The following is a 57,671-nucleotide window of genomic DNA, read 5'->3' as shown; positions in this document are numbered from 1 at the left end:
CCATTGGAATTGTTGCCACCCACCTCCTCCGGTGCAAAGAAGCGCTCGGGGGAGAGCACGTGCAAGGTGTTGGCATCCTCGATCACGCCACCCGGAAGATCCTTCGGCCCCCACCAGTTGTAAGCGATGCCCGCGGTGAATTTCTGTTGCTGCCAGCTCGTCAATACATCTGCGTAGAGGCGCACGTCGTCATTGAGCTTGTAGCGCAACTTCAACGTTCCACTGTAACTGCGATCCTTGTTGATAAAGGTGCCGTAGCTGAAGGTTTTCGGCGAGCCGCAGAAAGAGCCGTTGCTGCGGTTTACCAGCGCCGTCGTGCCACCGAACAGATTGCTTATTGCAGCGCATCCGTTGGGCGGCGCCTGAAAGCTCGTCGGGGACGAGTAGTTGACGCCGTAGTCCCACATGGCCGCGACAATGATCGGGCGCGGCGCCGCCGAGGTCAGGTCGCGCTGGTAATACCACGCGGGAGACTGATTATCGAACTCCAGTGTGCCGAGCATGTCCAGGTCGCCGAACTTGTGCCCGAACGCCAACGACATGCGCTGGCTCGCACCGCCGCCATGACTGTAATTGCCGGTGCGCACGCTGACTTCGGCACCATCCATGTGTTCCTTGGTGACGATGTTCACCACACCCGAGATGGCTTGTGAGCCATAGATCGATGACCCGCCACCCGGCAGGATGTCGATATGGTCGATGATGCTCAACGGGATATTACCGATGTTGGTGAAGTCGCTGACGCCGCCGTAAAGCTGGCCAAACTGCGTGATCGGCTTGCCGTCAAGCAGGGTCAACGTGTACCCCGGATTCAGTCCGTAGAAACTGAACGTCTGGGACCCCTGATTGAACCCTGGCGTTTGCGAGCCAGGTACGGTCCCCGTGGAGAAAACCGAATTTTGCAGAACCTCCGCGACGCTGTTGAAGCCGCGCGCTTCAATGTCTTTCGCCGTAATCGTAAATGTAGGCGTGGCCGTCTGAATCTGTGCGTTGTTGATGAGCGAACCACTGACTATGACCGTATCGAGCCGTTTGGCTTTCTTCTTCGGGTCGTTTTTCGATGTATCGCCGGATGAATCGGTAGTCGTATCTTGTGACGACTTTGCCGTGTCCTGCGTAGATGCCTGGCCTGATGTGACATCGGCAGCGAAAACCTGCGCACAGCCGAACGCCATGGCCGCCACGATAGCGGCCGCGAGTTTTGAATACTTCATGTTTCTCCCCAATCTCTCTTGATGGATGTGTTGCTTTTTGTCGAAAGCCGACTTACAGAAAAGACCGCATGCCCCATCCCCACGAGGTCATGCTTCGCCTTGCCAACTGCACGCCACGCGGGTGAGCCATGGCGATCGAGATTGCCTGGTGACGCGCCGACGCGTGGCCCTGGCTATATGAAAGACGACATAACGACTGTTCATCGATATGGACGTCTATTCATTTCTTCACGCGGAAAGTAAAAAGCCGCCATCCCCGCTAGTCCCGGGGTGAAGGAGCGAGAGTTGGAGGAACTCTCGCGGGGATGACGGCGAACACATGGATTCGTAGCGCCCTGAAGGCGGCACCGGCGTTCAACCCGGTGCCACCGCACCTCGCTTCATTGAGAGGGTCCGGCAACACCTCAGCGCTGGAATTGCATCCCCGTCGCCAACGCGCCGGCGTTCCAGGATCCCCAGCCTGAGGCCTGGTTGTACTTTCCGGGAACGACCGAGTAAGCCCCGTTGGAGCCACCCGTCAGCAGGTTGTAGCAGTTGATACAGTCGCCGCGGATCCCTTTCACTTGACCCTCGCCGATGTCGTAGAAAGTCTTCTGCCAGAAGTACGGCGGGATGCCGCTCTGCAACAGCCTTGCGTACGTCCCCGCCAACAGCGGAGCGGCAAGACTGGTGCCACCGTACACGGCCCATTGCGTCTGGTAGGTGCCGGTGCTGTCGTAACCACCGATGATGATCCAGAGCCCGGTATTCGGGTCGCCATCCATGACGAAATCCGGCGTGCCGCGCATGGCACCGACGACGGAGGCGACGGCGTCCTGATAATGCGGCCGCGGCTCCGTGGCGGCCGGCCCGCTCTCGCTGCCTTGCCACAGCGTCTCGTGGTCATAGGCGGAATAAGAGTTCGCCGAGTTGTACAGCGTCGATGCGCCTACCGAGACCACGTACGGTGAACTGCCGGGAAAACCCGTCGAGCTTTCACCACCCGAGCAACCCGGCTTGCCGCCGTAATCCTGAGTGATGGCGAACACGGTAAACCCCTTGGCTACCGCGACCGAAAGCTCCTGATCCCAACTGCGGCGGAGATCCTGGCCGATGTCTGCGTCGCAGGTCGCTGCGTACGAAAGCGAGATGGTCGAGCGATTGTCGTTGATGGCAGCCGTCACTGCCGCCAGTTCGTCACCGAGATCGGTCGACGGCGCCGAATAGAAGTCGATCTCCTTCAGGCCGCCGGACATGGTGGCAACGGCATCCACATCGAGCACGGCCTCCGTTTGCGCCTCGTAATCACCGGCGGTGTAACCGGTGGGATAGCTCACCTTGAGCGGGATAGCGTTGAAGCCATAGGCGCTGGCCCAGGTCTGATACAAGTAAGTCGTGTTGCGTTGGTCGCCCACGCCGATCACCGCTACCGCCTGTCCATTGGCAGGTGCCAGATTGCTGGCGCCATACAGCGACGGGAAGTCCGTGGGTGCATGAACGCATTCCTGGCAAGCCACGGTGCCGGCACTCGACTGCGCGCCGGGCACGCCCTTGTCCTTTCCGTAAGAATGGCCCTTGATGATCGTGGCGACCTTGGCGCCCGACACGCCGCGCTCCTGGAACGAGCGCAGGCCATGTACCGCACTTATCACGCCCGCCAGAGACGAAGGAATCTGCACCACATCGACATTGGCCACGCCCGCTTTGTCGCCACGATGCAGACTGTAGAGACGAGTTTGGAAGGCCGACTGCACATTCGCCGCCGTACCCGACGCCGATACGATCATGTTGTCTTTCGACACATAGATCTGACTGAAGCCGTGGGCGCGCAGAAAGTTGGAAACGCGCATGGCATCGCCATGGTCCGGCAGATAACGTGCTGCCAGCTCGCGGTCGGTCAACGGCTGCCTCACGCGTGAACGCACCAGGCCAGCCACCTGTTCCAGCTCGGCCTGTTGGCGCATTTTCAGCACGACGTTGATGTGGATCGGCATGCCGTCGCTCATCACATGAGCCTGGTCGCCAGCTTGCAGCGCGACACCATGGGCAAGCGCAAGGCTCGAATGGCTCACCGCCGCGTTACTGATGGGCGCAGCCTCGTTGGCCAGGGCGGCATTCGCCCCGCCGACGCTGGTCAACACCAATAAACCTGTTATGACTCCCTTCGAAAGCATTGTTGATCGCAACATATTCAAGCTCCCCAATATCGATATGAGATAAGCCATCGGCTGATGGCTTGTTCGTTTCGTGAAGCAACGTGCCGCCAACCCGAGCCCCTGTGCGCTGACCCGATCCAGTATTGGCGCTGCAACGAATGGCGTCTTGAGGAAAATTTCGATGGAGAGATGACGAAGTCGGCACAAAGCGGCGCGAACCACACTCGGGAGGCGTCATCAGCGCTAGTGAAACCCGTATGCCCGCACCCGCAGCATGCGAAAGGATTCAACGACCGCTCACCACTGCAAGGCCGGCGACAGGCTTCGGCCTCGTCTTGCCCTTCGCCGCAAAATGGACCAAAGTCCTATTAATCCTACAAATAGCCAGACCACGATCTGAGACGTGGTCGAAGTGAGACGAGGCGCACGGTATGACCAGAGCAAAGTCCATTTCCAGCGATGCGTGTCCCCCTAAGCAGATCTACGAACAGGTGGCCGAACGAATCCGGGCGGGTATCCGCAATGGCCAGTTCGCTGCGGAGGAGCGCCTGCCATCGGAGCACGAACTATCGACCCGTTTTCGCGTTGGACGTCTAGCTGTACGCGAGGCCGTCGGCGCGCTGCAAAATCAAGGCCTAGTCGTCACCCGCCGAAATGCCGGCACCTATGTAAGTGCCGACGCCAAGCAATCGTTGGCGACAGTCAGCGCTGCCGATGTCGTCGATGAGGATCCCGATTTCAGCCCCGCATCCACACTAGAGCTGCGGCGCATCCTTGAACCGGCCATCGCCATGCGCGCGGCGCAACGGGCACAGCCCGACGCACTGGCTGAGCATTATCTTGCGCAAATGGACTCCATCACGGATATCGCCTCTCCCGAGCAATGCGCACGATGGAACGAAAGCGATCGCTTGTTCCATCACCGGCTTGCCGCCATGACTGGCGATCCGCTGTTGCTGAAAGTCGCCGACGTGGTCGCCAAGAGCATGGACCAACCGCTATGGAGACGCCTCAAAGACGAGGGGATCTATGAAGCGAAGCGAATACAACTCTATGCGTCCGAGCATCGCATGATCTACGAGGCCATTGTCTGCGGCGACGCCGACGCGGCGGTCATGTATGTAGAACAGCACATTAAGCGAGTGGGCCGAGATCTTGTGCCGCGGTGATTCATCGCGATGAGCGCAGCCTGCAGCGCCGACACAGAAAGCAAGCGATGGCGAATCTGGGTCGTTACGAACAGATTGAGATGAAACAGTGGAGCTTCTGAATCAGTTCCCACCGGCAAGCAGTACCGCTCCCTGCTGGCGGCCAAATCATGTAGCGCACCTTGAGCGGTCAACCTCATCAGTTCGGCCATGGCAATGCCTCTACGTGGCCGTCGCGTCACTCAATCAAAGCGCCAGCATCGATGCGTTTTTCCGCAAGCTTCCTTAGACTCCGGTGGAAACCATCGGGGAGTGGCGTGATGCAGCGTTCGGGGCTTCTGATTTCTCTTTACCTGCTTATGGCGCTCCTGGCCGGAAGCCGTCTGGCGTTGGCCGAGCCTGCTCAGATCGCACGCATCACCCTGGGTCATTCGACCGTCCCTTTGAATGGACCGTGGCGATTCCATGTAGGCGATGATGCTCGCTGGTCCTCACCGGACTTCGATGACAGCTCGTGGGAAACTGTCGATCTCACCCCTGCGCCAGGTGCACATGACGGCGACGTCGGACTACCGGGCTACGTATCGGGATGGAGCCGACGCGGCCATGCGCAGTACACGGGTTATGCGTGGTATCGGATAAAAGTTATCGTCGATAGCGACACGGATGCCCCGCTTGCATTGGCGGGGCCGACCTTGGTCGATTCGACTTACCAACTTTATGTCGACGGAAAAATGCTCGGCGGTCCGGCTGTGTTCTCGGGTACGGCGCCAACGGTGTTTGGCGTGCGGCCGAGTGTCTTTCCTTTGCCATCGCCGTCATCGGCAGGCGCGCAGACCTACCTTATTGCGCTACGCGTGTGGATGGATCCCACGGATGCAGGTGAGGACAACGGTGGCATTCATGTCGCGCCGACGGTCGGCGACGCTGATGGCATCGATCTGCTGCATCAAGTGCAATGGCTACAAACATTCAAGGGTTACGTGGTGGATGCGATCGAGCCGATCGCATTCGTTCTGCTTGCGCTCATGGTCTTCGCGCTGATCGCGTGCCGAACCCACGATGCCTATCGCTGGCTAGCCGCCGCGCTGCTTCTCCTTGCACTTCTGCGTGTCAATCAGGTGCTGTTTTACTGGACGGACTTTCTAAGTCTGCGCAGCTATGACATCGCGACTACCGTCATACTTAAGCCCCTCAACTTGGCAGCATGGACGTTGGCTTGGCGAGACTGGTTTCGCTTGAGTAAATATCCATGGCTGCGCCAGGTGATCGGTGTGCTTACCGTGGTTTACGTGGTTTTCGCAATGATTGGGCGTCCGTGGTTTGCACCGGAAGCGACCCACGGCCTCAAGCTGGTCGCCGATATCGTTGTCCAAGGCGTTCGCCTGAGCTATGCCGCGCTCTATCTTTGGATCATGGGGCTGGGCGTGATCCGACTGGCGAAACCGTCCGCTTATCTGGCAGTGCTCTCCGCGCTTCTGGTCGGCATTGGCTTGTTCGCGACGGAGCTCAACGCCTTGGGAATTCCGGGAATCTGGTTTCCTTATGGAACGGGAGTGGCACGTGGCCAGTATGCGTATGCCGTCTTCATCCCGCTTTTGTTTTTGCTCATTTTGATGCGGTCGGTTAGCTATGCACGAAGAAAGTAGCCAAGCAGGCTCCCAGGACAATCTAACTGCCCGCCCTGTTTTCTCAGGTATTAGAAACAGCCCGATTGAGACCGCTTAATTTAATATCCCCGCTCTACGTCGACGATGCCACCAATCGACTCGCCACGCGCTAGCTCGCGAATCTTCTGCACAATCTGCGACATGCTCTCGTCACGCAATGTTTCGGCGGAACAATGCGGCGTCATCGTAATGTGCGGATGGCTCCAGAACGCGTGACTGACAGGCAATGGCTCTTGGTGGAATACATCAAGCGTTGCTGCGGCTATTTGCCCATTCGAAAGCGCCTCAAGGAGATCATTCTCTACCAGGTGCGCACCTCTCGCGACGTTGATGAGATACGCGCCACGCGTGAGTCTTGAAAATGTGCGCGCATTCAGTATGCCGTCCGTATCCGGTGTACTTGGCAAGAGATTCACCAGAACTTTCACTTCGTCCATAAACGCGTCGAACTCATTCGCGCCCGCATAGCAATCGATACCTTTGATTTTCTTTTCCCCACGACTGAAGCCGCGCACCGGCAAACCAAACGACGAGAGTGTTTGGGCTACGTGGGTTCCAAGCACGCCAAGCCCGAGCACGCCGATCACAAACGTTTCGCGTGGATGTCGCTCAAGCACTTTCCATCGTTGCTGCGCTTGCAAATGTGCGTACTCATCAAAGCGGCGCAGGTACCGCAAAACCGCGTAGGTGACGTATTCGGACATCTGTGACGCCATACCTGTATCTTCGAGCCGTACAAGCAATGCGTGTTTAGGCAATGTGCCTGGATGCGCGCGCTCTAGGCCAAGAATCGCATCGACACCTGCGCCAAGATTGAACACCGCGCGCAAATCATCGCGGCCAGCAAAGAGCTCACGAGGCGGTCGCCACACAATGGCGAAATCAGCCGGTCCGGTATCGCCCGGCTCCCAGTGACGCACTTCGGCTTCAGGCAGTGCACGCAAAAAGTCTTGCGGTTCCGGGGCGATACTCAAGCCCTGCGTATAAAACAAAATCTTCATGCTTACCTGAACTCTCGAACGCGGGTGCTTTTCCACCCGTAAAAAATGATCGCACAGACATCGATTCAACACCCCATTGCTGCAAGAAAACACACTTGCCCCAGTCGTCGATCGAAACGCTCCGTAGCGTGTGAGTAATGCATGACAGCGCCAAGGCAATAGCTAGAAGAGCTAAGTACTCGGCGCACACCTGCAATGCTCATCCATTCATTGCCAATCAGCTTCGATACCTTTGCCTGGCAGCTTTCCAGGGCCAGGCCCTCGGTGCAACGAGGTGCAATATGGCAGATACCGAGACCGGTAAAACCAGTCATACCCCGATGGCCGATAGACTGCATGGCGTCATTTAGAGGGACCTGCGTCTACTGCCGACTCTATCCACGTGCGGTCTCGATTGTTGTCCCACCCCAAGGGCCCTCATCGATTCCTCATAGCCACGAGTCTCGCCTGGCAGGCATGCATAGGTGTCGGCACAGTCTTTCAAAGTGCATGTCACCGATGACTTTCGGGGTATTGTCTCGCCAATAATTTAGTGTATACACTGTATACATGACTCGACTGACCACCGCCGAAAAGATACTCCGGGCCGCACACCGACTATTCGACCGCGAAGGCGCCGACGCGGTGACCATGCGTCGCGTGGCCGATGCGGTGGGCATCACCCCGATGGCGATCTATCGTCATTTTCCCAACCGCGATGCGCTGCTGAAAAGGCTCTCCGACGACAGCTTCAATGCTGTCGCGCACGAATGGGAAGCACGTTCAAGCAGCCCCGACCTGCCCGATCGACTGATGTCACTCGCAGATCCCTATCTGGACTATGCGCTGACGCATCCGCATCTGTTCGACCACGCTTTTTCGGTGCGTCGTGACGATGCGCGACTCTATCCCGAAGACTTTCGTGCCGGCCGTTCGCCCACCTTCAACGTCGTCATTGATGCCATCGTCGATGGCATGGCCAAGGGCGTATTCAAGCAAGACGACCCGCACGACGTGGCGATGGCGATATGGGCGCAGCAACACGGCTTGATCGCACTCTACCGCGCGGGCCGCTTCAGCTATGACCAGGCGCAGTTTCGCGCCTTCTATAAGCAATCACTAGAGAGGCTGCTCAATGGAATCAAAGCTTAAGAGTGCCCGGCTACCGGCTGGGTTGGCGGCTATAGCGCTTGCCGCGCTGGGCTGGTGGTTCGGCAGCGGCGTGCAGCCAGTGTGGTGGCTGACCTGGCTCGCACCGTTGCCAGTGCTGTGGCTCGCCCCCCGAGTCCGCGCACATTGGGCGGCGTTGGCGGCTTTTGCGGCCTATGCGATCGGCGGACTCAATGTGTGGACTTATCTGCACACGTACATCGGGCTCCCTATACCAACGATTGTGTACGCCATCGGGTTAGCCGGCGTCGAATTGGCGCTATGCGCGCTGCTGTTCCGAAGGTTGCTACTGCGTGGCCACGCACTGGCGGCGGCATTGGCGACGCCGACGGCGTGGGTTGCCGCTGAGTACGTCAACAACCTGCTCTCCCCACATGGCACGTTCTTCAACATCAGCTACACGCAAATGGATGCGCTGCCGATCATTCAGATCGCTGCCGTCGCAGGCCTCTGGGGCGTCGGTTTTCTGGTATTGCTACTACCCGCCACTATCGCCGTGCAGATGCTGCCGCAAGCCGCGCGGCGTGGCCGTGTGTCAGCCGCCGCTATCACCACGATTCTGATCGTCGCTGCGATCGCCTACGGTAGCTGGCGATTGCAGGCGCCAGCCACGTCGACGATACGCATCGGCCTGGTATCGCTGGAAGAGCCTGCCCAGTCCGCGCCGCGCGATACGAAAGTCCAGATCATGAAAGCGCGCTACGTAGATGTGATGGAACGTCTCGCGAATGCCGGCGCCAGGGTCGTGCTGATCCCGGAAACCTCCTTCGTCACGACCGATGCCACCATCCCGGCGTTTGCAGAGCTTTCGAAACAGCGCGATCTGATCGTGGGCACCGGCATCTATTTCAAAGGCGATTCTGGCGCCGGACGCAACATGTTGTCAGTGTTGCAACCCAACGCCATGTCACCGGCCACCTACACTAAGCATCATTTACTTCCCGGCATGGACCAGTCCACGCCAGGCGACAGCTACACCATGCTTCAAGGCTCGCCACGGACCGGACTGGCGATCTGCAAGGATATGGATTTTCACGATATCGGCCGCGCCTATGCGACGCGCAACGCGCAACTGCTACTGGTGCCTGCATCGGACTTCACCGCCGACGGCTGGTTGCATAGCCGCATGGCGATCATGCGCGGCGTGGAAAGCGGTTTTGCCATTGCCCGCGCCGCCCGATCCGGCCGCCTTACGCTAAGCGATGATCGTGGCCGCGTGGTGGCAGAGGCTTCCAGCGAGAAGCGTGACGCTGAGCTGGTAGGCGATCTGCCGCTACGCGAAACGCACACGCTGTATACGCGTTGGGGCGACTGGTTCGTGTGGCTCGATCTGATCGCCCTGGCGGGATGGCTGGGGTTGGCCTTTCTGCCGCGCCGCATATCTTCGTAAAAGATCGCACCACCAGCTCTCGAACGGGTCCGAATGAAAATCATAGCCGATACATATATCTCGGCTCATCAAACCCGTTCCGGCAACCCAAAGCGCCACCTCATTAAAAAGCCCCGCCTGATTAAAAGGCGGGGCTTTTTCACTCACATTCCTTGCATCGAAAGCGGTTAATTACCACTCGATGAAAAGATCAGTTTGTTACGTAGAACGACACCTGATTGAGAATGGGTTGCGGGACTGATCCCACCACGGTGCCGGCAACGCATCCATCATACGGGACTACATAGAGCGTCGAACGCTCACCGCTTACGACCTTGGCCGTGGTAGTTCCCGAAGGCGACGCAGGCTGACCGAGACACAGGGTCTGCCCATTGTATGGAGGAGCGCTATTGGTGCCGTACCAGGACACGCGCTGGTACTGCGGCTGCACATTGTTCCAGCTAATATTGACCGTGGTCGACGTTGCTCCGGCTGGAATGGTGGCTGGATTTGGAGAGACCGAAATGCCAACCGGACGCTGGACTCTTATATTGGAAGAGACACCCGGCGAATAGACAACCGCAGACTGAGATGTGCCGCGGTCCTCTTGGAAAGGAGTGTCTTGTGCCTGGATATAAGCCGTGTAGACATGGCCCATTTGAATCCAGGGCAGCGTCGTGTGATAGGCGTTACCCGGATTTTCGCAATCGACAACCTTTCCTTGAGCAAAAGAGACTGGATTGTCCACAACAACATACAAGCAACCGAACCTGAAGTAGGGATTCGTTTCGTCCCATGTCCAGTCCACCGAAGCCGACCCCGTGCTTTCGCTATAGGGAATATAGACCACGCTCGGATTCATGGTGAAATTGCCGTCGACAGGTTGTGTCACGGCGCCTACAGATGCAGTGCGTGCGGTGCCCAAAGGCGAGGCCGTCACAACTTGTGATTTGACCTCATAGATGCCGGCATATGGATCCTGGCTCACGGTAGAAGCCGGGAATTGCACAAAGGACGGCAAAACAGACTGCGCATGAGATGAGATGGGTGTGGCAGCGATCCAACTGCCGACCATTGCGACGGCCAACAACATTGACTTCATGGAGAACGCTCCTTAGCAGTGTATTTCCTGGAAGGCTCGACTAGGAATGGACCGCCATTGCCGATGGGCAAGCGAGCCCCCTCGTCAAGTAACACTTTGTGCGGCGACCTTGTTGGAGCTTCCCGTCGTCCGCAGAGCGGACGCTACAGACGGTGCCCTCAAGCCTATGTGAAGAAATGTGCAATGCTCCAGCGCCTTCATCCGTCGGCACTCGTGACGCACCCGGCTGCATAACGACGGTACCGTGCAGCCGATCTTGATCGCTATCTGCCGCGATGACATGTCACGACTGCATTAAACGGATAGTTAGCCGCCGAGCCAATGAAAGTTGTGCTGGCAGCTAGACAACGAAAGCATGGCGCTTCCGATCAAGACAACAATCATCCAGCCGGCTCGCCCAACGGCGGCGAAGAATAATATCGAGACTAAACCCACCAGACATAATGCTGACCATAACCCACTGTTGTTCGAGAGCGCGAAAAGGAGCCCAGGGAGAAGCACTACGGCACTGACTAGGGCGAGAACAACGCGTGAAACCATGCTCATGGTTCGCCCAAAAGTAGCAGACGGTGGCTGAAGCGCTAAGACTTTCCACTTACTCCCGTCAGAGAAGTCTGTGCCGCATTTTTTACAGCTTGGTGCGTCGAGCTTCGTGGGCTCATCGCATACCGGACACCAGCCGCTTCGATTGTCTGTGCTCATTGTTGTGAGGTCTTCATTGGAATGAGTTTAGGAGGCTAACCAAAATCGGGGTAGGTTGGAGCTTTCATCTCGGCTGTAAAACTTAGCCGTGTTGCACTGACTCCCGTGACGTATACGCCCGTCTCGTACTGATCTCCAAGTGGTATCAGTGGTCATCGTGCGAGTTGGCGTCCCTACAAACGAATTGCCATACATACTGCCCAGGCTCCGTCCACATTAGGCATAAATGACAGCCAAAGTCGGCCGCGCGGGCCAGCTAACTACGTAGCCGCTCCATAGCAATGGAGGACACCTGAAACCCGAGCTTTGCGAAGAATGTTGCCGCACCTTCCCGGCCCGCACGAAGAACCCATGTGATATTGGGGTTATCACCGGTGATGTGCTGAACCAGCCCGCGACCCACACCTTGATGCCGATGCTCGGACGATACGATCAGCATGGAGAGATACCCGTTGGATATGCCATCGGTAATCGCCCGCGCAAAGCCAATGATCTGTCGATCTAAGATAGCGACTGCGGTCCGTTGCGAGTTGGCCAGAAGTAGCGCGAACTGCTCTGCGTCCCCCACCCGCTGAGCCCACCCATTGGCACAGAGAAACTGTCGCACTGACTCGACTTCTTGCAGTTGGATATCGCGAATAAGCATGGAATCCACATAGGCAAACGCTGAAGCTGCCGACATCTTCGCAGCTTCAGCTTTTAACGACCAGCGCGAGCTTTGCCGTCTATCGTGATGGTTACATCGGGATACCGGCCAGCCATCGTCGCAGCTCAATGCTCCTTGATCTGAAGGCCCTTCAGCAGCAGATCGAGCTTGGTCTTCATGGTGTCCTGCTGCTGCGTACCGGCCATGACGTAGTACACCGAGTACAACACGCTGGGCGCAGCGGCTTGCTCCCCGGCTGGCGCGGCGATATTGGTTTCACCGTCGGTCGTGTAAGCCACGCTCTCGTAGGGGTGGCGGCGCTTGACCAGCTTGTCCCAATAGCTCTTGAAGCTGTCGTCCATATCGTTGGGCGGAACAGCGTTGCGTTCGATATGCAGACGGTCTCCGTCTTGCTTGCTGGCCCTCATGGACAGCGTGTTCACGTCCCACACCACCTTGCCATGATCGGGGAGAAACCCCGCTCCCAGGGTCAGCAAACTGTCCGGCTCGATCTTCTGCAGATCCGGCGTATAGGCGAATGCCAGCCGCTTCGAGGCATAGCTGAAGCGATGCTGGTAATCGATGTCGATATGGATGTCCTTGAACGCGGCCGGCAACAGCGCGGTGTTCTGCAGATAGTCTTTCCACTGGGCCAGGGTGCCCGAGTAACTCACCGAGACGAAGTCGGTCAGCGTGCGCATGTCGGCGGTGGTGTCGTAACTTTGCCCCGGCATGGCAAAGCGCATGATTATGGCGTAGCCACTCGGCACCGGCAGCGAGTAGGTCACTATCTTGGTGTCGGCGTACGGCATGGCCCATACACGCAACTGCCAGCGGCGCTGCCATTGATCCGTATGCACCGTGTCGGTCAACGGCTTGCCCAGCGACGTAATGCGGATCTGCTCCGAACCCACCTGCCGCATAAATAGGCCTAGCTTGCATAGTTGCTCGGCAAGCGCGGACGGATCGTTGTAGAGCTTGCTGGCCGGCAAGGTATCCGGACGGCGCAAATGGAGGAAAAAGGTGCGATTCAACACCCCGGTTTCCACGTAGCCGTTCGCGGCCAACGTCATGACCTTGCCTTCTTTGACGCTCAAGCCCCATTCGCCGGTGCTGTCGCGCGTAATCAGCCCAGGCAAGGTATTCATCCAGGATCCGCCGTATAGCAACCGGTTGGAGCCGTCGCCGTGCGGGAACAGCTTGTCGGCATCCTTGGCCAGGATGTCCTTGAGCTGCGTGTCCACATAGTCACCGAACCGTTTCTGGAACTCGTTGAAGAAATCAGCGAGGCCGAGCGGTAGCGTGAACTGGCTCTTGATGTGGTTGTTCAGTGTCGTGCTGAAGATGTCGAGCTGATAGGTGACGCGCTTTTCCATCACCGCCTGGCCGGATGGTGCATTCAACACATCGCCGATCTGCAGCGCATAGTTAAGATTTTCGTTGGCCGATTTCATCAGCACCACGCCGATGACCTTGCCCTCCTTGGTAAGCAGCGGGCCACCGCTGTTACCGGGCGAGGCGGCCGCGGAGAAGCGCATCCACTTCCAGGCGCCATCCTGCTGCTCCGGCGTGTCGGAGGTGTACAGGCCGTCGCGGATCACCACGCCGGTGCCCAGCGCGTTGCCGACGGCGTAGACCTCTTGATTGAGTACGGGCTTGGTATCGACTTCCAGTGGAGAGGGTGCGGGGTCGTCGGCCAGCGAGAACACCACGAAATCGCGGCGCAGGTCGAACTTCTCTACTTTATCGATAGCGTAGATATGGCCACTGGCATCACGCAGCGAAGGCTGCCCCCACAGGCTGTCCACGCCAGCCAGCAGTACATGGCCCGCAGTGATGTAGCGGTTGTGGCCAATCGCGAAGGCAGTGCCGATGGAGTAGTACTTGTCGTTGCGCTCCTGAAAGGGGAGCAGGTCCAGCGGCAAAGGTTTTTCGTAGGTCAATGGATCGTTGACCGGCTTGGCGGCCACCACTTCAAAAGTAGCGCCCTGGATCTTCGGCAGCAGGGCCGCATCCAGACTCGCGGCATGCACGGCGGATATTGCCGTCAAACCGACCATTAACACCACTGCCTCGCGCAGCGCTACCCAGGCCCTTCCATTAGCCCGCTCCAACCATCTCATCGTCTTGGACATATGCATCCCATGCATGAAAGCCGCCGCCGGCACCCCCTCCGGGCATCCTGCTCACGACGGACTACGCATAATGACATGGGCTTGGCGACCGCCACCACTGGCGGTGAAGCCGTAGGTCAACTAGAGCGCGGCTCAGAAATCGGGCCAGGTTGGACCACCCCTGATGCGCACTTGCCCTTTGGGTGAAATATCGGGGTCGTGGAAAGTCCCTGCCAACCAAACCAGGCACAGGCCACGGCCAACGCTGAAGCCACGAGAAGCAGGTAGGCCCTCGAACGCACGACAGGCCCACGCTGGATTTTGGTCCGACGAAATACCCAGGTGCCGGGCAGCGGCCACTGACCGTGCTGAAAAATCTGCAAGGCGCATCGGGTGGAGAGAGCCGCCACGAACAGCAATGTAATCAGCACGCTAATCAGCAGGCCGCGCCACCAGGGAAGCTGGTCGCATAGGGGAAGCGAATTGATGTAATCAAAAAGCGCTGGCTGCAGCCAAAGTCGATGGGCGGTGGCGTATAGGGCGCCTATGACAAAGAGGATAATTAGATTGCGTCGCCCACGAGGCGTTGGCTCGATGAACTCGTCGGTCATACGCATCCGATAACCGGATAAGCGGACCCTTCGATCCGGCTATACATGCCGTGCCTCGCTCATAAATCGCTGCGTCCCCTGATTAGCTGGAAGCTTATCGGTGACAGTTCAAGCTAACAACCTGACGTATAACCGAACGAAAGGACGGCTCAGGCATCCGATACCCCTGCAAAGAGCGCCATGGTTAAGATGCCGATGAGTCGGAAATTCATAAGTACTTTCCCCGTGCTCGTCCATTAGTGGCCCGAGGACTACTCTCTCCGGGTCATAAACTGGTAATAAGCCTTACCGATTTGCGCGAAGTATGCTCGCGCCACGCTTTTACAAGCTGCACCACCACATTTTTGAGTGGCACACTCTCGAAATGGCGCGTCTTTAAAATGGATCGGTCGATGGAGGCAAAAAAGATAGACAGCCGCATGTACCGGAGTCGGACCACGGCCGAGCGCCGGACCGAGCGCCGTGGAAAACTCGTGGAAGCAGCCATCGAGGCATTTTCCAGCTCGGGCTATCGAAACAGCTCGATTGAGCAGCTCTGTGCGATGGCAGGTACTTCAACGCGTAATTTCTATGAGGAATTCGGCAGCAAGGAAGAACTGCTCCACGCTCTCTACGACGACATCAACAAGCGTGCGCTCGGCGCGGTGGCAGCGGCGATCGCAGCGGCTGACCCTGAGAATCCAAAAGCCCGCGTCGGCGCGGGAGTCACCGCTTATCTGGCGAGCGTGACCGCGGATGTACGGCTGGCGCGCATCGCCCATGTCGAATCGGTGGGAATCAGCGCCGACATGGAGGCACATCGGCAAGCCGCGCTGGACGCGTTCGCAGCCATCATCAAACAGGAAGCCGAGCGAATGGCCATGGCCAGGCAGGCGCCAACCCGTGATTTCTCGCTGACGGCCATCGCGCTGGTCGGCGCCATCAAAGGGCTTGCGGTGACAGCAGCCACCCAAGGCGATGGCACGGCAAGCCTTAAGAACGTCGCGGCGGAAGCTACGGAGCTAATGGTTGCCGCAATTCTTGGCCCACGTCATTAACGTTCGTCTGCCAGTGCTAATCCGCCAGTGCTAATCCGCGCGTTTGACGCCTGTTGAAGCGATCGAGAAACAGATAGATCACCGGTGTCGTATAAAGAGTAAGTATCTGGGAAATCAGCAGGCCACCGACGATGGCTATCCCAAGCGGGCGCCGTAGCTCCGCGCCCGCCCCGGAACCGAACGCCAGCGGCAAAGCGCCAAGCAAGGCGGCCATGGTCGTCATCATGATGGGACGGAAGCGCAGCAGGCAGGCTTCATAAATAGCTTGCTCTGGAGCAAGGCCGCGTTCGTTCTCCGCCGCAAGCGCGAAGTCGACCATCATGATGCCGTTTTTCTTGACGATGCCGATCAGCAGGATCACACCGATCAGCGCGATCAGGGAAAAATCGTACTGCAGCATCATCAACGCGCCCAAGGCGCCGATACCGGCCGATGGCAGCGTCGACAAAATGGTCAGCGGGTGGATATAGCTCTCGTAGAGGATTCCCAGAACGATGTAGATGGCAAGTAGCGCGGCGGCGATCAACAAAGGCTGATTCGACAATGACGCCCGAAACGCCTGCGCCGAGCCCTGGAATACCGCCGTCAAACCCACTGGCTTGCCAAGTTCCGCGCCCTTGATATCGACGGCCGCGATCGCCTCACTCAATGCGTGCCCCGGTGCGAGATTGAACGACAACGTCACCGCCGGAAACTGGCCATCGTGGTTGATGGTCAGCGGCGCGGTCGAGTTCTCCAGTCGAACGAACGAGGACAGCGGCACCTGTTTGCCGTTCGATGCTGTCAGGTAGAGCTGGCGCAATGCGTTCGCGTCAAGTTGATAGTGCGAACCGACCTCCAGCACCACGCGATACACATTGAGCTGCGTATAGAAAGTGGCGACCTGGCGTTGACCGAACGCGTCATACAACGTGTCGTCCACCATTTGTGGCGTAATACCCAAGCGGCTCATCGTGTCGCGATCAAGCACTGCGGTGAGTCGCGGCGCCACTGGCTCTAGATCGCCGGCCACATCCTGGATGACCGGAATATCGCCCAGAGCCTTGAGCATGATTGGCGCCCAGTGGCGCAATTCTTCGAGATTCGCATCACGCAGTGTGTATTGGAATTGAGTCTTGCTGCTGCGCGCACCGATTTGCAAATCCTGCCGCGCCTGCAGATAAAGCGAAATGCCGGACAAACTCGCCACTTGCGGACGTAGGCGCTTGATTACGTCGTACACCGATGCGGATCGCTGCCCGAACGGCTTGAGGTCGATCAATAAGCGGCCGATATTCGCCGAAGGATCGCCTTCGACCCAGTAATAAACATGCTCGATATCAGGGTCGCGCTCGACTATGCCAGCGAGCTCGTGCATGCGCTCGACCATGGCCGTATAGGAAATGTCTTGCGAAGCCTCCGTCACACCGCCGATCAATCCGTTGTCCTGCTGCGGAAAGAAGCCTTTTGGAATGGCGATATACATCAGTACGGTGCCGGCAAGCGTCACCCCCGCCACCCATAGAGTCAGCCTCCGATGAATCAATGCCTGGCGCAGGCCGGCGGCATAGATAGCCAGCAGACGATCGAACACACGCTCGGCGGCCTGATGAAACCGGCCACGGCCGTGCGCGGTCTGGCGATTGAGGAAACGCGCGCACAGGGTCGGCGTCAGAGTCAGCGAGACCACGCCGGAAATCAGAATGGCGATGCCGGCGGTAACTGCAAATTCGCGAAACAGCCGCCCGACCAATCCGCCCATGAACAAAAGCGGGATAAACACAGCCACCAGCGAAACGGTCATCGACACAATGGTGAAGGCGATCTCGCGCGAGCCCTTGATGGCGGCGTCGAGTGGCGACAGGCCATCCTCGATGTGGCGCAGAATGTTTTCCAGCATCACGATCGCGTCATCGACGACAAAGCCGATGACCACAGTCAGTGCCATCAGCGAAACATTGTCGAGGCTGTAGCCGAGCACATCCATCATCGCAATCGTGCCAAGCAGCGACAACGGTATCGTCACGACCGGGATAAGCGTCGCACGCACGTCGCGCAGAAACGCATAAACCACCAGCACCACCAGGATCACACTGAGCAGCAAAGTGAACTGCAAATCGACGACCGAGGCGCGAATGGTCTGCGTGCGATCGCCGAGCAGGACCATATGCATGGATGCAGGCAGATCATGGGTCAAACGCGGCAGCTCCGCCTTGATCCGCTCGACGGTCTGGTTGATGTTGAATCCGATCTGCTTGTGCACATCGACCATCACCGCCTGATGCCCGCCGACCCATGCGCCTTGGCGTATATCCTCGGCACTGGCAACGACACTGGCGATGTCACGCAATCGCACTGGCGCATCATGGCGATAAGCGACCACCAAGGCGGCATAGCCATCGGCATCGACCACCTGGTCGGTTGCGTCCAGCGTCACTGCCTGATGCTCACCATTGAGTGTTCCCTTTGGTGCATTGGTGGTGGACGCGGCGATCGCGGCGCGCACATCCTCGAGACTCAGGCCCAGCGCAGCGATGGCCTCTGGATTGATACGCACGCGAACGGCCGGTTTCTGCTGGCCGTGATAGTCGACTACGCCCACCCCCTGAACCCGTGCGATTTCAGGGGCGAGATAGTTCTCCACATAGTCATCGACTTTGCCCAGCGGCATCACGTCCGAGTAGACCGCGATGGTCATGAGCAGCGCGTCGGCGGGGTTGGCCTTCTCGAAGCTTGGCGGGTGCGGCAGGTTCTTCGGCAGATCGCCGGACGCCGCGTTGATGGCTGTCTGCACGTCAAGCGCGGCACTATCGACGCTACGCGAAAGATCGAATTGCACCGCGATGGAGCTTGAGCCCAGCGAGCTGGTCGAGGTCAGCGAGGTCACCCCGGGCAGCACAGCCAGCGCCCGTTCCAGCGGGGCGGTCACCGACGAGGCCATGGTCTCCGCGCTCGCGCCCGGCAGGGACGCGTTGATCGAAATGGTCGGTATATCGACCTGCGGCACCCCGGCAATGGGTAACTGCGTGTAGCCGATGATCCCGAGAAACAACACCCCGAGCATAAGCAGTGAGGTGGCGATCGGCCGCCGTATGAATACTGCTGAAAAATTCATGTTGCCCCAACAGGTTGTGGACTCACTTCAGGGAGGGCGGCCGATCGATGATCCGCACGGGCGTACCTGGCTCAAGATGGTATTGACCCTCGGTCACCACGCGTTCGCCTTGCGACACACCGCGTGCGATCACGCTGCGGTTTGCTTCGGTGAACGCCACCTCGACGTGGCGAAGATCCGCGGTGCCCTTGCTGGTCACGATGAACACGTACGTACCGTCGGTGCCCAACTGCACGGCTGTCGCTGGAACCGTCAGGGCGTCGCGATGCATGTCCAGCACAACATGCAAGACCACAAACTGCCCAGGCCAGAGCAGGTTGGTGGCGTTATCAAAGGTTGCCTTGCAATGAATCGTTCCAGTGGTGGAATCGATCTGATTGTCGATGAGACTTATCACGCCTTGGCCAAGCTGCTGGCTGGCATCGCGGCTCAGAGCCGTTACTTGCAATGCGGCCTTGCGTTGACTTGCCAGCAGCGCCGGCAGCTCATCCTGCGGTAATGAAAAGCTGACCGTGATCGGGTGAACCTGCGTAATCAGCACGAGCCCATTACTGTCAGTGGCATGGACCATATTTCCGGCGTCCACCAAGCGCGCACCGGTACGGCCGTCCAATGGCGCTCGAATCGTGGTGTAGCCGAGTGCGATGCGCGCATTTTCAATCTGCGCCTGATCCATCTCGACGGTAGCCTTTAGCTGGTCGACCTGAGCGCGGGTGGTATCGAGGGTTTGCGCGGGTATCGCACCGCGATGGGCAAGGTCGGAGAAACGTGCGAGGTCGCGCTCGACATTGGCGAGCTGTGCCGCATCCCTATCCTTTTGCGCCAGGGCTGAGCGCAATTGGGCTTCGAACGGACGTGAATCCAGTTGGGCAAGCAAGTCGCCACGGTGCACCTCTTGTCCTTCGACGAAGGCGACCTTGTCGAGCTGTCCGTCGACACGTGTACGAACCGTGACACTGTTGTATGCCTGCGCCGTGCCTATCGCGCTTATCACTGCCGGGGTGTCTTGACGCTCGACACTGGCCGCCAGAATGGGAACAGCATTTTTTTGCGAAACATCAGCAGCGGCCGCGTGCGGAGCAGACAAATGCGTTTGGAACAGCCACCAGGCGGCGGAGCCCAGTGCAAGCAGCCCGACAAATGACAAGAGCTTTTTCATGGCTGGCCGGCCGCCCAAATAATGTAAGTGACCCTGGAACCGTACACTGCCACGCTTACTCGTAGATTAGCGGGCATGCCTATCCAGGCGATATTTAAACGCTGTGGAATAAGGCCGGCCGATGGACCTCTTGCACGCCGACGGCTTCCAACCACGATTCCCGCGCAACAGTCGCGGTGCAGGGTCCTAGCGTGCAGATGCGAATCTTGCGCTTGGCAGCCTCCCCCTTGAGCCGGCCCAGAACATCGCGCAGCATCGTCCCGGTGAACGGCGTGTACAGATAGAACACCGTACCGGCTGACAGATCCGCCGTCCGCGCGTCCTGTTGAATAAATGTCGCACGACTCAGATTCAGCGCATCCGCGCAGCGCCGAGCGCAATCGACATAAATCGGCTCCCATTCGATACCGATGCAACGGGCACCCGTGCAGATGGCGGCAAGCAAGGGGACGTGGCCCAAGCCAGAACCGAGATCGATCAACACATCGTGTTCATTGAGCGCGCTGCGGCCGACCATATCGAATATATGCCGTGCCGGGGTGGGCTGGTAAAACACCATTTCCGTCGCCAGCTCCCCGGCCTGGGCATCAGGCTCATCGATCTGCAGCACCCCGCTTATCAGCACATCGAGATAGTCATAGCTATCACCACCGACCGGGTTATTGGCATGCTCATCCGAACCGACCGCGGGCACCCATTCAAGTAATCTCCGCGCACCCTCGCCACGCTGAATATCCTGGCGAATACTTTGGTAGAGCCGGCCATCGATGGCTTCAATACTGGCGCACAACGCCTTGATCCTGCCTTGCAGTTCCACCCCTTGGATATCCAGGTCTTGGGGTAAATCACAGGCAAGGTAGGTCTCAAGGCGATCAAGCACATCGCTGCGCTCGCGCAGCCGGTTCGGTTCGAACAGCAAATCGTCTTGTTCCAGCTCGCTGATTAAGTTATGCAACACACTCGTCATCCGTCTATCGTTCCTGTTTCCTGCGGTTATCCCAGCGATGCAGCCACGACGGGACGGCATGCCTGCTCAGGCATTCAACTTTCTCCAGTCGTCGATCAACAGGCCGCCAAAGCCCCAATCCTCCTCGGCGATTTCTTGAATAACGACGTGGGTTTGCTCCGGCTTTTTGCCAAGTACGCGCACAAGCGAATCGGTGACGTCCTTGACCAATTCGGCCTTCTGAGCGCGCGTCGCACCCTTGGTAATCTGGATATTTACGTAAGGCATGGTGATCTCGATGTGGTGAATAGAGCCGGCTTAAATTGTCGCTCAGGCATGCACCCAGGCGTAGCCAGCCACAGTGTAATGACCACTCAAGCCCCCCGCCTCGACACCCTGCAGTCGCCAGTCCCCCCTCAAATCGCGTAATCTATGCCTCCGACGCTGCGATCAACCGTGGCGCTCGCCAGGCACAGCGGCCCTGCCGCCCTCCCCGCGAGTCCCGCCTGCCCTTTCTTCGAAAGCAGAGGCGCGATCCCTGCTTACAACTTAACTTCGAGACGACAACGACCATGGTGGCATTGGCGACCGAGCACGTGATTGACGTGCACCACTGGAATGACAGCCTTTTCAGCTTCCGCACGACGCGCGATCCGGGCTTCCGCTTCGATAGCGGCCATTTCGTGATGATGGGGCTGGAGGTCGATGGCCGACCGCTGATGCGGGCGTACTCCATCGCCAGCGCCAACTACGAAGAGCACCTGGAGTTCTTCAGCATCAAAGTGGCCAATGGCCCGCTTACCTCGCGCCTGCAACACCTCAAGCCCGGCGATCCGGTCATCGTCAGCCGCAAGCCGACCGGCACCCTGGTGCTTAACGACTTGAAGCCCGGCAAGCATTTGTACCTGCTCGGCACAGGCACCGGCTTGGCGCCCTTTCTCAGTATCGTGCGCGACCCGGAAACCTATGAGCGTTTCGACAAGATCGTGCTCGCCCACGGCGTGCGGCATATCAACGACCTCGCCTACGCCGATTATCTGGAAAACCAGTTGCCGCAACACGAATATCTGGGCGAGCTGGTGCGCGAAAAATTGATCTACTACCCCAGCGTCACTCGCGAGGCGTTCCGCAACCGTGGCCGCATCACCGACTCTATTGCCGATGGCGTGATGAGCGAAGCCATTGGCCTGCCGCCACTGAACCCGGCAACCGATCGCATCATGCTGTGCGGTAGCCCGGCCATGCTGGACGATATCTGCACCCTGCTCGATGGTCGCGGCTTCCATGCTTCGCCACGCACGCGCGAGCCGGGCGATTACGTGATCGAGCGGGCATTCGTCGAAAAGTAACGCGCTCAAAGCAGCCTGAAGCGCAGTCAATCGCGCACGCGCCCCTGCCCTTCGTTATCCCAGTAACCGAAAATCCGCCGCGCGATCAGCTTGTATAGACGCTTGCCGGTGGCACGCCACAGCCGCGCATGGGGTGCCGGCGTGTCGAGAATCGCACGCTGGCGAACGCTCAGCGCTTCAGGGCAATAGGTGCGCTTATGCTTGAGCAGATGACGCAAGTCTTCGCGCGCGAGCAAGCGGAACAGGGCGCCGCGCCGCCCGCGCGTCCAGGCAATCTGGAAATCCACCAGCGCCGGACGGCCATCTTCGCGCACCAGCCAGTTGGGTTCTTTGGCCAGGTCGTTATGCACGATGCCGCGTCGATGCAGCACCGCAAGCAGACGCAGCGCCTGTTTGTAATAGGCACGATCGCGCGGCTGTGCTTGCTGCATGGGCGCACCGGCGATATAGCCACGCAGCAGCTCGCGGCCATCCCAACCAAGCAATGCCGGCACGCCATCGATGCCATGGAGTTTGCGCAAAGCGCGCGCCTCGCGTGCGGCGGCTCGCCGGGCAAAGGCACGCGCCCACCAACGCGCCGCGGCGACGTCGCGACGAATCACTCTGACGCCATCGCGCTCGGTTATTTCGATGCGGCCAAGTTCGTCGGCCTTGAGTACGACGGTGCCGGACAAGATCGGGTTGGCACTATTCACAACAGAGGTACACTCGCTCGCGATATCGCCACGGTTGGCTATTGTGGCTGATTGAGTCTGCCGATGCCCGCCCTGTTATGGAGAGCACACCATGCTGCCGCATCTACGATGGTTCGCCATATCGCCACTCATCGGGTTGTTATGGTGTGCCGCCATGGCCACCGAGGTGCCGGCATCAGCGGGTAGCACACTGGGGCACACTGAGGGTCGCATTGACGACCGCCCCTACACCATCGACATAAAACAAGCTGCGCTGGAACCCGCCTGGAGCAAGCTGAAGCAGGCGATAGACGACTATGCCGCCATGCAACGAAGCGAGTTTCTCGGCGAGGTGAAACAGGCGCCAAAGCAGCACTCCAGCGGCCCATGGGCGTTGGAGATGGAATTCAGCATAGCCGCCCAAACCAGGCGCTTCATCACGGTGGTGGTGTTTGGCGATGCCGAAGTAGGCAATGCCCATCCAACACCGATCACCAACAGCTTCAGTTATGACCTACCGAAACAGCAGATGCTTGCGCTGCCGGATCTATTTACTGACTTTTCCGCCGCCGAAGCCGCCCTGGCCGACAAAGCTCGCGCGCAATTGATGGCGCAGCTCAGACCCGGCAGGCATCGCCGAGCCCTGGCTTCGAACCCCGCGCTGATCCGTCAAGGCACCCAGATCGGCAAAGATCGGTTTCATCTGTTTGCGCCCATCGTCCATAAAGATCACCTGGCACACGGGATCAGCCTGATCTTTCCACCAGGGCAAGTGACCTCGCCTGCCGCCGGCCCACAAAGTGTGGACGTACCTACCTCGGTATTCGCGCGCTGGCTGAAGCCCGAATACCGCGATGCATTTCACTAAACTCAAGAAACATCATGGATATCGCGCTTTATCTACTCGCCGCCGTACTGATTATTGCCGGCCTCGCCGGCACGATCTTGCCGGCACTACCCGGCATTCCGATGATCTTCGGCGGCATCTGGCTTGCGGCAGTGGTAGATCACTACCGGCACCTGGGCCTGTGGTGGCTGATCGTCATCGGCGTGCTCGGCACGCTTGGCGTGGTCGTCGATTTTGTCGCCAGCACACTCGGCGCCAAGCGCGTGGGCGCCAGTCGCATGGCCTTGTGGGGCGCGGGCCTGGGCACCTTGGTCGGGATGTTTTTCGGCCTGCTCGGCTTGGTGCTTGGCCCCTTTGTCGGCGCATTGCTGGGTGAGCTGCTCGCCGGTAACAGCGTGCTGCGCTCGACCCACGTCGGCATCGGCACCTGGCTTGGCCTGCTGTTCGGCACACTTATCAAGTTGGTGATTTCATTCATGATGATCGGCTTGTTCGGCTTCGCCATGCTGCTTTAATCCACGCTGTCCCACCCTTCGGCACATGGCGCAACGCCTTAGCTGGCTTAGGCTGACTGCATCTCATAGAGGTCTTTACTCATGTCCAAACGTCTCGCCTCCGCCATTGCGGCGACCTTGTTTGTTGCAGGATTCACTACCGGATCGGCGCAGGCGCAAAATGCTGCAACTGCGTCCCCTCGTGCTGCCCAGACATGGGTCGAACGCAGCGATGCCAACTCCAGGGTGTTGCTTGAAGCCACCGCGCAATTCAACCCGGAGTCCGCCTCGCAAGTGGGCCTGTCCGCTTACGACAGCAAGGTGACCGATCTGAAACCCGGCATTGACGAGCGTTCACGCCAGTTGCTGGTTGAGACGAAGGCCAAACTGGTGGCGCTGCTGGGCAACGAAAAAGACAGCAACGTTCGACAGGATCTAAACATCCTTATCAACTCCGTGGATCAGCAGATCGAAGGCATCGATCTAAGCCATCAATATCTGCTGCCGTATCAAGACATCGGCCAGTTGATCTTCGGCGGCGAGTTCGCCTTATTGAAAGACGATGTCGATGCCAAACGCCGCAGCGTCGCCGTCAGCCGCCTGCAGTGCTATGTCGGCAAGGCGCCGGGCTGTACGCCGATTACCGAATTGGCCAAAGCCCGTACCACCGAGCGGCTGGGCGAAAAAGGCCTGCTTGGTCCGTATAAGGGCGATGTGGAGCAGAAACTGGCCAATACCCAGCGTTATGTCGATGGCCTGCGCAAGCTCTACGCCACCTACAAGCTAGATAGCAGCGAGGCCAAGGCCGCGCTCGATGCATTGGATACGCAACTGAAGGATTACGACAGTTGGGTACGCAGCACGGTGCTGCCACGCGCACGCACCGATTTCCGCCTGCCCGAGCCACTGTACGCGTACAACCTCAAGCAGGTCGGCATCGACATTCCGCCACAGGAACTCATGAAGCAAGCACAGCTTGAGTTCGTCGAATTGCGCGGCATGATGCAGGTATTGGCCCCCATCGTTGCCAAGGCCGAAGGCATTGATGCCACCGACTATCGCGATGTTCTCAAGGCACTGAAGAAACAGCAGCTCAACAAGGACCAAGTCGAGCCGTGGTACCACGAGGTGATCGGCAAGATCGAAGACATCATTCGCCGCGAACACATCGTCACCTTGCCGCAGCGCAAGATGCAGATGCGCGTCGCCTCTGAAGCCGAGGCGGCCGCGCAGCCCGCGCCGCACATGGACCCACCGCCTTTCGTCAACAACAAGGGCGAGCAAGGCACCTTTGTGCTGACCATGGGCAACCCCTCCGCCAATGGCGACAGCACCCAAGGCTATGACGACTTCACCTTCAAGGCCGCGGCATGGACGCTCACCGCGCATGAAGGTCGCCCCGGCCACGAGCTGCAATTCGCCGCCATGGTCGAGCGTGGCGTATCGCTGGCACGCAGCCTGTACGCTTTCAACAGCGTCAACGTCGAAGGCTGGGCGCTGTATGCGGAGTCGGAAATGCTGCCGTACGAACCACCGGCAGGTCAGTTCGGTGCACTGCAGGCCCGCCTGATGCGCGCTGCTCGCGCTTATCTGGACCCGATGCTCAATCTCGGCCTAATCACGCGCGAACGGGCACACGACATTCTCACCCATGAAGTCGGTTTGTCAGAGGCGATGGCGAGGCAGGAATTGGACCGCTATACCTTCAACAGTCCGGGCCAGGCCAACGCCTATTTCTACGGCTATATGCGGTTGCAACAGCTTCGGCTCGATACCGAACTGACCCTGGGCAAGGACTTTAACCGTCAAGCCTTCAACGACTTTGTGATCGGCCAGGGCCTGCTACCGCCCCAGCAGCTCGCCGAGGCAGTACGCACGCAATTCATTCCGGCGCAGAAGAAGCATTGATCGAGCGCGGGAGCGGCCACGCCGCTCCCGCCAACTCAGAGTGATGCACTACGGTTGAGCCAGTCGGCTAACTGCACGGTGTCGCGGCACACCGCCGCGGGGACCACGATGTAGTGCCGGCTCGGCGCGGCACCCGGCTTGGCGATCAGGCGCGCAGCACCTTCCATTCGCAACAAAGTAGCTTGATCCGTCGGTGCAAGCTTTAGCGCCAACCCGCTTGCCGTAAGCCAGGCGCACGGTTTTTCATTGAAGTAGGCCATCAGCCCGCCGAACATCGACTTGAAACGCAGATCCTGCGGCCGCCCGAGATGCGTGGCGGCATCCTCCAGATCGCTACGCAGGCTGTGCAACTCAGCCTTCATGGCGGCGCATCGGGGATGACATACAGCAATACCGCCAGATAATGCAGCACGCTGCCGGCCAGTACAAAAAAGTGCCAAACCGCGTGGTGATACGGCAAACGCCGCCACAGATAAAACGGCACCCCCAAGGTGTAGGTGAGGCCACCGGCGATCAGCAACACCATGCCACCTGTTTGCAGATGCGCACTGAGCGGTTTGAACGCAATCATGCCAACCCAGCCCATCGCGACATACAACAGCACCGCAAACTTGCGATAGCGTTTCAGCCAGCCGAGCTCCAACGCACTGCCGGCAATGGCCAGCAACCAGACCGCACTAAATAGACTCCAGCCCCAGACCGCGGGCAAGGCAATCAACGTAAACGGCGTATAGGTGCCGGCGATCAGCAGAAAAATCGCGATATGGTCGAACGTACGCAACACTCGTTTCGCCGCCATACCAGGAATCGAGTGATACAGCGTCGACGCGGTGTAAAGCAGGATCAACGTACTGCCAAATACCGCACTGGCCACGACCGCCCGCGCATCGCCGTACATCGACGAAAGCGTAACCAGCACCACCAGCCCGGCAATGCTGAGCAAGATGCCGATGCCATGGATGATGCTACTGGCAAGCTCATCGCCAAAGGCATAGCTCGGCGCTATCGCACGAGACACTGCGGACATAGAAATTCCAAAAAAATAAACGCGCCGAACTGACGACGCGCCCACCTTAACCGGGCCGAGATCACTTGCAAACCGCCTGATAGAGGGCTTGCGCTTATTTGTCGCTACTGGATGTTTTAAACGCTAAAAACATGCCAAAACGCATCATGAATACTACTTTCACGTCGTTTGCACAGCCACTCATCCACATTGAGCTCACCGGATGTCCCTCATCCCCCCGATATCCGGCCCTTCCTGCCCCGCTCCCTGTGCGGGGTTTTTTTTGCTCCTCTTTAGCTTCAGCGAGTTAAGCTGCTACCAGTCCAGCTATGGAGAAGCCTCATGCCTCATACCGACCTGTTGCTTTATCTGGATCATCTGGACTTCGACGCCGCCGGCCCCCGTGCCGCCTTGGCCTTGGCCAAGCGCATGCGGTCGCGCCTGGATGCGCTGTATGTAGCCGACCTCCCTGCCGCCGCCTTCAGCCTGCCTGAGTCGGTACCCGTACAACTGGAAGAAACCCGCCGGCGCTGTCTCGATGCCGAGGCCCACGCCGATAGCTGGCAAAGTCTGCTCACCGCGCACGGCCTTAGCGGCACCTGGCGGGTCGCCCAGGGCGATACCGTGCAGACACTGTGTCAGGCAGCCTCCGGCTACGACCTGCTGATTATGGAGCGCCGCCAACAACGCAGTGACGCACCGGTCGGTTTCGGTACGGTATCGCGCAGCGTATTCGGCAGCGGCCGACCTGTGCTGGTCGTACCCGACAACATCACCCGCATCGATCAAATCGGTGCACGCGTGCTGGTAGCCTGGAACGGCAGCCGCGAATCCGTACTTGCCCTCGCAGCCGCCGTACCCTTGCTGCAGCAATGCCAAGACGTACTGCTGCTCGACGGCAGCGAGATGAATCAGGACACGATTACCGTGCTGCCGCCCCCCGGACTCGCCGACTGGTTACAACGACGCGGCATTCAGGCGCAGATCAAGCCGATCGACGCCGGCCCTGCCCATGCGGCCGGCCCGCTGTTGCTTGAGGCCGCACATGCTCATCGCGCGGACATGATTGTGATGGGTGCATGGAGTCGCTCGCGGCTGGCGGAGATGATGTTGGGGGGTACGACTCGGCATTTGTTTATGCATAGTGATTTGCCGATGTTTGTGGCGCATTGAGGCTATGCCTGTGAATGTGTGATATCGCAACTTGGTTCGCCTGCGGCGGGCTTTCGGCCACCTGCCGGTGGTCGAGTCACTTTTCTTTGTTTGCTCAAAGAAAAGTAACCAAAAGAAAGAGCACCCCGGTGAGTCGCCCTTCGGGTACGTGAGGGTCGGCCGGGCTTTTCGACAGTGCATCCATGCACTGGCGAAAAGGACTCGGCATCCATGCCGAGTCCCCTGCGGGCCTTGTCGTCCGCCCCTCACCGACGCACAGGGGCCCCAAGGTCAAGAGCCAACGTCAAAAACCGCCGCTCGCGCAGCTTTTACCCCTCCCCTGCGACCGAAGGGAGTCCCCTTTTCGGGACTTACAGGGGGAGGCTGGGAGGGGGTGCAACCTTGCCGCAAGCATTGGCCGGTCAACCAGAACAGGTACCCCTAAGACCATAGTCTCCTTGCCACCCAGTCGAGCCACACGCCACCATGCTGGGATCGCCGAGCGGGGAAACATATGAGCAAGCCTAATCAAGGCAAAGCGGATGAAGGGCTGTTGGCGCGTGCCGCCCTGCGTAGCGCTGCCTGGGCAGAGCGCTGGTTCCCCGATGCCTGGGTGTTTGCCGCCTTGGGCGTGTTGCTGGTTGCGCTTGCCGCACTTGGCTTCGGCGCCACGCCGACGGTCACCGTTACCGCCTTTGGCGACGGCTTTTGGAGCCTGATTCCCTTCACCATGCAAATGACCTTCGTGGTCATCGGTGGCTACGTGCTGGCTACCGCACCGGTTGTAGCCCGCTTGATCGATTTACTTGCCCGCGTGCCACGCTCGGGGCGCAGCGCGGTCTGCTATGTCGGCTTGGTCAGCATGCTGGCGTCGCTATTGTCTTGGGGCTTTTCTTTGGTCTTTGCCGGCCTGCTGGTGCGCTCGCTGGCGCGGCGTGAAGAGCTACGTATGGATTACCGCGCAGCCGGCGCTGCGGCCTACCTGGGCCTGGGTGCGGTATGGGCGATGGGCTTGTCATCGTCAGCGGCGCAATTGCAGGCGAACCCAGCCAGCATGCCGCCAGGACTACTCAAGATCACCGGCGTATTGCCTTTCAGCCAAACGATCTTCTTATGGCAATCGGTGCTGCTGACGGCTGTGCTTATTACCGTCTCGCTGCTGATCTGCTGGTTCACGACGCCGTCTAAAGACCATGCACGTACCGCGCAGGATTTCGGCGTCGACGAAACCGCCATCCCCGCTTTGCCGCCACGCAGCCGGCCGGGTGAGTGGCTGGAATACAGCCCGCTGCTGTCGCTGCTGATCGGCATGCTCGGCCTGGGCTGGCTCGGCTATGAATTCGCCACCAAGCCGGCCGTGACGGCGATTGCCAATCTCAATACGTATAACTTCCTGTTCCTCACGCTTGGACTGTTGCTGCACTGGCGGCCACGCAGTTTTCTCAACGCGGTAACCCGCGCCGTACCAAGCACCGCCGGCGTGTTGATCCAGTTTCCGTTATACGGCGGTATTGCCGCGCTGCTTACGCATGCACCGGGCATCGGCGGTGAGACATTGGCGCATCGCTTGTCGGGCCTGTTCGTACAGGTCGCCTCCCGCGAAACGTTCTCGCTGGTGATGGGCGTCTATTCGGCTGTACTCGGATTCTTCGTGCCCTCAGGCGGCGGTAAGTGGCTGATCGAAGCCCCTTACGTGATGCAGGCCGCCAACGACCTGCATGTGCATCTGGGCTGGGCGGTGCAGGTGTATAACGCCGCCGAGGCGCTGCCGAACCTTATCAACCCATTCTGGATGCTGCCGCTGCTCGGCGTATTGGGGTTGAAGGCGCGCGATGTGGTCGGCTTCACCTTTATCCAGCTACTGGTGCATGTGCCCCTGGTTCTGGGGCTGCTATGGCTGCTTGGGCTTACCTTGACTTATTCACCACCGGTAATGCCCTGAATCCGGGGCATGGCCAGGCCATGCCCCGGTCGATCACTTGGTCACTTCAGATCGGCCAGCGCGGCGCCAAAATTGATGTGATAAGGCTGGGTACCGATGACCAGCGCCGGCACCGATGTCACACCCATCTGCTCCGCTTCGAGCACCCGGTTTTTCTGCTCGCCCAAGTGCACGATTTCTACTTCGAAGCGCGACGGATCGAGTGAAAACGCCAGTTGACGCTCGGCGTCGAGGCAGACCGGGCAGCCAGCGTGATAGAAAGTTGCTTTCTGTGCCATGATGAATTGCTCCTTTTCTTACGTTTGGGAAGGGCGCACCTCGCGGCTCGTCGGCTGTCACCGGCGGGCCGCTTTCGTTACCGCCGTTGAGACGGTGCCGATCGTGCCGGTGCATGGACGCGATCGTCGATCGGGGCAGTACCCGGACCCGCAGGTCCGTGTAGCCATAGTTCGGTTTCTACTTCGCCGCTTGCCGGCGCATGCTCGGCGCAATCGAGCCGCAGCTCGGCCTCCGCCAGCGGTGCGTCGATGTAAGCGCAATGATGTGGTGCGGCCTCGTTGTTATGACGCCAGGCGCGAAAATACTGGCAATTGACGCACATGCGCGCCGTTGGCACAGCGCCCTTGCGTTGCAGCAACGCAATCATCGTAATCAACGAGCGCAGCAGCACTTGCTGCTCTTGCGGCCACAGTTCCGCTGCCGCCTGGGTGAATAAATCAGGCCAGTCGTTGAGTGAACCTGCCAGCATGGTGCCCGTTTTACTGAGCTGGATTCGTCGTGCCCGGCCATCCTCGGGATCAGCGATTTTGCACGCCAGTTTCTTGCCGACCAGGGTGGATACCGCATCGCTCACCGTGGCGACGGTTACCGCCAGTTGTTCGGCAATCTCCTGCACGCGCAATCCGCCGTCGCGTCGCGCCAGCAGCACGACGATTTGCGCCTGGGTCGGCGTGAGGCCCAGCGGTGCGGCTGCACTCCATTCACGGGCGCGCATGGCGATACCGATCTTTTGCAGACCGTGAGCGATGCGTTCGGGGAGTGAAGGATCGTGCAAAAGAAAAGTGCCTGGCATTTAGTTAGGAATCCTAACCATATGCCAGACACTCAGGTTACGTCAATGCCTTGATGTGATTACGACTCGCGCAATGCCGTCGTCACCGGCAATCGTGCGGCGCGTACGGCGGGAAAGAAACCGCCGACAAAGCCAATGGCCAGGGCCCATTTCAAACCATTCACCAATAGCTGTGGCGACACCTTGAAGGCGAAGGTCAACTGCCCCACCGAACCTGCAGCCATGGTGGATGCGGTGTAGCCATTGAAGATCAACCAGGCCAGTAGCCCACCGAGCACGCCGCCAATCAAAGCCAGCAGCATGGTCTCCAGCAGAATCGCCACGACCACGGGCAAGCCACGAAATCCGATGGCGCGCAGCGTGGCGATTTCGCGAGCACGCGTGGCGACAGCGGCAAACATGGTGTTGAGGGCGCCGAACATGGCACCGATCGCCATGATGAGACCCACCGTGATGCCGATGATGCTGATGATCTTGCTGGTGCCTTCAGACTGCTTGCTGAAATAGTCGATCGTGGTTTCTGTATCCACCTTGAGGCGCGGGTCTGCCGCAAGTGAGGCTTTGAACGCGTCGAATGCTTTCGGATCAGCCAACTTCACCGTTACCGAAGCACGGCTGCCACCGCGACGGTAGGTGCCGGCAACAATATCGCCGTCGCCCCATACTTCTGACTCAAGCGCGTTGCCTGTCTCGAACACGCCGACGACGGTCCAGGACTGGTTGCCGAGTTTGATGTCGTGTCCCGGCTCCAATCCGACAAACTGCCGCTGCGCACCCTTGCCGACAATCAGCTCGCGCATCCCGGTCTGAAATTTGCGCCCGGCAATGATTTTCACTTCCGGCCGCGCGATCCATGCCTGCTGCTCGTCGACACCACGCAATTGCACACTGCCTACATCGTCCGGGCCACCGCCTTTCGTCGGCAGATTCGCGGCTACCACGATCTCAGCCGACGCAATCGGCTTACCTTGCGCATCGCGCGCAATGCCGGGGGCCTGCTGGATAACCACCACGCTATCGTGATCGAGCCCCGACATCACTTCGCTGGCCGAACCGCCACGCATCACGATGGCGGTGTCCACGCTGCCGGTCTTGCGCAGCGTGTCGGCATAGCCCTCGCTCATCGCCAGCAGCGCCACCAACACCGCGACCACACCGGCGATACCGATCACTACTACCGCCGACGAACCCAGCCGTTGTTTCAAAGTACTGATGCCGACTGCGGTTATCGAGGCGGTCTGCTGACCACGTCGAGTGAACACCATCCACAGCGCAAACAGCGCGACCAACACCAGCAAGGCCTGCCACGGCAGCATCACCCAGATCGCCAAGGCCACGGCGAGCCCGACCAGCAGGCCCAAGTTACGTAGAAAATTCATGTCATCGTCTCCTCAACGACCAGCCAGTGCATCGACGATGTTCAAGCGCATCGCACGCATCGCAGGCAAGGCGCCTACCAGCAGACCAATAACCAGCATCAGCAATAAGCCGCGTATCCAGATGCTCGCATCGACCGGCGAGACCGGCATGCCGGCACCCATCGCGGAATGCATGGCACCGACTACCAACATCGCCAGCAGCAAGCCAATCACGCCGCCGAGCAGCAACAGCAATACCGATTCGGCCAGCACCATCGCCATCACCGACTGACTGGAAAAACCCAGCGTCTTGAGTACGGCCAGTTCACTGGTGCGCTCGCGTACGGCTTGCATCATGGTGTTGCCAGCAAGCAATAGCAGGGTGAAAAACACCGCGCCCATGATCGAACCCACGATAAGACCGATATCGGCCATCTGCTTCATCCACGAAGCGGTTGCCGCCTGTTCGGTCTGCGTACGTGTCTCGTGATCGGAATTGGCCGATATCGCGTCGATCGCCTTGGCTACGCGGTCCGATTGGTTCACGTCGTTCACCCGGCTGACATACCAGCCGACCATGCCACGGTTGTAGGCCGTGCCCTCATCGAAGTATTTCCAGTGCATCAACACCACCTGGTTAAACCAGGTCGCACTTTTCTCTTTCGCATGCATGAAGCCGACAATGTCGACGCTCCAATTCTTGCTGCCGTCGCGCTGCGCGAAAATGGTCGACTGAAAGGGGATTTTGTCGCCGATCTTCCAATTGTATTTTTTGGCCAACTCCTCGCCGACTATCACACCGGTGCGCGTGCTATCGAATGTCTTGCGCGCTTCGGCGTTCACCTCGATCTCCGGGTATTGGTCGAGGTAGTTGTCGCTGACCGCAAAGCTGAAGATCTGATTGTGCGGGTCTTGATAGGCGCCGCCGAACCAGTTGGCATATGCCACCGATTTCACCCCGGACACCTGCTGCAGTTGTGCGCCCAGGCCTTGCGGCAAGGTATCAATGAACGACAACCTCGATGCCGTCTGCAGCCGTTGCGCACCGTTCGCGCTCTTGCCGGCATCATCGAAACCACTGCGCACGGCATCGAGCATGCCGAACAGCAGAAACGCCGCAATAATCGACACCAGGGTCAGGATGGTACGGGTCTTGCGCCGAAACAGCGCCGCCCAGATGAGATGGAGGTATTTCATAAGAACAACTCCGCAATCGTCGTGTTCATCACGCCAGGGCCTGCTCGACCAACGTGCCCTTATCCAGATGCAGGGTCTGATTGGCGTACTCGGCAGCCTTGGGATCGTGGGTCACCATCACAATGGTTTTGCCGTGTTCGCGATTGAGCTGGCGCAGCAAACCCAGCACATCTTCGGCCGACTGCCGATCGAGATCGCCGGTCGGCTCATCGCAAACCAGCAAGTGCGGATCGGAAACGATGGCGCGGGCAATCGCCACGCGCTGCTGCTGGCCGCCGGACAGCTCGCTGGGCTTGTGCGAACCGCGATCCTCAAGCCCGACCAACTTCAACGCAATCGCCGCGTTTTTACGCCGCTGCTCGGCATTGAGCTTGGTCAGCAACAACGGTAGCTCGACATTGCGCTGCGCAGAGAGCATCGGCATCAGGTTGTAGAACTGAAACACGAAACCGACATTGGATGCGCGCCACTTCGCCAAGGCACCGGCACTGAGCTTATCGATATGCTCGCCGCCCACGCTGATGCTGCCGCCGCTGGCGGCGTCCAGGCCACCGATCAGATTCAACAACGTCGTCTTGCCGGAACCGGATGGCCCCATCAACGCAAGGAAATCGCCCTCGGCAATATCCAGATTAATGTGATGCAACACTTCAACTTTCTGCTTGCCGCGCTCATACACTTTGGAAAGGTCGCGGATTTCGATCAGCGTGCTCATATACGTTGCTCCTGATGTTTCGTTAACTTGTCACTGTGATGGCAGCAGGGTAGGAACAGACGGGCTGCACTCCTACAAACACCGCTATGGCTTGCTGGCCTGCTTCACCCGCATGCCGTCTTTCAAATCCGCCGGTGGCGACAACACCACGGTCTCGCCGGTCTGTACCGCTGCCGGCAGCAGACGAAGATCGCCGTAATTTTGTGCGGCTGGCGTCACCGCGCGTTGCTGCACCGTCTCGCCACCAAGTACAAACACCACACTGTGTCCGTCACGTTGCGCGATGGCCGTCGCCGGCACCAGCACCCCTTGCGGAAGTTGCGCCGCAGTTTTCGAGGCCTGCTCCAGAAACGACACCCGCACGCCCATATCCGGCACGATGCGTCCATCCTTTTGCTCCAGCGCAACGCGCACTTTCACCGTGGCCTTGCCGCGATCGGCGGAGGGCACGATGGCAATCACGTGGGCCGGAATTTTCCAATCGGGATAGGCATCCAGCACTGCTTCGGCGGGCATCTCCGGCTTGACCCGGCCGATATAGGCTTCGTTGACATCCACGTCGATTTCCAACGAGTTCATATCGACGATGGTGCCCACGCCGGTGCGGGTGAAACCGCCACCGGCAGACAGTGGCGAGATAATTTCGCCGACCTGCGCATCCTTGGTGGTAATCACGCCGCTGAAGGGTGCATGCACCACGGTGTAATCAAAATTGACCTTGGCTACACCGACCCCTGCATCGGCCGCACTGGCTTGCCGCTGCTGCGAAGCAAGTTGCGCGCGAAAACTATCCACTTGGGTTCGTGCCTGTTCTGCCGACTGCTTGGAAACCAATCCACGTGCCGCCAAGGTTTCCTGGCGCACCGCGTCGCGGTTCCCTTGCTGCAACTGCGCCTGCAACTGTGCCACCAATGCATGGGCGGCCTCGGCCTGCGCTTTGGCAGCCTCCAGGCTGGCCTTGTAACCGCTGTCGTCGAGTCGGGCCAATACCTGGCCTTTCTCGACCCGATCGCCCTCTTCGATCAATACCTCGGTCAAGGTGCCGGTAATCTGTGCCGACACCGTCGCTCGACGCCGCGCCGTAACATAACCGGTCGCCTGCAGCACCGCGCCGTTACCGCTATTTGACGCTGGCGATACGGCTACGGCGGCATGTACTTCCGGCACCGATCGGCCCAGCAGATACCAGCCAGCCCCACCCAGCAACAGCACGATCAAGATCACCGCACCGACCGCCCACGGCCAACGCGACGGACCCGAATCCCGGTCCTCGCGCTGGTGGCGCTCGATGCGAAGCTCTTTCAACAAATCCGCGTTATTCACCCTTTTCCCCCGCCGGTATGCACCGGTTACTCAATGAACGGCAACATGATGGATGCGACATCGCGCGGCTAGAGTCCGCCATCAGCCGTTGCCAATGACATCTGTCATATAACAGGGCCGCACATGCCTCAATAAAGCCTGCTGTTTCTACTCGCATACGCTGTCGGAATAAAGACAACTGATGGCCGAAGCAGCACTGAAAGTTTGGCGTAAGCATGCTCTATGCCGCGATCGATTTGCCTGCCAAGATGCGCCACCCTCTTAAGGAGTACGTCATGTCGTCCCTGCATCGTATCGCCTTGATCGCCATCTTCAGTTGCAGCGCCCTGCTTGCCCTTCCCTCCGTAGCCAACACCCCTGCAGCAGTATCCGCGCACTGCAAGGATAGCGCCTACCGGCAGTTCGACTTCTGGCTGGGCGACTGGGATACCTTTCGCGTTGCCACGCCGAACCAACCCTCCGTCGCGCGCAACCACGTCACGGCTATTCTCGGCGGCTGCGTGCTGCGTGAAGTCTTTCAGCGAACAGACGGCTATACCGGTGAGAGCTACACCATCTACGACGCTACGCGAAAGCTATGGCATCAAAGCTGGGTCACCAATGAAGGCGAGTTGCTGGTGGCCGAAGGCACTCAACAAGGTAAGCAAATCGTGCTGACCGGCAGTACCTACGATGCCAAAGGCGAAACCGTGCACAAGGTGAGCTGGGAGCAGACCGCCGACGGTGTGCGCGAAACCGCCACCGCCTCAAGCGATGGCGGCAAAACCTGGGCAGCCGAATTCGACATCGTATTTCGCAAGCATCATTGATTCCGCATCATTGATTCCGCAAACGGCATCGAGCAGCGGCGCCATATAAAACCGCGCGTTTGGTTTTCTGCCCCTGCGGCTCGTCGCGCGCCCCTTAGCTGGTAATCTTTTGCCATGTCATACGCCATCGCACCCCAACCGATTCCTAGCCTGCCGATCATCGGCAGTGACCAGCGCTTTCCGATTCGCCGCGTGTTCTGCGTCGGCCGCAACTATGCCGATCACGCGAAAGAAATGGGCGCCGCGGTGGACAAGGACAGGCCGATGTTCTTCTGCAAACCGGCCGACGCCGTAGTCGCCGATGGCGCCGACGTGCCCTACCCGCAGGCCACCGTAGATCTGCATCACGAGGTGGAGTTAGTGATTGCGCTCGGTGCTGGTGGTCGCGACATAGCAGTAGCCGATGCGCAAGCGCTGGTCTGGGGTTGCGCCGTGGGCCTGGACCTGACTCGCCGCGACTTGCAAAACGCCGTCAAAGCCAAGGGTCACCCCTGGGATATCGCCAAGGGCTTCGACCATTCAGCGCCGGTCTCGGCGCTGTGCCGGGCAAGCGATGCCATGCCTCATGCCGATACCGTGCTGCGGCTTACCGTCAATGGCGAACTGCGCCAGCAGACATCGTTGGGAAATATGCTGCACAGCGTGCCTGAGATTATCGCCGCCCTCTCGACCTTGTTCGAACTCAAGGCCGGCGACCTGATCTTTACCGGCACCCCCGCCGGAGTCGCTGCATTGCAGCGCGGCGATCGTTTTCATGCCGAACTCGTGGGCATAGCCAGCCTGGATGGCAAGATCGCCGACCCCATCGCCGACCCCAGTGCATAAGAGCCTGTTCAAAGTCTCCCCGTAGCCCGCCCCCTGCGCTAAAGTCCCTGCGTCATCAGCCAATCCGTGGGGAACAGCATGGGCATCTTTCAAGAGTTCAAAACCTTCGCCATGCGCGGCAACGTGATCGATCTGGCCGTGGGTGTCGTCATTGGCGGCGCCTTCGGCAAAATCGTCACCTCGCTAGTCGATCAAATCATCATGCCGCCGATCGGCGCCCTGACCGGCGGCGTCGATTTTTCCGAAATGAAATGGGTGCTCAAGCCGGCCGACAATAGCAATCCGGCGCATAAAGTGGCCGAGATAGCGATCCAGTACGGCGCCTTTATCAATACGGTGATTCAGTTCGTCATCATCGCTTTCGCGATCTTCATGGTGGTCAAGGCGATCAACAAGCTCAACCGCCCAGAAGCCGCCGCCCCGGCAGCGGTGCCGGCTGATGTGGTGGTGCTGACCGAGATTCGGGATTTGCTGAAAGAGCAAGGCGCGGCAAACAAGTAAGCCCGAGCCATGAGCGGTGGGGCGGCGATGCCCTGCCGCTGCTTAATATGAGTCAGGAAACACGGCTGCCACAGCCTAATTATTTCCTGCATTCAAAAAACATGACTTCTGGCCTAAGCAGCAATGCGACACCGCGCGATAATCGGGGTTTCCACCGAGGGGTCCCCGATGCGCCATCTCCGCTTAAGTCTGCTTGCCGCCAGTCTGTTGGCTACCGGCATGGTCAGTGCCGCCAATGCTGCCGATAAGGGCACCGTTATTTCCCAGCAAGCCGTGCAGACCGCGGAGCAGCTGCGTGACAAGGCGATGGCCGACAACACCGGCTACAAGATCGTCGAATCGTTGACCACCGAAGTGGGCGCACGTCTCGCCGGCGGCCCCAACGACCAGCGCGCGCGCGACTGGGCGATCGCCAAGTTCAAGGCGCTGGGCTTTGACAAGGTTTACGTCGAACCGGTCACCTACCCGCTGTGGGAACGCCGCAGCGAACACGCCGAAATCGTCGCTCCGTTCCCGCAGCCGCTGGCTCTGCTCGCACTCGGCTACTCGGCCGGTACGCCGAAGGGCGGCATCACCGCAGAAGTCGTGAAATTCGACGGCCTTGCCGCACTGAAGGCCGCCGACCCGGCCACGGTGAAAGGCAAGATCGTCTTTGTCACCTTTCATATGCAGCGTGCCAAAGACGGTCGCGACTACGGCATCGGCTCGCCCGTGCGCGTACAAGGCCCGGTGATTGCCTCGGCCAAGGGTGCCGCCGGCTTCTTGCTGCGCTCGGCCGGCACTGATGCCAACAGCCGCACACCGCATACCGGCGTCACTGGCTTCCGTGACCCGAAAGATGCGATCCCCGCCGCGGCGTTGTCCAATCCCGACGCCGACCAGCTCGAACGGGTGCTGGCTTATGGCAAGCCGGTCAGCATCAAACTGGATCTGGATTGTGGCGTCAGTGGCAGCTATACCGGCGCCAATGTCATCGGCGAGATCACCGGTAAAAAATACCCCGACCAAGTCATCGCCATCGGCGGCCATCTGGATTCATGGGATCCGGGCACCGGCGCCATCGACGACGGCGCCGGCGTAGCGATCGCGATGGCGGCCGGCAAACTGATCGGCGACCTGCCGCAGCGGCCCGACCGCACGATCCGCGTGATTGCCTTCGCGAATGAGGAGATGGGCCTGTGGGGCGGCCGCGGCTATGCCGACCAGCATGCTGCCGACGTCGGCAAACATCAGCTAGGCACTGAGTCGGACTTCGGCGCCGGCAAGGTCTGGCGCATGACCGCCAGCGTCAAGCCTTCGGCACGAGCTGCGATCGAACAGATCGCCAAGGTGCTGGCGCCTATCGGCGTGGCTTACGATGCCAAGCGCCGTGGTGGCGGCGGTTCGGATCTATCGCAAATGCATGCCAAGGGCATGGCCGCGCTGACGCTGACCCAGGATGGCACCGATTACTTCGACTATCACCATACCGCCAATGACACGCTGGACAAGGTCCATCCGAAAGAACTGGCACAGAATGTAGCCGTCTATGCGGCTTTCTCGTATATGGCCGCGCAAGCCGATGGCGATTTCGGCTCCGCTCCCGATGCCTTCAAGAACGACGGCGCCGGCGACTGATCGCACGCGCCCCGGCAAATAAAAAGGCGACCCTCGGGTCGCCTTTTTATTTGCCGGGGCGCCAATCTATGACATGACCGGCTCAGCCCGCACTCGCCGCATCGACTCGTTTCGGCTTGCGCGAAAAACGCTGTTGCAGCCGATCCAGATAGAGATAGATCACCGGGGTCAGATACAGCGTGAGAATCTGTGACACGAGCAGACCGCCGACTACCGCAAGACCCAGCGGACGGCGCGTCTCCGCACCTGCGCCGATACCCAGCGCAATCGGCAAAGTGCCGGCGAAGGCCGCCATGGTGGTCATCATGATCGGACGGAAACGCACATGACATGCCTCGATAATCGCCAGCGCCGGCGCCAAGCCCTCATTGCGCTGCCGCTCCAGCGCAAAGTCGATCATCATGATCGCGTTCTTCTTGACGATGCCGATCAACATCACGATACCGACGAAGGAGAACAGATCCAGCGGCGCGTTGAAAATCATCAGGGTCAGCAGTGCGCCGACGCCCGCCGCCGGCAAACCGGAAAGAATCGTCAATGGATGGATAAAGCTCTCGTAAAGAATACCCAGCACCAGATAAATCACGAACAGTGCCAGCACCAGCAATAAGCCCATGCCTTTCATGGAATCCTGGAAAGCCTGCGCCGTACCCTGCACGCTACCGCTGATCGACACCGGCAAATTGAGCTGCTTCATCGCGTCGCCGATGCTGGTTACCGCCTGACTAAGGCTGACACCGGGCGCGAGATTGAACGATATCGTCACCGCCGGTAGCTGGCCTTGATGATTGACCGTAAGCGCCTGCGGCCGGCGCTCGAAACTCGCCACCGCATTGAGCGGCACCAGGCCACCGCTGCCGGAGGTAACGTAGAGCTGCGACAACACATCGGGATCATTCTGCAGCGCATAACCCACCTGCAAGATCACCCAGTACTGGGTGGATGCGCCATAGATGGTCGAAACCTGATTGGCACCGAATGCCGAACCTAACGCACGCTGCACCTGTTCCATCGTCAGGCCCAGCGGAGCCAGCTTGTCACGGTCGACGTGAATCACGATGGATGGCCCATTGAGATTCAAATCGCTGGTCACATCCTGAAAACCAGGCAACTTGCCGAACGCATCGACCACCTTGCCCGACCATGCATACAGCGAGGTCAGATCGATCGACTGCAAGGTGTACTGATATTGCGCCTTGGATTGCCGCCCGCCGACCTGGATCGAGGGCGGGTTCTGGATATAAGTGCGGATACCCGGCACCTGTGCAAACTTTTGCCGCAGCTCCTGAATAATCCCATTGGGATCGAGCGCACGCTCATTCGCCGGTTTCAGTCGCAACAGAATCGAGCCGTTATTAGTGGTGGTGCGCGCGCCGCCACTGCCTACCGACGACATGAAAGCCTGAATGTTAGGGTCTTTAGCGACGATCGCCGCCAACGCTTGCTGGCGCACGGCCATGCCGCTGACCGAGATATCGTCCGGGCCTTCGACATTGACATTGAGCTGACCGCTGTCGCCCGCCGGAATGAAATCCTTGGCGACGACCACGAACAACAGCCCGGTCACCAGCAAACTGACAAAAAACACCCCCAAGGTGACGCGTGAATGGTGAACAGCCCATGCCAGCGAGCGGGCATAACCCCGGCGCACCTGTTCAAAGCCACGATCAAACAGCAGAACCACGCGGGTCTTTTTCTCATGCTCGGCATGTCGCAGAAAACGACTGCACAACATCGGCGTCAGCGTAATCGAAACAAATCCCGAAATCAGGATCGCCACGCTCAAGGTCACCGCGAATTCGTGGAACAGCCGCCCCACGATGCCGCCCATAAACATCACCGGCAGGAATACCGCCACCAGCGACAAGGTCATCGAGAAAATCGTGAAACCAATTTCGGTGGCGCCTTTAAGCGACGCCTCGTACGGCTCCATGCCCGCCTCGATATGACGAACGATGTTCTCCAACATCACGATCGCATCGTCGACTACAAAGCCGACCACCAGAGTCAGCGCCAACAGAGAGAGATTGTCCAGGCTGTAGCCCAGTGCGAACATCGCACCGAAGGTGCCGACGATCGACACGGGCAGTGCCAGCGCCGGAATCAAGGTCGCCGAGGCGTTGCCAAGAAACAAATAGATCACCAGCACCACCAGCACACCGGCCAGCAGCAAGGTGTATTGCACGTCGTCGACCGAGGCGCGAATCGATTCCGAGCGGTCGTACAACACCGCGAGCTTGATCGATGGCGGCAAGGATGCCTCGAACTGCGGCAGCACCGCGCGGATGCGGTCGATGGTGGCCACCGTATTGGAGCCCGGCTGACGCTGAATCGCCAGCACGATGGCGCGTTCGCCGTTGTACCAGCTCGCCACCTGATCGTTCTGTACGCTGTCCTGTGCCTGGCCAAGATCGGCCAGGCGTATCGGCGCGCCATTGCGGTAGGCCACGATCACGTCGTTGTACAAATTGGCTCGCTGCAATTGGCCATCCGAACGGATCGACAAAAGCTGGCGGTTGCCGTTGAGCGAGCCGGTGGCCAGATTCACATTGGCATTGGCAATGGCTTGTTGCAGCACATCGAAACCAACTCCGCTAGCAGCCAGTTTCTGCGGATCGACGCTGATGCGCACAGCGTATTTCTGCGAGCCGTACACGTTCACTTGCGCCACCCCGTCGATGGTCGACAGGCGTTGCGCAAGCTGGGTTTCGGCGTAGTCATCCACGGTCGACAGCGGCTGCGTCGATGAGCGCATGGTGAGGTAGATGATGGGCGCATCCGCCGGATTGACCTTGCGGAAGGTCGGCGGCGTCGGCATCGTAGTCGGCAATTGACGCAGTGCCGCCGAGATGGCGGCCTGTACATCCTGCGCGGCGCCGTCGATGCTGCGATCCAATTCAAAGGTCAGGGTGATCGAGGTCGAGCCCAGCGCACTGGTCGAGGTCATGGCCTGGATACCGGCGATGGTCGAGAACTGCCCTTCCAACGGTGTGGCAACGGCGGTCGCCATCGTCTCCGGCGACGCACCGGGCAAGCTGGCGCTTATCGTGATGGTCGGAAAGTCGACATTCGGCAGCTCGTTAACCGGCAGCTTCGGATAAGCCACGATGCCAAAGACCAACAGCGCCACCATCAGCAGCGTGGCCATCACCGGCCGGCGGATACATAGTGCCGGCAGGTTCATGCGCGGCACCCCGCCGCAAGGATCGTTGAAAGATATCGCCCGATCATCTTCATCGCTCAGCCGTTACCCGTAACGATGCGCACGTGGGTGCCCTCGACCAACAACATCTGGCCGTCGGTAACTACGCTCTCGCCGCCGTTCAGGCCTTTCTCGATCACGACTTGCGCACCGCTGCTGGGCCCCGCACTGACGAATCGCTGCTGCACGGCGCCATCGCCGCCGACGACAAAAACAAAACTGCCCTTGGGCGAGTTCTGCAGTGCCACCACCGGCACGGTCACCACATTGGCGAGGCGGGTCGTGGGCAACACCACTTCAACGAACTGACCGGGGGTCAGACGGTCATCGTCGTTGTCGTAACGGGCCTTGATCTGAATCGTGCCGGTGGTTGTATCCACCGCATTGTTGATGAAGTCCACCGCCGCCTGAAGTGGCGCTGTCGTCGTACCCGGAACCCTCGCCGTTACGGGCACCGTGCCGCGAGCGGCCGCAGCCTTGACGCCCGCCAGACTGGTTTCAGGAATGGCAAAGGTGATGTGGATGGGACGTATCTGATTTAGCACCACGATCGTGGTGGCATTGGCCACAATCTGTGCCCCCGGATAAACCAGCGGCGCACCCGCGACACTCTCGAACGGCGCCTGGATCTGGGCGTAACTCAATTGTGTGCGGGCCAGTTCCACCGTGGCTTTATCGGCCTTTACCGACGCCTCATAGACCCCGACATTGGCCTTATAGGTGTCGTAATCCGATTGCGACACATAGCCTTTCGGCAGCAACGGGGCATATCGTTTCAGCACTGCTTGCGCATTGATAAGTTGCGCTTCGTCCTTGGCCAGGCTGCCCAGCGCGCCGCTTAGTTGAGCCTGCAGCAAACTGGGGTCGATGCGGATAATCGTCGCGCCCTGATTGACATGACTGCCAGGGGTAAACAACAACGACTGCAATTGACCGCTGACCCGCGCTTGTACGTTGACCGTGGAGAAAGCCTCGGCCCGCCCGATCACTTTCAGTGACAGATCCAGATCGCCACGCTGTGCATTAGCCACCTTTACCGGTACAGACTGTACGACTGGAACAGCATGAGTCGCCGAAGCATGCTTGCCCGCACGAAAATATTGAACGGCTATAGCGAATGCCGCGAGTACAACGATAACGGCGACAAGTTTTTTCCAGGACATGCGCTGCATGGGTTCTCCGGCCATAGGTAGCAGGCGCAGCGGCGCCAGGTAGGACGTTAACTCTAGGGAGTGCTATCGCCAGAGGTGAATCATAGGTTTCGCATGACTGACGCCATGGGGTAAAAAATGACGACGTGAAGCTTATAACGATAGGCCATCGTTAGATATTGCAAAGAAGGCATTGATAACCAAATCAGCGTCCGGCGTCAGCGCACCTTCATTAACTCGATTTAATATTTCCATCGTCACCGCTTGCATGCTTGGCGGTACAGACGGCTTTATCGCTGACGTCGGCTGCCGCTTAAGTTTCGCTTGGCGTGGGCTGCTCCAGCGCCAGCAGGTTCTCCTTGATCCGCCCCATCACATCCATGACCTGCTCCATTTCGGCACGCTCGATACCGCGCGTAGCATCCTTGCGCAGGCCATGCGCGATCACCTCCATATCGGCAACGATGGCGCGAGCCTGCTCAGTCGCATACAACTGCCATGCGCGGCGATCTTTGGGGTCCGGGCGGCGTTCGACGAAACCGGCAGCCTGCAAGCGATCGATGACCCGCCCCACGGCGATCGCCTCCATTTCCAGAAACTCCGCAAGCTCGGTCTGACGTAACCCTTCGCGGTAGCAAAGCATCTTGGTCGCGCGCCATTGCGCACGAGTCAAGCCGAACTTCACCGCACGCCGATCGAAATGCTTGCGAAACAGCAAGGTCACATCATTAAGTAAGTAGCCGAAAGATATGTCTTCAGTCTTTTTCATGGCTATCGCAGCTCCATCACCGCCGTGATGCAGATGCCGCCGGACCCTGTGCCATCACGTTTCATGTGGAGTTCGCCGTATGATTCGAAGGGTGGAGAGTGCGCGATGGCTTGAAGCTGCGCAAGCTCAAGCGCGGCACATTTCACCCCTGACTGCGCGATCGGGATGTTTATGTCCATTGAAGTCATCATCGCCGATATCACCCGCCAGGCCGACGACGCTATCGTCAATGCGGCCAATCCCAGCCTGCTGGGCGGTGGCGGCGTAGACGGGGCCATCCATCGCGTCGCCGGCCCCGGCCTGCTCGAAGCCTGCCGAGCGCTGCCCGAAATAGCGCCAGGCGTGCGCTGCCCCACCGGCGAAGCGCGTCTAACCGCCGGCTTCGACCTGCCCGCTCGTTACGTGATTCATACCGTCGGCCCCGTCTGGCATGGCGGGGGACATGGCGAGGCGGAGCTGTTGTCCTCTTGCTACCGCCATGGCATACGGCTAGCGCTAGCGCATGAGATCCGTTCGATCGCCTTTCCAGCGATTAGCTGTGGTGTCTATGGCTATCCGCCTGAACGTGCAGCCCGAGTGGCCTTAACCAGTTTGTACGAGGCATTACGCAATCACCCCGATATACAGGTGCGCATCTGTTGTTTCGACGCGCACATGGCTGAGATATGGCGCGGCGAGAATGCCCTCCTCTTGTCATAGGAAGGCTTATGGCTTCGTTGTGCTGAACGGATACAGCGGCGGCAATAGTGATGTTGCCGCCGCACCGACGTCACGCCAAACGAAACCGTCGCGAAACGCCGTCGCCAACCGCTCACCCACACCGGACTCAGTGCTGCCCGCGTAGTGTTTTCGCTGCAAGGCGGCAATCGCCGCTTGTTGCGGCTCCGACCCCAATGCCGCCGCCAGCTCTCCAAGATTCTGCAAAGCCGGTCGCTCTGCTCGCGCCCAGGCCAACAGGCTACGTGCCTGTGCGGCCGAGTCGTCGCCACGAGCGGCGGCGAGAAAGGTGGCGCGCAGACGCCGTGGCGTCTGCGCCACGTCAACTGCCACGACTTCCGCAAGCGCCCTGCGCCGACGCCAGCCAAGCCAGCCGAGCAGACTCAACAACCACAGAGCAAGACTACCGAACGCGATCCCGCGCCACGGCCATGTGTTGGGCGCCGTCATCGGGGTCGTGGGTACGGTCGCCGTATGGTCCGCGCCCGGTGGCGCCTGCACGGCGGCGCCGGCTGCTGGCAGTACGGTAAAACTGCGAGCTGGAAGACGCGCAACTTCGGCCCGATCCGTTTGCACATTCCACCAGGTCAACGTGATCTCGGGGATGGTCAACGTGCCGGGTCGATTCGGCACCACCGCGAAACTCTGCTGATAGCGACCGACCAGCCAAGGTGCTTCCTGACGCGTACCCGTCAGCTTTTTCCCTGGGTACACCGTGGCTCCGTCCAACGTCGGCAGGCTGAGTGGAGGCAGTGCCTCGTAGGGCAGGCCGGTAGCTTCAAGATTCATGCTCAAGTTAAGCGGTTCGCCGACACGCAGCTCGCCTCCCGCCGGTAGCCCCTCCAGGGCCAGGTGCAGTTGATGCGCCGGCAACCACGTGATGCCGCTGGCCGCCGCCGGTATCGAACGCACCTCGATCGACACCGGCGATGAGGCGACCGAGATCGGCTTTGGATTGCCAAAGAATGCATCGGGATTGGACATATCCATTGCTTCGCCCTGAAACAACATAGGGGGAATCTCAAGATGTCCTGGCTTTTGCGGAATCAACGCATAGTGTTGCTCGACCACGCTATAGCGCCGGCCGTTACGCTCGGTTTGATAGTCGACCTCGTCGCCGACACGGGACAGGCCCACCCCATCGAGCTTCGGCTCGATCAACGATCCGCCGTTCAAATTCACGGCGAAGTACATCCGTACGATGTACTGCAGTTGCTGCCCTACATATCCGCTTGCAGGGTCGACAGATGCTTCCATGAAGGCGTCTTCGGGCCCTTTTGAATCGCTCCCTTTTGAATCAGGCCCTTTTGAATCGGCCCCCCGCGCGCCCACGGCAACCACTTCAAGCTGCAGCGGCTGCGTGATACCACCGGCAAAGTTGAGCGACGGAATCTGCAGCATGCCGACTCGTTTGGGTCGCAAGGCTACGCCATAGGTCAGCTCGGCCGTGCTGCTGCCATTGACGATACGCAGGCTGCTACTGCTTGAGCTTCCGAGCACGATAAAGTCCTGCGCCAGCGCACTCAGATCCGGCCGATTCGCGCTGCCACCGCCCTGCAAGCGCAGATTAAGCGTCACCGTTTCGCCCAATGACACACGGCTACGATCCAGCGTGGCCTGCACCTCGACCGCCGTGGCCGCCAACGGCGATAACAGCAGCAGCATTAACACAACGGTAAAAACACGACGCCACATCACGGTTGCTCATCCCCTGTGGCGGCCGCGTGGCGCTGCCGGTACTCAAGTACGAATTTACGCCGCAACAGCGCCCCTGGATCGTCGGGCACACGCTGCATGGCCCGACGCACATCGGCCGGAAGCTTCGCCTGCGGATCATCGGTGGCGACGGCGCCAAGCTCATGGCTGACTGGCCGCTCGCCAGGTTTCGGGGCGCCCCGTACGCCAACACCCGGTGCATTCTCCGGCGCTTTCTTATCTTGTTCGGCCAGCTTCTGATCCATTTGTTTTTGCAAAGCCTGGCGCGCCTGCTCGGCCCGCGCCTGCTGCTCGGCCTGTTCCTGTGCAGTGCGCGATTTGGCCCCGGCATCCCCTTCCAGCGTCTGGCTTTGCTTACTGTCTTTACCTTGCGTGGATTGATCCGCGGCACTGGATGCCTGCCCTTGACCATCCTGCGATGAATTCTGTTGTTGACCTGACTTTGACTCGGATGAGTCCGTACCCGGCTTCGATGCAGACGATGCCCCCTTATTTTCGCCGGACGAGGGCTTGGGCTCCGACTTGCCTTGTTTCTGCTGATCCTGCTTTTGCTGTTCTTGCTGCTTGCGCAACCAATCCGCCACGGCCTGACGGTTAGTCTTGGCATCGGCGTCGGCGGGATCGCTCTTGAGCGCTTGATCGTAGGCGGCAAGAGCTTGCGTGTACTGCCCCTGCTTGGCCAGCGCATTGCCGAGGTTGTACTGCGCATCCGCACCCGACGCCTGCTTGAGCGCAGATGCGGCAGCGGCGTAGTCACCAGCACGATAAGCGGCGGCACCGCGTAACGCAGGATCGCGAGCGAGTTGCTGCGCCTGTTGCGATTTGCCGTCATGTAAGGCGCGGGCGGCCTGCTGATCGGGGCGTTGCCATAGATCGGTCCAGCTACTCGCATACGCCTGATTGGGTAGCAGCGGCAATAGCAGCAGCGGTAGCAGTAACAGCCAACCACGACGAAAAGCCAAAGCAGCCAGCGGCAGCAGCGGCAGCAGCAGCCATGGACCACGATCCTGCCACGCGTCGCCTTGCTGCCCACTTGCCAGCGTTGGCGCATGCTCTACGCGCAATTGGGCGTGCAGGGTGTCGACATCGCGGCGATCGTCGCTCATCGCGACATAGCGACCGCCGCCAGCGCCGGCGAGCGCAGCGAGTGCCGCATCATCACGCTTGGCCATCTCCAGGCCGCCTTCGGCATTTCGCAAAAAGCCACCATCACCCAGCGGTACCGCACCACCTTGAGGCGTGCCCACCCCAAGCACCGATACATCGATACCTGCTGCGCGTGCCTTGCTCGCCGCTGCCTGTGCGGCGGTGCCGGCTTGGTCGGTAATCAGGATGATCGACCCGCCACCCACCTTGGCATTGCGGATTAAAGCTACGCCGCGATCAATCGCCTGCGCTGCGTTATTGCCATCCACCGGCATGGTATCGGGTGCCAGGGCACTGAGCAGATCGCTCAAGCTATTGGCATCGGTGGTCAATGGCGCGACCACAAAGGCTTCATCGGCGTAGGCAATCAGCGCATTGAGTCCATCATGATTGGCGGCGAACAGATCACGCACTTTGTAGCGTGCCCGATCGAGCCGACTCGGCGTGATATCGCGCGCCAACATCTGTTGCGATAGCGAGAGTGCGACGACTTGCGCCGCGCGGTTCGCATACAACGGTTGCGCGCTGCGACTCCAGGTTGGGCCAGCCAGTGCCAGCAGACACAGGCAGCCGCTCAAGGCGATCAAGGTCAGCGGCACATGACGACGATTGGCACGACCTTGCAACAAATGAGGCAGCAGTTCGGCATCGACCAGACGCGATAAAGCCTGTTGCGCCGGACTGCGCCGTACGGCCAACACCAGCAGTAACGGCAAAGCCAACAGACCGAGCAACCACTGCGGTTGCAAGAAGTGAAATTGCCGCAGCGCCTCGCTGAGTGCCTGGCTCATTCGACCACTCCTGCGCGGCGGCGCGGCATGCGCCGCATCGTCGGCGAAAGCAGTAGCGACAGCAGCAGCAAAAACATGCCCGCGAGTAGCGGCCAACGAAACAGCTCATGCCGCGGCCGCAGTGCTGGCCCTTGCTGCACGATCGGCTCCAACGCATCAACGGCGCGATACGCGCCCGCCAGCTCGTTGGTATCGGTGGCCCGAAAATAACGGCCACCGGTTTGTTCGGCCAGCGAGCGCAGCATGCCCTCATCCAGATCGGCCGATGGATTCACTATTTCGCTACCGAACAGGTCGGCCACCCGCATCGCGGTAGCACCGATGCCGATCGTATAGATGCGCACGCCTGCCGCCTTCGCCGCCTGCGCCGCATCCAGCGGTGAGATGTTACCGGCGTTGTTGACACCGTCGGTCAGCAGCACCAACACGCGTGCCTGTTCCGGTAACGCGGACAAACGTTTCGCGGCCACGGCGATAGCGTCGCCAATCGCCGTTTCGGTGCCGGCCAGGCCCACCACCGCGCCCTTCAGTTGCGCTTGCACCGCAGACAAATCGTAAGTCAGTGGCGTCACCAGAAATGCGCGGCTACCAAACAGGATCAGTCCCAGCTCGTCGCCACTACGCCGCGTGATGAAGTCGCCGGCAATCGCCTCGACCGCACCGAACCGACTGACCGAATGCCCGGCCAGCCGCATATCTTCCGTTTCCATGCTGCCGGACAAATCGACCGCCAGCATCAAGGCACGTCCACTGCGCTGCTGCGCCTGCGGCGGCCCCACCCATTGCGGGCGTGCCGCCGCGAGCAGCAGGCAGATCCACGCCAGTACCAATACCAGCGCGACATGTCGCGATGTTCGCGTGGTTACTGCCGCTAAACGCAATCCCGGATGCGGCAAATGCAATGCCTGCCCTGGCGATGCTGGCCGCACCCAGCGCCATAGCAGCCAGGGTAGTGGCAACAAGAGTGCCACCCATGGCCAGGCGAACTCAGGCCAGACGTAGGCGGATCGGATGTAATCAAACATGTTCCGGTTCCGTCACGGACGACTTGATAGACGATCTATCGCGCGCCGGTTTGCGCGAGTGGCGCAAAGCACCTGTCAGCCATTGTCGAGTCGCGGCGATTACAGCCGCTTGATCGAATGACACCTGTGGCCGATACATCGTCGCCTCCAGCGTCATCAATCGATCCAGCGTCGCGGCATCCACCGGTACCACGGCGAGCGTCTGCCGCCATGCCGCACCGTATGTCTGCGTAGCGCCGGGATCGTACTGGCGTGCGACACGGCGCAGCAACTGATGCAAACCCGCCGCAAGCGCAGCGGCATCATCGGCATGACGAGCCGCAAGGGTATCGACCTCGGCACCAACCATGGCGTACTGCGCGCGTCGCTGGCGCCACTTTCGCAACTGCCATGCCACGACAGCCAAGAGCAGCAGCAACAAGACCGCCAGCACCCACCAGCCTGGTGCGGGCGGCCACCAGGCCGGCTCGGGCGGCAAGTGAATATCGCGCAAGACAGGGCCGACCGTAGTTGGCGCGACGGGCGTGTTCGCAGCGGGCAAACTCATCGTGCCGTCCTGTTCGGACCAAGCAATGCGGTGACCGCATCCAATGGGTCGGCTGCGGTATCGATGCTGCGGCAAGACAGACCCAGGCCCTGCGCCAGGCTATTCAAGCGCGCCTGGCCCGCGCCGAGGCTGCGCTGAAACTCGCTACGTTGCCGCTCGGCCTGCAATACCACTTCGCGCCGTTCGCCATCATGCTCCAGCGGGTAACTACCTGCTGGAGCCCACGCCAGCTCCAGTGCGTCGGCGACAATCAATACGCTGATACGAGCATGCCGTGACAGGTCGAGCAGCCGCCCTTTCACATCCCCTTTAGCCGCGGGCTCGTCGCAGCTAAGACCGTCGCTTATCAGCAACACGCGACTGGCGCCGTGCAATACACGGCGCGCGCGCGTAAGCGCCTCGGACAACGGCTCATCACGCCCTTGCACAGGTGCAGCATCCCATTCGGCCAAGGCACCGCAAACTGCCAGTGCGCCGCGTGCACCTGCCTGGGGCCGTAGCAGCCGCTCACGGTTACCCTGGCCTTGTTGGCCAAACGCCATCACACCGACTCGCTCGCCCGCGCGCACGGCGTACCATGCTGCCGTGGCTGCGGCCCGCGCCGCCTGTACCGACTTGAAACGCACCCGTGTGCCGAAATGCATGCTGGCATGCGTGTCGAGCAGGATCAGCAAGCGCCCTTCGCGCTCCTCCTGGAATAATTTGGTGTGCAGCTTGCCGCTACGCGCCGTGAGTCGCCAATCGAGCCGACGCACATCGTCGCCGGGTTGGTAAGCGCGCGACTCGGCATAGTCCATGCCTCGGCCGTATAGACGGCTGGATTGCTGACCATATCGTGCCGCATGACTTTCTATCGCCGGCACCGCCGCCTTTACCACCCGTGCGCGCTGTGCGATCAACTCGGCCAGCGAGACGTGCACGCGGCCGTCACCATCGACTCGATGCGGCTTCACTAGATTAGGCCCGGCCGTACTCACGGCAGCGGCACGAGATCCAGCAACCGGGCGATCACCTGATCGCTGCGCACGCCCTCCGCCTCGGCCTCGTAGCTGAGCAGGATTCGATGGCGCAGCACTTCATGTGCAATCGCGTGAACATCCTCGGGCAGTACGAAGTCGCGGCCGGCCAGCCACGCATGTGCACGAGAGCAGCGGTCCAGCGCGATAGTGGCGCGCGGGCTGGCGCCCCAGGCAATCCAGCGTTTCAGTTCCGGTCCGTAATGGCCGGCGTCACGCGATGCCAATACCAATTGAGTCAGGTACTCCTCCAACGCCGGCGCCATATGCACCGACAATACCGCCTCACGGGCGGCGAACACCTCAGCCTGACTCAATGTTGCTTGCGACGCTGCTTGCGGATGCAGGCTACGGCGTGCCTGTTCGCGCGCCAGCCGAAGAATCGCCAACTCCGATACGGCGTCGGGATAGCCGATGGTCACGTGCATCATAAAGCGATCGAGCTGCGCCTCAGGCAACGCAAAAGTGCCTTCTTGTTCGATCGGATTTTGCGTGGCCATCACCATGAATAACTCGGGCAACCGCCAGGTGCTGCGCCCAACGGTAATCTGCCGCTCGCCCATGGCTTCCAGCAACGCCGATTGCACTTTGGCCGGAGCACGGTTGATCTCGTCGGCCAGCACGATGTTGTGAAACAGCGGACCGCGTTCAAACTCGAAACTGCCGCTCTGCGGACGGAATACATCGGTGCCGGTGAGATCGGCCGGCAGCAGATCCGGGGTGAACTGTACGCGGTGAAAATCCGCCTCGATGCATGCTGCGAGCGCCTTGACCGCCGTGGTCTTGGCCAGGCCCGGCGCTCCCTCGACCAGCAAGTGCCCGTCCGCCAGCAGCGCCACCAATAGGCAATCGATCAAATGCGGCTGACCGATGATGCTGCGCTGCATATCGTCGCGCAACTGTGCGAAAGCCTGTTGCAGGCGATTCGTCGACTCGGCCTCGGGCATATCCATTCACGTTTCCATTGCGTTGCTTGCGGCGTCAGACCGCAGCTCTGCACGGAAGTTTAGCGGGTGTAGCGTGACTCGATCGATGAAATGCAAAAGGCGGCCGAAGCCGCCTTTTGCCGAGACCGTTATGTCCCTTACTGCAAGTTTTCGCTGAGGATGCGTGGTGTCACGAAGATCAGCAATTCAGCCTTGTCGTTCTTGCGCGAGGTATTGCGGAACAACACGCCCAGACCCGGAATATCGCCTAGACCCGGTACTTTGGAGGTCGAGTTGTTCTTGGTGATCTCGTAAATGCCACCGAGTACAACTGTCTGACCGTTATCCACCAGCACCGAGGTGTTGATCTCACGGGTATCGATCTGCGGCACCTTGCCATTGGGCGTATCGACGAAGGCAGCCAGCGCATCTTTCTTGACGTTGATCGCCAGATAGACCCGATTATCCGCTGTGATCGTCGGCGTTACCTTCAGCTCCAGCACGGCATCTTTGAACTGCACCGATGCAGTGCCGCCGGATGAGCCACCGGCCGTTGGGCCACCGGTATTTTGATAGGTCACATAGCCGATTTCCTGACCTTGACGGATGACGGCTTCTTGCTGGTTGGCAGTAATAACGCGCGGGCTGGAAATCACTTCGCCACGGCCTTCGGTTTGCGCTGCCGACAACTCAAGATCCACCAGATAGTTCCTGCCGAGGATCGCCAGACCCAACTGACCGGCGGGGTTTGTCACTGGCAAGTTAACGTTGTAGCCGCCAGGAAAAGTGACTGAGCCGGGCCGTGGCGGATTGCCCTGCTGACCGCCGCGGAGCCAGTCGTTGTAATCCTGGGCGTATTTGACCTGGGAGTTATGCTGGCTTATGGCGAGCGAACTGGCATCGGCTCCACCCGGAGTCGTGCCGATCACGTTGCCGCTGTTGGTGGTATGCGTAGCCTGCACACCCCATCGCACACCGAGATCGCGGGTAAAAGAATCGGTAGCGATGACGATGCGCGACTCGATCAAGACCTGCTGTACCGGCTTGTCCAGCACTGCGATCAGGTCGCGCAGCTCCTTGAGCTTTTGCGGACTGTCGTTGATGAGCAGGGTATTGGTGCGATCGTCAAAGGAAACACTGCCGCGCGAAGAAAGGAAGCCGCGGTTGGCGCCGCCGGTGGCACCACCACTACCGCCACCGCCAGCCGAACTCTGGGCGCCCTGAGTCAGCAGCTTGGCAATGTCTTTGGCCTTGCCATAGCTGATCGGCACATAGTCGGTAACCAGTTCGGCACTGTCCTCGGCCTTGATACGCGCAGTCGCAATGTTTTCTTCGTACTTGGCCAGCTCTTCCTGCGGCGCAATCCAGATCACATTGCCGTTGCGACGCTTGTCCAGGCTCTTGGCACGCAGCACGACGTCGAGCGCCTGATCCCACGGCACATTGACTAGACGCAAGGTGACACTGCCACCGACGGTATCCGACGCAACCAGGTTGAGCCCGGAAATGTCGGCCAGCAACTGCAGCGCCGAGCGAACGGGAATGTCCTGGAAGTTGAAGGTGACGCGGCTGCCGTTATAGGCCGGGTCCTGGCCCTTGGCCAGCTTGCCATCGGCCCCAGCCTTGGGATCTTTCTTTTTCGGGGCTACTTCGACCACGTACTGATCGGCGGTCTGGTAGGCCGACGTGTCGACGTTACCCTTGATCGCGATTTCCATACGGGCACCGCCGCCGGCGCCTGCCTTGGTGCTGATCGACTGTACCGGCGTGGCGAAGTCGAGCACGTCCAGACGCTGGGCGAGATTAGCGGGCAGGTTCGCATGGGTGACGTTGACGACCAGCTTGTCGCCTTCACGGCGCATATCGGCGTTGGCGCCGGCACCATTGAAGCCGATCAGCACGCGGCCTTCGCCGTTCGGGCCGCGGCGGAAGTCGACACCGGATATGGCCGGGCCGTTCGACGCGGAGGGCAATGCCTTGGATGGGTCAATCGTCGCAGCGGTGGTAACGGTCTGCGCCTCGGAACCATTGTTAACGGTCAGCACCAGACTATTGCCGTCGATGCGTGAGCGATAAGACGACTCGCGCATCAATTCGACCACGACTCGTGTACGACCGCCGGCGGACACCGTCGATACACCGGTGGTCGCGCCCTGGCCGATGTCGAGATGGCGTGCCACGGCGTTGTCGGTATCGACGAAATCGACGGCGATGCGCGGCGGATTGCCGGTGCTGAAAATTTTCGGCTCCGGTACCGGGCCGGTGAAATTCAGATGCAACTCGACCCGGCCTCCCGGCAACGCGTCATAGTGGATCTCTTTCAATGTATTGGCAGCCGCCGCCGCGGTATCCGCCCAAGCGGTACCGACAAGCAGCAGGCCTACAGCCAGGCAACGACTCGCACGGCGCATCACAGCATCCCGAACAGGTTTGATTTGGTTGGTCATAGCATCAGCCCCTGAATCTCTATTTCTCGCCAAGCGCGATGCTGGCCGAACGTTCCATCCAGCCACCATTACCGTTGGAAACCAGTTCTGCCACGTCGATATGGTCATCGCCGATGGCGGTGACACGACCGTAGTTCTGGCCCATGAATTCATTACGATGGACACGGTGGATCACTCCACCCGGATCCTTGATAAGCACTTCGGTTGACGCCCCGACACCAACCGTGCCGACCATCTTCAAGCTATCGAGCGCGAACATTTCCAGCGGCTGCTTGGCCCGGTTTTCGTCTGGCCGCGGACCGGCATTGCTACCGTTAGGCTGCAGCTCGGTGGTGCTGGGGCTAAACGGATCGCGCCGGCCCTGATCGTTGTATTGGAAGGTTTCGAAGGTCTTGATGACCGGCAACGGCTGAATCGGCACGCCTTTCTTGGCTTTTTCTTGCGCAACCCAGTCGCGCAAGTCCGCCTGACCGCTACAACCGCCGAGTATCAACGCAGCACTTAAGACCAGGCATGCACGCGCCACATACGTGTTTGAACGGGGCATGGACTTGGTGGCAGTTAACTTGTTCATTTCTGCCCTCCCGTCTTCGCTGCAGCACCTGGCTTGTTGCCTGCGGCCGAATTAGCCGCGGATTTCGCGTCGGTACTCTCGTCGTCTTCCAGATATCGATAGGTTTTGACCGTACCTTGCAATACCAACTGACCGCCGCTGACCGCCTCGCCTTTCACCGGAGCGTTTTTCGGCGTCAACGACACATCGTGCAAAGTCAGGATCACCACCCGCGGCAGCGAAGCCACGCCGCTGATGAAGGTACCGAACTGGTGGTAGGTGCCTACCATGCGCAAAGTGATCGGCTTCTCGGCGTAAAAGTCTTTGGGTACCTCGGGGCCCGGCTGGAACAGCTCGGTCTCCAGGCCCGCCGACAACGCGGTTTGCGAAACGTCGACCAGCAGCTCGGGCATCTCGGTTTTACTGGGTAGCTGACGCAATAGCTGCCGCAGCATGTCTTGCATCTCATCGAGTTGCTGCTGCAACGCTTCGAGATTGACCGCCTTGGCCTGCTTCTGCGTGAACTCCTGCTTGAGCTGAGCTTCCTTGTTGGCCGCCTGCTCAAGGGTGTCCTGCTGATTGCTAATGTATGAATACCAGCCGATGAAGGCGATCACACCGAATACCAGCACGGTGAAGAAAATCTTGATCGACTTCGGCCAGCCGCCGATGTTGTTACGGTCGAGGTTGCGCAGATCGTCAAAGAACTTCATGGCTTGGCCCCTCCCGATGCAGCGGCAGGCGTGGGCTTGACCACCGTGGTTGCAACGGCCGGCTTGGGCGCAGTCGCCGGGGCGGCCGTTACCGGAGCGGCGGTCGCTGGAGCTGCAGTCGCTGGAGATGAAGTGGCCGTTTTTGCCGCCGTAACCGGCGCCTGACGTGCCGCCGCAGAACTGGCGGTTGCGGGCGGGGTCGCCGCCGAGGCAGCCGCTGCCGGCATGATCGGGGCATGATCCGGATCAACCGTCTCGTCCGATTTCGGTCGGCTCAACGCCACATCCAAGCCAAAGGTGTACGGCATGCGTGAGTCGCCATGCGTGTTTTCGGTTTTGCGCAGGTCGGCATGACCCATCCACTGCGAAGCTTCGATATTGCGCATGTATTCGGCCACGCTGGCGTTGGATTGCGCCACGCCATCGAGCGTCATCGAATCACCGCTTTGCTTGAGCCCAGCCAAACGTCCACTGGAAGGTATGGTCTTTACCAGCTCGTCGAACAAATGGACCATCTGCGAGCGATTCGCCTGCAACTGTTCGATGATCTGCTTGCGCGCCAGCAACCGCTCGCGCACCTTCTCCAGATCCTTGATCTTGACGATACGATCGTCCAGCAATTTGATTTCGGTCTGTAGATAGGAGTTACGGCCGTTCTGGGTCTCGATGCGCTCGCCCATCCAGAGAGCCCAGATCAGCAAGAACGCCAAGGCCGCCACCAGGGCCGCCACAAGCTGCATGTAGAACTCGCGTTCGCGCTGCTTACGCCGTTCCGCACGCCAGGGAAGTAGATTGATTTGTGCCATCAGTCGAAGCTCCTCAGCGCGAGGCCGACGGCAATCATCAGTGACGGTGCGTCCTGAGCCAGCGACTGGGCTTGCACTCGCGGCGACAACGTCATGCGCGCCAATGGATTGGCCACCATGCAAGACACGCCGAGCTGGGTCTCAAGCATCGGGCCAAGACCCTCGATCGACGCGCAGCCACCGGCCAACACCACTTGATCGACCTTGCTGTATTCACTGCCGGCATAGAAGAACTGCAACAAACGGCCGATCTGCTGAAC

Annotated in this window: 49 protein-coding genes (2 of these 49 only partly in view); 16 read left to right on the top strand and 33 right to left on the bottom strand. The window is 59.8% G+C overall.

Annotation, left to right across the window (positions count from 1 at the left end):
• A protein-coding gene (locus DVJ77_RS09345) for a TonB-dependent receptor domain-containing protein (protein WP_114845198.1) crosses the window boundary here: on the bottom strand, positions 1–1,214 show its 5' end (the start). 1,624 nt of this gene lie to the left of the window's left edge; the window shows 1,214 of its 2,838 coding nt (coding positions 1–1,214); its start codon is at positions 1,212–1,214; its stop codon lies off the left edge, out of view.
• Between the two features lie 404 nt (positions 1,215–1,618).
• Positions 1,619–3,382: a S53 family peptidase gene (locus tag DVJ77_RS09340; RefSeq protein WP_225427912.1), complete on the bottom strand. Its 1,764-nt coding sequence runs from the start codon at positions 3,380–3,382 to the stop codon at positions 1,619–1,621.
• 398 nt (positions 3,383–3,780) lie between these two features.
• Between DVJ77_RS09340 and DVJ77_RS09335 the strand changes: the two genes are divergently transcribed.
• Together DVJ77_RS09335 and DVJ77_RS09330 are read left to right on the top strand one after the other, a co-directional pair.
• Positions 3,781–4,518 carry a FadR/GntR family transcriptional regulator gene (locus DVJ77_RS09335; RefSeq protein WP_114845196.1) on the top strand — a complete coding sequence of 246 codons (738 nt, stop codon included), beginning with the start codon at positions 3,781–3,783 and terminating at the stop codon, positions 4,516–4,518.
• A 242-nt stretch (positions 4,519–4,760) separates the two neighbouring features.
• The gene (locus tag DVJ77_RS09330; protein ID WP_225427911.1) at positions 4,761–6,146 is read left to right on the top strand and encodes a glycoside hydrolase family 2; all 1,386 of its coding nucleotides are present in this window, start codon (positions 4,761–4,763) and stop codon (positions 6,144–6,146) included.
• An 80-nt stretch (positions 6,147–6,226) separates the two neighbouring features.
• Here DVJ77_RS09330 and DVJ77_RS09325 read toward each other — a convergent pair whose 3' ends face one another.
• Positions 6,227–7,168: a 2-hydroxyacid dehydrogenase gene (locus tag DVJ77_RS09325; RefSeq protein ID WP_114845194.1), complete on the bottom strand. Its 942-nt coding sequence runs from the start codon at positions 7,166–7,168 to the stop codon at positions 6,227–6,229.
• Between the two features lie 549 nt (positions 7,169–7,717).
• Between DVJ77_RS09325 and DVJ77_RS09320 the strand changes: the two genes are divergently transcribed.
• On the top strand, positions 7,718–8,299 hold the full coding sequence (locus DVJ77_RS09320; RefSeq protein ID WP_114845193.1) for a TetR/AcrR family transcriptional regulator: 582 nt from the start codon (positions 7,718–7,720) through the stop codon (positions 8,297–8,299).
• The gene (locus DVJ77_RS09315) at positions 8,283–9,707 is read left to right on the top strand and encodes a nitrilase-related carbon-nitrogen hydrolase (RefSeq protein WP_114845192.1); all 1,425 of its coding nucleotides are present in this window, start codon (positions 8,283–8,285) and stop codon (positions 9,705–9,707) included. The genes DVJ77_RS09320 and DVJ77_RS09315 overlap by 17 nt, the downstream gene beginning before the upstream one ends.
• A 190-nt stretch (positions 9,708–9,897) precedes the next feature.
• On the opposite strand, the gene DVJ77_RS09310 is transcribed toward DVJ77_RS09315, so the two are convergent.
• From DVJ77_RS09310 to DVJ77_RS09300, 3 genes are all read right to left on the bottom strand, one after another.
• The gene (locus tag DVJ77_RS09310) at positions 9,898–10,788 is read right to left on the bottom strand and encodes a hypothetical protein (protein ID WP_114845191.1); all 891 of its coding nucleotides are present in this window, start codon (positions 10,786–10,788) and stop codon (positions 9,898–9,900) included.
• Between the two features lie 958 nt (positions 10,789–11,746).
• On the bottom strand, positions 11,747–12,172 hold the full coding sequence (locus DVJ77_RS09305) for a GNAT family N-acetyltransferase (RefSeq protein WP_225427910.1): 426 nt from the start codon (positions 12,170–12,172) through the stop codon (positions 11,747–11,749).
• Positions 12,173–12,261: 89 nt separating this feature from the next.
• Positions 12,262–14,271 (bottom strand): S1 family peptidase, encoded by a 2,010-nt coding sequence (locus DVJ77_RS09300; RefSeq protein ID WP_225427909.1) that lies wholly within the window; start codon positions 14,269–14,271, stop codon positions 12,262–12,264.
• A gap of 982 nt (positions 14,272–15,253) precedes the next feature.
• Between DVJ77_RS09300 and DVJ77_RS09290 the strand changes: the two genes are divergently transcribed.
• On the top strand, positions 15,254–15,898 hold the full coding sequence (locus tag DVJ77_RS09290; protein WP_162791424.1) for a TetR/AcrR family transcriptional regulator: 645 nt from the start codon (positions 15,254–15,256) through the stop codon (positions 15,896–15,898).
• Positions 15,899–15,914: 16 nt separating this feature from the next.
• On the opposite strand, the gene DVJ77_RS09285 is transcribed toward DVJ77_RS09290, so the two are convergent.
• From DVJ77_RS09285 to DVJ77_RS09270, 4 genes are all read right to left on the bottom strand, one after another.
• Positions 15,915–18,992, bottom strand: coding sequence for an efflux RND transporter permease subunit (locus tag DVJ77_RS09285; protein ID WP_114845188.1), 3,078 nt, complete (start codon positions 18,990–18,992; stop codon positions 15,915–15,917).
• A 22-nt stretch (positions 18,993–19,014) separates the two neighbouring features.
• Positions 19,015–20,151 carry an efflux RND transporter periplasmic adaptor subunit gene (locus DVJ77_RS09280; RefSeq protein ID WP_114845187.1) on the bottom strand — a complete coding sequence of 379 codons (1,137 nt, stop codon included), beginning with the start codon at positions 20,149–20,151 and terminating at the stop codon, positions 19,015–19,017.
• A 94-nt stretch (positions 20,152–20,245) separates the two neighbouring features.
• Positions 20,246–21,109: a class I SAM-dependent methyltransferase gene (locus tag DVJ77_RS09275; protein WP_162791423.1), complete on the bottom strand. Its 864-nt coding sequence runs from the start codon at positions 21,107–21,109 to the stop codon at positions 20,246–20,248.
• A gap of 75 nt (positions 21,110–21,184) precedes the next feature.
• Positions 21,185–21,385, bottom strand: coding sequence for a tautomerase family protein (locus DVJ77_RS09270; protein WP_114845185.1), 201 nt, complete (start codon positions 21,383–21,385; stop codon positions 21,185–21,187).
• A 284-nt stretch (positions 21,386–21,669) separates the two neighbouring features.
• On the opposite strand from DVJ77_RS09270, the gene DVJ77_RS09265 reads away from it, so the two are divergent.
• The gene (locus DVJ77_RS09265) at positions 21,670–22,446 is read left to right on the top strand and encodes a ferredoxin--NADP reductase (protein WP_114845184.1); all 777 of its coding nucleotides are present in this window, start codon (positions 21,670–21,672) and stop codon (positions 22,444–22,446) included.
• 26 nt (positions 22,447–22,472) lie between these two features.
• On the opposite strand, the gene DVJ77_RS09260 is transcribed toward DVJ77_RS09265, so the two are convergent.
• Positions 22,473–23,141 (bottom strand): RIO1 family regulatory kinase/ATPase domain-containing protein, encoded by a 669-nt coding sequence (locus DVJ77_RS09260; protein ID WP_114845183.1) that lies wholly within the window; start codon positions 23,139–23,141, stop codon positions 22,473–22,475.
• Positions 23,142–23,232: 91 nt separating this feature from the next.
• Between DVJ77_RS09260 and DVJ77_RS09255 the strand changes: the two genes are divergently transcribed.
• From DVJ77_RS09255 to DVJ77_RS09245, 3 genes are all read left to right on the top strand, one after another.
• A complete protein-coding gene (locus DVJ77_RS09255; protein ID WP_114845182.1) occupies positions 23,233–23,988 on the top strand; it encodes a hypothetical protein in 756 nt (251 codons plus the stop codon).
• A 14-nt stretch (positions 23,989–24,002) separates the two neighbouring features.
• Positions 24,003–24,482, top strand: a complete 480-nt coding sequence (locus tag DVJ77_RS09250; protein WP_114845181.1) for a DUF456 domain-containing protein — start codon at positions 24,003–24,005, stop codon at positions 24,480–24,482.
• 81 nt (positions 24,483–24,563) lie between these two features.
• A complete protein-coding gene (locus DVJ77_RS09245) occupies positions 24,564–26,369 on the top strand; it encodes a DUF885 domain-containing protein (protein ID WP_114845180.1) in 1,806 nt (601 codons plus the stop codon).
• A 35-nt stretch (positions 26,370–26,404) separates the two neighbouring features.
• Here DVJ77_RS09245 and DVJ77_RS09240 read toward each other — a convergent pair whose 3' ends face one another.
• Positions 26,405–26,731, bottom strand: coding sequence for a TfoX/Sxy family protein (locus DVJ77_RS09240; protein WP_114845179.1), 327 nt, complete (start codon positions 26,729–26,731; stop codon positions 26,405–26,407).
• Positions 26,728–27,396 (bottom strand): PAQR family membrane homeostasis protein TrhA, encoded by a 669-nt coding sequence (gene trhA, locus DVJ77_RS09235; RefSeq protein WP_114845178.1) that lies wholly within the window; start codon positions 27,394–27,396, stop codon positions 26,728–26,730. Before trhA ends, DVJ77_RS09240 begins: the two co-directional genes overlap by 4 nt.
• 321 nt (positions 27,397–27,717) lie before the next feature.
• Here trhA and DVJ77_RS09230 point away from each other — a divergent pair, with 321 nt between their 5' ends.
• Positions 27,718–28,548 (top strand): universal stress protein, encoded by an 831-nt coding sequence (locus tag DVJ77_RS09230; protein ID WP_114845177.1) that lies wholly within the window; start codon positions 27,718–27,720, stop codon positions 28,546–28,548.
• 493 nt (positions 28,549–29,041) lie between these two features.
• Positions 29,042–30,469 carry a short-chain fatty acid transporter gene (locus DVJ77_RS09225; protein WP_191983678.1) on the top strand — a complete coding sequence of 476 codons (1,428 nt, stop codon included), beginning with the start codon at positions 29,042–29,044 and terminating at the stop codon, positions 30,467–30,469.
• 41 nt (positions 30,470–30,510) lie between these two features.
• Here the strand turns inward: DVJ77_RS09225 and DVJ77_RS09220 are convergent, their stop codons facing one another.
• The 6 genes from DVJ77_RS09220 to DVJ77_RS09195 all read right to left on the bottom strand — a co-directional run bounded on the left by DVJ77_RS09220 (position 30,511) and on the right by DVJ77_RS09195 (position 36,134).
• Positions 30,511–30,747: a thioredoxin family protein gene (locus DVJ77_RS09220; RefSeq protein WP_114845176.1), complete on the bottom strand. Its 237-nt coding sequence runs from the start codon at positions 30,745–30,747 to the stop codon at positions 30,511–30,513.
• A 77-nt stretch (positions 30,748–30,824) separates the two neighbouring features.
• Positions 30,825–31,541, bottom strand: coding sequence for a MarR family winged helix-turn-helix transcriptional regulator (locus tag DVJ77_RS09215; RefSeq protein WP_114845175.1), 717 nt, complete (start codon positions 31,539–31,541; stop codon positions 30,825–30,827).
• 59 nt (positions 31,542–31,600) lie between these two features.
• Complete coding sequence (locus tag DVJ77_RS09210; RefSeq protein ID WP_114845174.1) at positions 31,601–32,920, bottom strand: ABC transporter permease; 1,320 nt, start codon at positions 32,918–32,920, stop codon at positions 31,601–31,603.
• A gap of 12 nt (positions 32,921–32,932) precedes the next feature.
• Positions 32,933–34,096 carry an ABC transporter permease gene (locus tag DVJ77_RS09205; RefSeq protein WP_114845173.1) on the bottom strand — a complete coding sequence of 388 codons (1,164 nt, stop codon included), beginning with the start codon at positions 34,094–34,096 and terminating at the stop codon, positions 32,933–32,935.
• Between the two features lie 28 nt (positions 34,097–34,124).
• Positions 34,125–34,811, bottom strand: a complete 687-nt coding sequence (locus tag DVJ77_RS09200; RefSeq protein WP_114845172.1) for an ABC transporter ATP-binding protein — start codon at positions 34,809–34,811, stop codon at positions 34,125–34,127.
• An 84-nt stretch (positions 34,812–34,895) separates the two neighbouring features.
• Positions 34,896–36,134, bottom strand: a complete 1,239-nt coding sequence (locus DVJ77_RS09195; RefSeq protein ID WP_114845171.1) for an efflux RND transporter periplasmic adaptor subunit — start codon at positions 36,132–36,134, stop codon at positions 34,896–34,898.
• Positions 36,135–36,409: 275 nt separating this feature from the next.
• On the opposite strand from DVJ77_RS09195, the gene DVJ77_RS09190 reads away from it, so the two are divergent.
• The 4 genes from DVJ77_RS09190 to DVJ77_RS09175 all read left to right on the top strand — a co-directional run bounded on the left by DVJ77_RS09190 (position 36,410) and on the right by DVJ77_RS09175 (position 39,886).
• The gene (locus DVJ77_RS09190; protein WP_162791422.1) at positions 36,410–36,943 is read left to right on the top strand and encodes a hypothetical protein; all 534 of its coding nucleotides are present in this window, start codon (positions 36,410–36,412) and stop codon (positions 36,941–36,943) included.
• 114 nt (positions 36,944–37,057) lie between these two features.
• Positions 37,058–37,768 carry a fumarylacetoacetate hydrolase family protein gene (locus tag DVJ77_RS09185; protein ID WP_114845169.1) on the top strand — a complete coding sequence of 237 codons (711 nt, stop codon included), beginning with the start codon at positions 37,058–37,060 and terminating at the stop codon, positions 37,766–37,768.
• A 78-nt stretch (positions 37,769–37,846) separates the two neighbouring features.
• Positions 37,847–38,269: a large-conductance mechanosensitive channel protein MscL gene (mscL, locus tag DVJ77_RS09180; protein ID WP_114845168.1), complete on the top strand. Its 423-nt coding sequence runs from the start codon at positions 37,847–37,849 to the stop codon at positions 38,267–38,269.
• Positions 38,270–38,437: 168 nt separating this feature from the next.
• The gene (locus DVJ77_RS09175; protein ID WP_114845167.1) at positions 38,438–39,886 is read left to right on the top strand and encodes a M20/M25/M40 family metallo-hydrolase; all 1,449 of its coding nucleotides are present in this window, start codon (positions 38,438–38,440) and stop codon (positions 39,884–39,886) included.
• An 82-nt stretch (positions 39,887–39,968) separates the two neighbouring features.
• On the opposite strand, the gene DVJ77_RS09170 is transcribed toward DVJ77_RS09175, so the two are convergent.
• From DVJ77_RS09170 to DVJ77_RS09160, 3 genes are all read right to left on the bottom strand, one after another.
• Positions 39,969–43,070 (bottom strand): efflux RND transporter permease subunit, encoded by a 3,102-nt coding sequence (locus DVJ77_RS09170; RefSeq protein ID WP_114845166.1) that lies wholly within the window; start codon positions 43,068–43,070, stop codon positions 39,969–39,971.
• Positions 43,071–43,126: 56 nt separating this feature from the next.
• Complete coding sequence (locus DVJ77_RS09165; protein WP_114845165.1) at positions 43,127–44,260, bottom strand: efflux RND transporter periplasmic adaptor subunit; 1,134 nt, start codon at positions 44,258–44,260, stop codon at positions 43,127–43,129.
• 292 nt (positions 44,261–44,552) lie between these two features.
• Positions 44,553–45,008 carry a MarR family winged helix-turn-helix transcriptional regulator gene (locus DVJ77_RS09160; RefSeq protein WP_114845164.1) on the bottom strand — a complete coding sequence of 152 codons (456 nt, stop codon included), beginning with the start codon at positions 45,006–45,008 and terminating at the stop codon, positions 44,553–44,555.
• 171 nt (positions 45,009–45,179) lie between these two features.
• On the opposite strand from DVJ77_RS09160, the gene DVJ77_RS09155 reads away from it, so the two are divergent.
• A complete protein-coding gene (locus DVJ77_RS09155) occupies positions 45,180–45,707 on the top strand; it encodes an O-acetyl-ADP-ribose deacetylase (RefSeq protein ID WP_114845320.1) in 528 nt (175 codons plus the stop codon).
• A 6-nt stretch (positions 45,708–45,713) separates the two neighbouring features.
• Here DVJ77_RS09155 and DVJ77_RS09150 read toward each other — a convergent pair whose 3' ends face one another.
• The 11 genes from DVJ77_RS09150 to DVJ77_RS09100 all read right to left on the bottom strand — a co-directional run.
• Positions 45,714–47,420: a BatD family protein gene (locus DVJ77_RS09150; protein ID WP_114845163.1), complete on the bottom strand. Its 1,707-nt coding sequence runs from the start codon at positions 47,418–47,420 to the stop codon at positions 45,714–45,716.
• Positions 47,420–49,378 carry a VWA domain-containing protein gene (locus tag DVJ77_RS09145; RefSeq protein ID WP_114845162.1) on the bottom strand — a complete coding sequence of 653 codons (1,959 nt, stop codon included), beginning with the start codon at positions 49,376–49,378 and terminating at the stop codon, positions 47,420–47,422. Before DVJ77_RS09145 ends, DVJ77_RS09150 begins: the two co-directional genes overlap by 1 nt.
• The gene (locus tag DVJ77_RS09140; RefSeq protein WP_114845161.1) at positions 49,375–50,403 is read right to left on the bottom strand and encodes a VWA domain-containing protein; all 1,029 of its coding nucleotides are present in this window, start codon (positions 50,401–50,403) and stop codon (positions 49,375–49,377) included. Before DVJ77_RS09140 ends, DVJ77_RS09145 begins: the two co-directional genes overlap by 4 nt.
• On the bottom strand, positions 50,396–50,950 hold the full coding sequence (locus DVJ77_RS09135) for a DUF4381 family protein (protein ID WP_114845160.1): 555 nt from the start codon (positions 50,948–50,950) through the stop codon (positions 50,396–50,398). The genes DVJ77_RS09140 and DVJ77_RS09135 overlap by 8 nt, the downstream gene beginning before the upstream one ends.
• On the bottom strand, positions 50,947–51,903 hold the full coding sequence (locus tag DVJ77_RS09130) for a DUF58 domain-containing protein (RefSeq protein ID WP_114845159.1): 957 nt from the start codon (positions 51,901–51,903) through the stop codon (positions 50,947–50,949). Before DVJ77_RS09130 ends, DVJ77_RS09135 begins: the two co-directional genes overlap by 4 nt.
• Positions 51,904–51,923: 20 nt before the next feature.
• Complete coding sequence (locus DVJ77_RS09125) at positions 51,924–52,919, bottom strand: AAA family ATPase (RefSeq protein ID WP_114845158.1); 996 nt, start codon at positions 52,917–52,919, stop codon at positions 51,924–51,926.
• 131 nt (positions 52,920–53,050) lie between these two features.
• On the bottom strand, positions 53,051–55,303 hold the full coding sequence (locus tag DVJ77_RS09120; protein WP_114845319.1) for a type IV pilus secretin PilQ: 2,253 nt from the start codon (positions 55,301–55,303) through the stop codon (positions 53,051–53,053).
• A gap of 55 nt (positions 55,304–55,358) precedes the next feature.
• Positions 55,359–55,913 carry a pilus assembly protein PilP gene (locus DVJ77_RS09115; RefSeq protein ID WP_114845157.1) on the bottom strand — a complete coding sequence of 185 codons (555 nt, stop codon included), beginning with the start codon at positions 55,911–55,913 and terminating at the stop codon, positions 55,359–55,361.
• Positions 55,910–56,605 (bottom strand): type IV pilus inner membrane component PilO, encoded by a 696-nt coding sequence (locus DVJ77_RS09110; RefSeq protein WP_114845156.1) that lies wholly within the window; start codon positions 56,603–56,605, stop codon positions 55,910–55,912. The genes DVJ77_RS09115 and DVJ77_RS09110 overlap by 4 nt, the downstream gene beginning before the upstream one ends.
• Entirely contained in the window at positions 56,602–57,411 is an 810-nt protein-coding gene (locus DVJ77_RS09105) for a PilN domain-containing protein (protein WP_114845155.1), read from the bottom strand. The genes DVJ77_RS09110 and DVJ77_RS09105 overlap by 4 nt, the downstream gene beginning before the upstream one ends.
• Positions 57,411–57,671: the end of a pilus assembly protein PilM gene (locus DVJ77_RS09100; RefSeq protein ID WP_114845154.1), read on the bottom strand. The gene runs 798 nt beyond the window's last position; only the last 261 of its 1,059 coding nucleotides appear in the window; the start codon falls outside the window, past its right edge; its stop codon occupies positions 57,411–57,413. The genes DVJ77_RS09105 and DVJ77_RS09100 overlap by 1 nt, the downstream gene beginning before the upstream one ends.

Source organism: Dyella tabacisoli, assembly GCF_003350925.1.
Classification (GTDB): Bacteria; Pseudomonadota; Gammaproteobacteria; order Xanthomonadales; family Rhodanobacteraceae; genus Dyella_C; species Dyella_C tabacisoli.
The sequence above is the reverse complement of the archived record's forward strand: the minus strand, read 5'-3'. Positions and strand labels throughout refer to the sequence as shown.

Excerpts from the sequence above, each read along its gene's own strand:
- DVJ77_RS09340 (WP_225427912.1), bottom strand. The coding sequence starts at position 3,382 with ATGTTGCGATCAACAATGCTTTCGAAGGGAGTCATAACAGGTTTATTG.
- DVJ77_RS09335 (WP_114845196.1), top strand. The coding sequence starts at position 3,781 with ATGACCAGAGCAAAGTCCATTTCCAGCGATGCGTGTCCCCCTAAGCAG.
- DVJ77_RS09330 (WP_225427911.1), top strand. The coding sequence starts at position 4,761 with ATGCGTTTTTCCGCAAGCTTCCTTAGACTCCGGTGGAAACCATCGGGG.
- DVJ77_RS09325 (WP_114845194.1), bottom strand. The coding sequence starts at position 7,168 with ATGAAGATTTTGTTTTATACGCAGGGCTTGAGTATCGCCCCGGAACCG.
- DVJ77_RS09320 (WP_114845193.1), top strand. The coding sequence starts at position 7,718 with ATGACTCGACTGACCACCGCCGAAAAGATACTCCGGGCCGCACACCGA.
- DVJ77_RS09315 (WP_114845192.1), top strand. The coding sequence starts at position 8,283 with ATGGAATCAAAGCTTAAGAGTGCCCGGCTACCGGCTGGGTTGGCGGCT.
- DVJ77_RS09310 (WP_114845191.1), bottom strand. The coding sequence starts at position 10,788 with ATGAAGTCAATGTTGTTGGCCGTCGCAATGGTCGGCAGTTGGATCGCT.
- DVJ77_RS09305 (WP_225427910.1), bottom strand. The coding sequence starts at position 12,172 with ATGTCGGCAGCTTCAGCGTTTGCCTATGTGGATTCCATGCTTATTCGC.
- DVJ77_RS09300 (WP_225427909.1), bottom strand. The coding sequence starts at position 14,271 with ATGTCCAAGACGATGAGATGGTTGGAGCGGGCTAATGGAAGGGCCTGG.
- DVJ77_RS09290 (WP_162791424.1), top strand. The coding sequence starts at position 15,254 with ATGGAGGCAAAAAAGATAGACAGCCGCATGTACCGGAGTCGGACCACG.
- DVJ77_RS09285 (WP_114845188.1), bottom strand. The coding sequence starts at position 18,992 with ATGAATTTTTCAGCAGTATTCATACGGCGGCCGATCGCCACCTCACTG.
- DVJ77_RS09280 (WP_114845187.1), bottom strand. The coding sequence starts at position 20,151 with ATGAAAAAGCTCTTGTCATTTGTCGGGCTGCTTGCACTGGGCTCCGCC.
- DVJ77_RS09270 (WP_114845185.1), bottom strand. The coding sequence starts at position 21,385 with ATGCCTTACGTAAATATCCAGATTACCAAGGGTGCGACGCGCGCTCAG.
- DVJ77_RS09265 (WP_114845184.1), top strand. The coding sequence starts at position 21,670 with ATGGTGGCATTGGCGACCGAGCACGTGATTGACGTGCACCACTGGAAT.
- DVJ77_RS09255 (WP_114845182.1), top strand. The coding sequence starts at position 23,233 with ATGCTGCCGCATCTACGATGGTTCGCCATATCGCCACTCATCGGGTTG.
- DVJ77_RS09250 (WP_114845181.1), top strand. The coding sequence starts at position 24,003 with ATGGATATCGCGCTTTATCTACTCGCCGCCGTACTGATTATTGCCGGC.
- DVJ77_RS09245 (WP_114845180.1), top strand. The coding sequence starts at position 24,564 with ATGTCCAAACGTCTCGCCTCCGCCATTGCGGCGACCTTGTTTGTTGCA.
- DVJ77_RS09240 (WP_114845179.1), bottom strand. The coding sequence starts at position 26,731 with ATGAAGGCTGAGTTGCACAGCCTGCGTAGCGATCTGGAGGATGCCGCC.
- trhA (WP_114845178.1), bottom strand. The coding sequence starts at position 27,396 with ATGTCCGCAGTGTCTCGTGCGATAGCGCCGAGCTATGCCTTTGGCGAT.
- DVJ77_RS09230 (WP_114845177.1), top strand. The coding sequence starts at position 27,718 with ATGCCTCATACCGACCTGTTGCTTTATCTGGATCATCTGGACTTCGAC.
- DVJ77_RS09225 (WP_191983678.1), top strand. The coding sequence starts at position 29,042 with ATGAGCAAGCCTAATCAAGGCAAAGCGGATGAAGGGCTGTTGGCGCGT.
- DVJ77_RS09220 (WP_114845176.1), bottom strand. The coding sequence starts at position 30,747 with ATGGCACAGAAAGCAACTTTCTATCACGCTGGCTGCCCGGTCTGCCTC.
- DVJ77_RS09215 (WP_114845175.1), bottom strand. The coding sequence starts at position 31,541 with ATGCCAGGCACTTTTCTTTTGCACGATCCTTCACTCCCCGAACGCATC.
- DVJ77_RS09210 (WP_114845174.1), bottom strand. The coding sequence starts at position 32,920 with ATGAATTTTCTACGTAACTTGGGCCTGCTGGTCGGGCTCGCCGTGGCC.
- DVJ77_RS09205 (WP_114845173.1), bottom strand. The coding sequence starts at position 34,096 with ATGAAATACCTCCATCTCATCTGGGCGGCGCTGTTTCGGCGCAAGACC.
- DVJ77_RS09200 (WP_114845172.1), bottom strand. The coding sequence starts at position 34,811 with ATGAGCACGCTGATCGAAATCCGCGACCTTTCCAAAGTGTATGAGCGC.
- DVJ77_RS09190 (WP_162791422.1), top strand. The coding sequence starts at position 36,410 with ATGTCGTCCCTGCATCGTATCGCCTTGATCGCCATCTTCAGTTGCAGC.
- DVJ77_RS09185 (WP_114845169.1), top strand. The coding sequence starts at position 37,058 with ATGTCATACGCCATCGCACCCCAACCGATTCCTAGCCTGCCGATCATC.
- mscL (WP_114845168.1), top strand. The coding sequence starts at position 37,847 with ATGGGCATCTTTCAAGAGTTCAAAACCTTCGCCATGCGCGGCAACGTG.
- DVJ77_RS09175 (WP_114845167.1), top strand. The coding sequence starts at position 38,438 with ATGCGCCATCTCCGCTTAAGTCTGCTTGCCGCCAGTCTGTTGGCTACC.
- DVJ77_RS09170 (WP_114845166.1), bottom strand. The coding sequence starts at position 43,070 with ATGAACCTGCCGGCACTATGTATCCGCCGGCCGGTGATGGCCACGCTG.
- DVJ77_RS09165 (WP_114845165.1), bottom strand. The coding sequence starts at position 44,260 with ATGCAGCGCATGTCCTGGAAAAAACTTGTCGCCGTTATCGTTGTACTC.
- DVJ77_RS09160 (WP_114845164.1), bottom strand. The coding sequence starts at position 45,008 with ATGAAAAAGACTGAAGACATATCTTTCGGCTACTTACTTAATGATGTG.
- DVJ77_RS09155 (WP_114845320.1), top strand. The coding sequence starts at position 45,180 with ATGTCCATTGAAGTCATCATCGCCGATATCACCCGCCAGGCCGACGAC.
- DVJ77_RS09150 (WP_114845163.1), bottom strand. The coding sequence starts at position 47,420 with ATGTGGCGTCGTGTTTTTACCGTTGTGTTAATGCTGCTGCTGTTATCG.
- DVJ77_RS09145 (WP_114845162.1), bottom strand. The coding sequence starts at position 49,378 with ATGAGCCAGGCACTCAGCGAGGCGCTGCGGCAATTTCACTTCTTGCAA.
- DVJ77_RS09140 (WP_114845161.1), bottom strand. The coding sequence starts at position 50,403 with ATGTTTGATTACATCCGATCCGCCTACGTCTGGCCTGAGTTCGCCTGG.
- DVJ77_RS09135 (WP_114845160.1), bottom strand. The coding sequence starts at position 50,950 with ATGAGTTTGCCCGCTGCGAACACGCCCGTCGCGCCAACTACGGTCGGC.
- DVJ77_RS09125 (WP_114845158.1), bottom strand. The coding sequence starts at position 52,919 with ATGGATATGCCCGAGGCCGAGTCGACGAATCGCCTGCAACAGGCTTTC.
- DVJ77_RS09120 (WP_114845319.1), bottom strand. The coding sequence starts at position 55,303 with ATGCGCCGTGCGAGTCGTTGCCTGGCTGTAGGCCTGCTGCTTGTCGGT.
- DVJ77_RS09115 (WP_114845157.1), bottom strand. The coding sequence starts at position 55,913 with ATGAACAAGTTAACTGCCACCAAGTCCATGCCCCGTTCAAACACGTAT.
- DVJ77_RS09110 (WP_114845156.1), bottom strand. The coding sequence starts at position 56,605 with ATGAAGTTCTTTGACGATCTGCGCAACCTCGACCGTAACAACATCGGC.
- DVJ77_RS09105 (WP_114845155.1), bottom strand. The coding sequence starts at position 57,411 with ATGGCACAAATCAATCTACTTCCCTGGCGTGCGGAACGGCGTAAGCAG.